Genomic DNA, 54,057 nt, shown 5'->3' on the forward strand with positions numbered 1-54,057 from the left:
CCCACATACACGCTTTCCAGGCGTGCTCCTTCAACCACTCGGACATCTCACCGTGTTGAGGTGGCGCAAACTATAAAGATTTGTTTGGGTTTAGTCAAGTTTTTTGCGCTAGAACATAAAAATCTTTTTAAATTTTCGCTAAAATAACGACTCTTTTATATTTATTTTGTCGGTTTTTTATGCATCTTAAGTCTCTTTTTTCAAAAAATGTCTTTTTAGCGGTGAAACCTTTCAGTGCATTGAAAGATGCATTTCGTGCCGGTTATACGAAAAAATCTTTGATACGAGATATCGTGGCGGGATTAACCGTCGGCGTAATCGCCATTCCGCTTTCCATGGCGCTGGCTATCGCTAGTGGCGTCCCCCCTCAACACGGGCTTTACACCGCGATTATCGCCGGGATTGTGATCGCCCTGACCGGTGGCTCGCGTTTTAATATTTCCGGGCCAACTGCTGCTTTTGTGGTCATTCTTTATCCGGTCACTCAACAATTCGGCTTAAGCGGCTTGTTAATGGCGACCTTGTTATCGGGCGTAATTCTAATTTTGATGGCGTTATTTCGCCTCGGACGCTTGATTGAATATATTCCGCTGCCTGTCACCTTAGGCTTTACCTGTGGGATTGGGATTACCATCGGCACCTTGCAGATTAAGGATTTCCTTGGTCTAACCATTCCTCAAATGCCGGCGCATTATCCTGAAAAAATTCACGCGATTTTGAGCGCGCTTCCGACGATTAACTGGGCGGATACGGCGGTAGGCGTGGTCACTTTGCTGGTTTTAACCCAATGGCACAAGTTACGCCTATCAATTCCGGGGCATTTGCCGGCGGTAATCATCGGTACGTTATTGGCACTGACGTTGAAATATTTCGGCTTTGACGTAGCAACAATTGGCACCGCATTCCAATATACGTTGCCGGACGGTTCAATCGGCAACGGTATTCCGAACGTACTGCCGGATTTCGCATTGCCGTGGAACATTCCGAATGCGCAAGGCGAACTGGTGCAATGGAATTTTTCTAGCTTGCAAGCCTTATTGCCGGCTGCATTTTCAATGGCGGTGCTTGGCGCAATCGAATCGTTATTGTGTGCCGTTGTTTTAGATAATATGACAGACACCAAACACCATTCCAATGACGAATTACTCGCACAAGGTTTGGGGAATATCGTATCGCCGTTCTTTGGCGGGATTACCGCGACAGCGGCAATCGCCCGCTCGGCGGCAAATGTGAAATCCGGTGCAGTATCGCCGATTGCCAGCGTAGTGCATGCACTTATCGTGTTGTTTGCGTTAATGTTATTTGCCCAAGCACTTTCTTATTTGCCGCTTTCCTCAATGGCCGCGTTGTTATTAATGGTGGCGTGGAATATGGCGAATGTGCCTGAAATTATTCGTCTTGCCCGTCGTTCCGGTAAAAATGAAATGGCGGTGTTGTTCACTTGCTTAATTTTAACCGTGTTATTCGATATGGTCATCGCCATTAGCGTCGGCGTATTATTAGCGAGTTTATTGTTTATTCGCACCATTGCCGAAATGACCAAAGCCATTGAACATAATGCGCCGGAGGATTTGAGTGATGTATTGGTCTATCGCATTAGCGGTCCGTTATTCTTCGCCGCAGCAGATAAATTGTTCGCTGATTTGCACGACAAAACCGTACATACGGATCATGAAATTAAACATATCGTATTACAATGCGATGCGGTGACCGTGTTAGATACAGGCGGCATTCACGCGTTAACGCGGTTTGTGCAACATATGTTGCCGCATCAGCAACTTTATATGTGCAATATGCAATTCCAGCCGTTACGCATGTTGGTGAAATCAAATTCAACACCGGAATTGCAAAAAATTAATTTTTCCGCGGATTTGAACGAAACCTTTAACAAAATTCGCGCTTTCGAACAATCAAATCCGTAACGAAAATAAAAGCGTGCTAAAATGGCGCGCTTTTTTATTAACCATAGGAATGTTTATGCGTCCGAATAATCGAGAAAATAACCAACCGCGTTCGATCAAAATTACCCGTAATTACACAAAACATGCCGAAGGCTCGGTGTTAGTGGAATTCGGCGACACCAAAGTGCTTTGCACCGCCACAGTGGAAGATACGGTTCCACGTTTCTTAAAAGGTCAAGGGCAAGGCTGGGTAACGGCGGAATACGGCATGTTACCGCGTTCGACCCACAGCCGAATGCAACGCGAAGCGGCAAAAGGCAAACAAGGCGGGCGCACCATGGAAATTCAGCGCTTAATCGCCCGCTCTTTACGCGCAATGGTGGATTTGCAAGCACTCGGTGAACGCGCAATTACCTTAGATTGTGACGTGATTCAAGCAGATGGTGGTACGCGCACCGCATCCATTACCGGTGCGGCGGTAGCGTTGTACGATGCGATTCATGCTTTAATCGCCGACGGTACGCTTAAAACCAATCCGATTAAAGGTTTGGTTTCGGCGGTTTCGGTCGGCATTGTCAATGGCGAAGCGGTGTGTGATTTGGAATATGAGGAAGATTCTGCCGCAGAAACCGATATGAACGTTGTCATGATGGAAGACGGCCGCATGATTGAAGTGCAAGGTACGGCGGAAGGCGAACCGTTCAGCCATGAAGAATTACTGACTTTATTGGATTTAGCCAAACAAGGCTGCAAACAGATTTTTGCTGCACAACGCGAAGCATTGGGTTTATAAGGATTAAAAATGGAACAATATAAACGCGATTTTATTGAATTCGCCTTGAACCGAAACGTGTTGAAATTCGGCGAATTCACCTTGAAATCCGGTCGTAAAAGCCCGTATTTTTTCAATGCGGGCTTATTTAATACCGGTGCGGACTTAGCCCGCTTGGGCGAATTTTATGCCACCGCCATTGCCTCCAATGCGGTGCTGTTTGACGTGGTCTTTGGGCCGGCTTACAAAGGCATTCCCATCGGCACCACGGTTTCCGTGGCATTATTTAACCGCTACGGCGTGGATAAACCGGTTTGCTTTAATCGCAAAGAAACCAAAGATCACGGCGAAGGCGGCAATTTAATCGGTAGCCCGTTACAAGGCAAAATTTTATTGGTGGACGATGTTATCACAGCCGGCACGGCGATTCGTGAATCCATGGAATTAATCGACGCAAACAATGCCGAACTGGCTGCCGTGTTGATTGCGTTAAACCGTAAAGAGCGCGGCAAAGGCAAACTTTCGGCGATTCAGGAAGTGGAGCGCGATTATCAATGCCGCGTATTGTCGATTATTGATTTAGACGATTTGATGCAATTTATCAAACAAGATCCACGATATACCGCGCATCTTCCGGCAATGCGTGCCTATCGCGCTGAATTCGGCGTATAAACTTGAGAAATGGATTTTGGGAGCCATTATAAACAAATCTTGTCATTGCAAGCGGGCTTTAAAAACGATTGGATTTTTAACCGCACTTTAAATTGAGGAAAGAATGAATTTTATCGGAAAAATTTTAGGCGTATTTATCGGTTGGAAAATAGGCGGCTTTTTCGGCGCCATCGCTGGGCTAATTTTGGGCTCCATTGCAGATAAAAAGCTGTACGAACTGGGTGCCGTCAATTCCAGCTTCTTTAAACGCAAAACGACCCGTCAGGATTTGTTTATGCAAACCACTTTCGCGGTGTTAGGGCATTTGAGCAAATCCAAAGGGCGTGTCACGGAAGAAGACATTCAGCTTGCCAATCAATTGATGGCGCAAATGAAACTGGACGATGCCGGCCGCAAACTGGCGCAAGAAGCGTTCCGTCGTGGCAAAGAAGCGGATTTCCCAATTCGTCAGGTGATTCGCGAATTTCGTATCGGTTGCGGACAGCGTGCCGACTTATTGCGGATGTTCTTGCATGTGCAAGTGCAGGCGGCGTTTGCCGATTCACAGTTACACGAAGGTGAAAAAGAAGTCCTTTATGTGATTGCCGAAGAATTGGGCTTATCGCGTATGCAATTCGAGCAAATGATCGCCATGGAAATGGCCGCGCGGGCGTTTACGCAAGGCGGTTTCTACCGGCAATCTCAGCAAGGCGCATACCAACAACGCGGCGGTTATGAATATCAACAAAGCAGTAGCTATCAACAATCTTCCGGCCCGACCTTAAACGACGCATACAAGGTTTTAGGCGTGAGCGATACCGACGACCAACAAACCGTGAAACGCGCGTATCGTCGCTTAATGAACGAACATCATCCGGACAAATTGGTGGCGAAAGGCCTGCCGCCGGAAATGATGGAAATGGCGAAAGAAAAAGCACAACAAATTCAAGCGGCTTACGATTTAATTTGTAAAGCGAAAGGCTGGAAATAAGCCGTGCGCGTGCTGCTTGCGCCGATGCAGGGCGTACTTGATCCTTTTGTGCGCCAACTTCTCACCGAAGTGAATGACTACGATTTATGCATTACGGAATTTGTCCGCGTGGTCGATCAACTTCTCCCCGAAAAAGTGTTTTATCGCTTATGCCCTGAACTCAAAAATCAGGGCTTCACCCCTTCCGGCACGCCGGTACGCGTCCAATTACTCGGCCAACATCCCGATTATCTTGCCGAGAATGCGAACCGCGCCATTGAACTCGGTTCGCACGGCATTGATTTGAACTGCGGTTGCCCGTCGAAAACCGTCAACGGTAGCAACGGCGGTGCGGCGTTATTGAAACAACCCGAATTAATTTATCGCGCCGTCCGTGCGTTGCGCAATGCGGTGCCGAAAACGCAGTCCGTTAGTGTCAAAGTGCGGTTAGGTTGGGATGATATTTCGCAAGCCTTTGAAATCGCCGATGCGGTACAACAAGGCGGCGCCACAGAAATCACCGTGCATGGACGAACGAAAACGGACGGCTATCGCGCCGATCGCATTAATTGGCCGAAAATCGGCGAAGTGCGTGCTCGATTATCCATTCCCGTCATCGCCAATGGCGAAATTTGGCGATGGCAAGACGGGCAGGATTGTTTAAAACAAACGGGTTGCAACGATTTAATGGTCGGTCGAGGCGCGCTCAATATCCCGAATTTAAGCCGTGTGCTAAAACAAAATATCGCAAAAATGCCTTGGACGGAGATTCAAAAAATCCTACAAAAATACGCCGAAATGGAAAATTTCCATGATTCCGGTTTTTATCATGTCGCCCGAATTAAGCAGTGGTTGCGCTATTTAAATAAAGAATATGATGAAGCAAATCAGGTGTTTGAGAGAATTAAAACGAGCCAAACGGCGGAAGAGTTGCGCGCACGATTGCTTCTTATGGCTTAGAACGATAAAAGCGCAATTGAGATTTGGATTGCAACGCTGACCTAACATAAGCATTTGGCTTGCCCGCCTTGACGCATCCTTAATCTAAAGATGAATTGGTTATCCCAAATAGCACCGCATTGGAGCCGGAGTTAATGATGATTTAGGGAGCGGAATTAAAATGCGGTGAATTTTCACCGCATTTTTGTTTAGAGTTGAATATTTCCATCGTAAATATGAACAGCGTCGCCCGTCATATAAAGCGGATGACCTTCGCCTTGCCATTCAATGATAAGGCTGCCGCCCGGTAAATCGACTTGCACCTTACTGTCCAATAAGCCTTGCATGATGCCCACTGCCGCTGCTGCACAAGCGCCGCTGCCGCAGGCTTGGGTTTCGCCGGCACCGCGTTCGTACACGCGCAGTTTGATGTGACCGCGATTGAGAATTTGCATAAAACCCGCATTTACCCGTTCGGGGAAACGTTCGTGGTTTTCCAGCAGTGGCCCGAGTTGCTCTACCTTTGCCGTGCGAATATCTTCCACTTGCACCACACAATGCGGGTTGCCCATGGATACTGCGCCACACAGGACGGTTTGGATTTCGGTACGCAAAATGTAATTTTTTTCGAATTTATTGGCGCTAAAAGGAATTTTTGCCGGTTCCCAAATGGGTTCACCCATATTAACGCGAACTTGTCCGTCGTCTTTCACGGTTAAAATCATTTTGCCTTTTTGCGTGCTCACCGAAATGTCTTTTTTGTCGATTAAACCTTTTAGTCTCACAAAGCGGGCAAAACAACGCGCACCGTTACCACATTGGGACACTTCGCTACCATCGGCGTTAAAAATACGATAATGAAAATCAAGATCGGGATCATAAGGCGGTTCGACAATCAGAAGTTGATCAAACCCGATGCCGCGGTGGCGATCGGAAAGACGTTTGATGATTTCGGGCGTGAAATACACGTTTTGCGTAATGGCGTCCACCACCACAAAATCATTGCCTAAACCGTGCATCTTGGAAAACTGCATTTCCTGTCCTTAATTCTTAAAAAATGATTGCTCGGCATTATAGTAAGCAAGCACCGGAATGGCAAATGAGCAAGACGTCGGTGGTTGAAAGAAAAAACGACGCTTAACCGGTCGTGGTGTAAGTTATTTCGGCCGTTTTGCCGAACGCTTAAAACAGCACCGCATTGGAACCGCTCCCAATGCGGTGCTGATTGGGTAAGTCGTTATATCGATCTAAAAATTACATCCACGCATTGTTACGAATAATGCCTACCGCAATGCCTTCGATTTCAAAATGCGGTTGCTCTTCTAAATTCACCACAATCGGTTGAAATTCTTCGTTTTCGGCATGCAGATAAATCACCGAACCTTTGCGTTCCAAACGTTTTACCGTAACTTCATCTTCGATGCGCGCAACCACGATTTGTCCATTGCGCACGTCCTTAGTGCTGTGTACCGCCAGTAAATCGCCATCCAATATACCGATATTTTTCATGGATTGCCCATACACTTTAAGCAAGAAATCGGCTTGCGGTTTGAACATATCCGCATCCACGCGATAAGTCCCTTCGATGTGTTGTTCAGCAAGAATTGGCTCTCCGGCGGCGACGCGACCAATGAGAGGCAAACCTTCGGGCGCTTCATTGGCACTGTCATCAGTTAAAATACGAATACCGCGCGATGCACCCGAAATAATTTCGATCGCGCCTTTACGCGCAAGCGCTTTTAAGTGCTCTTCCGCCGCATTCGGTGATTTGAAGCCCAATTCGCGCGAAATTTCGGCGCGCGTCGGTGGCATACCGGTGGTTTCCAAATGCCGTTTCAGCAAATCTAGCACTTCTTGTTGCCTGTTTGTTAGGGGTTTCATGTTTACTCCTGTTGTTTTATACAGAAACAGTGTTATTATATACAGACCAAATATGGTTGCAACCGTTATTTATCGATGAAGAAAAATTTTTATAAGCGCACTGGTCTAATGTGCTAAAATGCCGGCAACTTTTTTATAACAAAAGAGAACATCATTATGTCAAGTATCGTGAATGCCTATCGCAAATTATTAGAATTTCCTTTGTCGTTCTTGGTCAAAAATAACCCTATTCCGGCCCATCCCGCAGAAGAACTTGCACTCAACCTTTCCCAACCCATCGTTTATGTTCTGCCTTATACTTCGCAGACGGATTTTGTCATTTTCCGTCGTAATTGTTTGAACGTCGGATTACCCGATCCAGCCGAAAATAATGATATTCACGGCACACGCTTACCGCGTTATATCTATTTGGATGAAGGGCGTCGCTTTTTTAAGTCGAAAGGTGCAAAAGATGAAACCATTCAAGCGTTCAATAAATATTTGGAATTACACCGTACTTTTGCCGACTTAGACGTCCAAATGGTGCCGGTTTCCGTACTTTGGGGACGTTCGCCGGGCAAAGAAGATAAAGCCGGTTTACCGAACTTGCGCTTATTAAACGGCATGCAAAAAACCTTCGCCGCCATTTGGTTCGGGCGCGATACTTTCGTGCGTTTTTCCCAAGCGGTTTCTTTACGTTATATGGCGAACGAACACGGTGCCGATGAAAAAATGGCGCAAAAATTAGCGCGGGTGGCAAAAATGCACTTTGCACGCCAACGTATTTCCGCCACCGGCCCGCGTTTACCGAATCGCGAGGCAATGTTTAACAAATTATTACAATCCACCGCGATTCGTGCCGCAATTGATGACGAAGCGAAAAGCAAAAATATCAGCCGCGAAAAAGCGGAAAAAGAAGCCTATAAAATTTTGGATGAAATTGCTGCAGACGTGAGTCATTCCAGCTTGCGCGCGGCAGATCGCTTTTTGCGTTGGTTATGGAATAAACTGTATTCCGGCATTAACGTACAAAATGCCGATCGCGTGCGTAAATTGGCACTCGAAGGGCATGAAATCGTCTATGTACCTTGTCATCGCAGCCACATCGACTATTTATTACTTTCTTATGTGCTTTATCATCAAGGCTTGGTGCCGCCACATATTGCCGCGGGGATCAACTTAAATTTCTGGCCGGTGGGACGACTTTTCCGTAGCTGGGGCGCGTTTTTTATTCGCCGTACGTTTAAAGGGAATCGTCTTTATTCAGCGATTTTCCGCGAATATTTGGCAGAACTTTTCCATCGCGGTTATTCCGTCGAGTATTTTATCGAAGGCGGTCGTTCGCGCACCGGTCGTTTGCTTGCGCCCAAAACCGGAATGATGTCGATGACCTTACAAGCATTGCAACATAACCAAACTCGTCCGATTTCCGTGGTGCCGGTGTATGTAGGCTATGAACATGTATTGGAAGTAGATACCTACGCGAAAGAATTACGTGGTGCGGCGAAAGAAAAAGAAAACGCCGGTTTAGTGATTCGCGTGATCAAAAAATTACGCAATTTAGGTCAAGGCTTCGTTAATTTCGGTGAGCCGATTACTTTATCCAATTACCTTAATCAGCATTTCCCGGAATGGAAAGAGCAACATCATGAAGAGAAGCTGCAATGGTTTAATCAAGCGGTAGATGCGGTATCCAACCAAGTGATGATAAACATCAACAAAGCCGCCGCCGTCAATGCGATGAATCTTGTCGGCACCGCATTACTTTCTTCCCGTCAGCGTGCGCTTTCTCGCGAACAATTGCTTGAGCAACTCGGCAGTTACCAACAAATGTTGCGAAATGCGCCTTATTCCGAAGATATGCTGAGTCCAACTGATACGCCAAAAGCCATGTTAGAACATGTGTTAAGTCTGGATCGAGTCGGCGTGTTGGTGGAAAAAGATAATTTCGGCGAAATTGTTCGCTTGGAACGCGCTTCTGCCGTATTGATGACTTATTACCGTAACAATATTCAACACGCTTTCGTATTGCCATCTTTAGTGGCAAGCATCGTATTGCATTATGAAGCGATTCAAAAAGATTTATTGTTGGATGCTGTGAGCAAAATTTATCCGTTCTTACAAGGCGAATTGTTCTTACATTTCAATCGAGATGAACTAAAAGCACAAATCAGCAAAATTATTGATGAATTTACCCGCCAAGAAGTGATTCATTCCAGCGAAAACCTGCTTTCAATCAATCGACCGAAAGTGCGCATCTTGCAGCTCTGGTCCGCCGGTGTGCGTGAAATTTTGCAACGTTACTACATTACCGTAAGCATTTTGCAAAGAGAACCGCAAATTTCTCGCACCCTATTGGAAAAAGAAAGCCAATTGGTGGCGCAACGTCTTTCCGTGTTGCATGGCATTAACGCACCGGAATTTTTCGATAAAGCGGTGTTCTCGACCTTCATCGCGAATTTGAAAGACGAAGGTTACTTTGATGAACAAGGCAACGGCCATCTTGAGCATTTAAACGCGCTCGCCTCGATTCTTGATCATCTCATTTCTTCCGAAATCAGCCTCACCATTCGCGGCACGATGGAAAAAACGGAAAACCCGGAATAATTTGTCACAAAAAACTGACAAACAAAAACAGCACCGCATTGGAAGAAGTTTCAATGCGGTGCTGTTTTATGACCTTAGTTCCGGCTTTGCGATAGCTACGTCATTCGGATAAATTGCTACAAATCGGGTTGCTTGCGTTAATCATCGACATGATCTTGTTCAACTTCATTTTCAAGCTCTTGCGAAGGTTTGCCGTTAATGAAATAGCCATTTTCATTTTTTTCAAGTTTCAACACATAATTATCGTTGTCCACCACAAAGGCTTGCGATAATTCACCTTGCGGTTTCACACTTTCTCGGAATAATTGCCAAAATGGGCTTTGCGCTTTAATGGTATCAGTCTTTTCATCGGCGTCGTCGATTAACGCCTTATTAACGGCAAGGTTGAGAGAGCCCTCAATATGATTGAACAAGAAGTTGTGAATATCCGTCTCTTGTTTTTCCTCCAATGCTTTGTTTAGCACACCGTCAGCGTTTAATTTTATCGGATAGGCTTTGGTTTCAGGATAAGTATTGAGCAAGGCGGTTAACGTGGCGCCATCTACGCTTAAGTCCGGTGCTTTCAATTGCTTTTCATCGTATTGATTGCGCGTTTCTTGAGTTAAATAAACCTCACAGAGTGACTTGAAGAGATTCCGGCAAAATGCACCTTGAAGATAGGTTTTATAATGCGGTAACCGCACCGGCAATGAAACCGCAGCCTCTTCGAATTGCATGCCCTCGGAAGGCAGTGCAAGTCTTTTTGCATTTACACGAATATTTCCATTATATTGCTCATCTTCCAACGCTTCACTTTGCAAATGAAATTGAACGTCCTCCAGATCCAGCACCGCATTGGCATCGTTAAATGCTTGTAGCGCTGCACTGAATTCTGCGCTGCCGTGAAATTCCCTCGCCCATTTTTCTTTCAACTTCAATAATTCTTTATTATCTTTCGTCGGAGGCGTTTCAACGGATAAAGCATCTAAAAAGAATGGAATCAAAGCAAGTTCATTGCTCAAATTATAAGCATTCAATTTCCCCAAAAAATATCCGCCACTCGCCTTCCATTTCAAACCTTCGCCTTCTTGCATTTGTTTTACGCTTTCCACCTTCAGGGAAAAATCTAAATTTGCGTTGGTGAGATCGCGATTATCCAATTTGACTATCACCTCGCCATTTTGCAGATTGAAATATGGTTGCTGATTTTTCGGTGCGTTTACCGAAAGTACGGAAAGTTTGCTATCGAAGGAATCGTTTTGCGTCAATAAGATCACAAGCCAGTTGATTCCGGCTTTTAGGTTTTGATTTTTTAGTTCAAGCTTTTTAAATTCATCGTAAAAATTGATCGAACTAGCCACACCATACTGGTTAACAGTGAGATTTAATCCGCCGAACGTAGTTTGACTTTCTTCGGTAATACGGTTTTTATTGGAAATTCGTAAAATATCGCTGCTAAATTTGGTATTAAGATTACGTTTAGCCTGATTATTCTCATCATTTTTGCGACTAAAAACATAAGTGGCATTTTTAAGTTGAAGACGCGTATTTTCACCATTTAACAACACAAGCTCGGCATTTTCTGCCATAAATTCCGCATCGACCAAGTCATATTGTCGGCTACTGACCGGCAGGAGTCGAATCCGGCCTTCAATTTTTTCTACTCGGCTTTCTTTATCATAATTGAACCCGCTTAAACGGGTTTTCAGCTCTATTTCATTATCGTTAAGAAAATTTAACGACATCGTCATTTGCTGCGGTTTATTGGCAAAATCACGAAATTCCATTGAAATATCCGACTGTAAATAATCGCCTACCGGAGAAAATTTACTGTTAATCGTATTTTTATCCAGTGCAATATTTAAGCTTTTGTTAAGCCGACGAACAAACTGATCCGATAATTTAGATTCGGCCGTAATAAAAAAAGGCAGCGCGGTAAGTTTGGCGGAAATGATATCGCTCGCCGCACCATCGCTATCTTGCACACTGAACGTGAGCTCGCGACTTAAAAAATTTTTGTTACTTTCCGTTACATTTAATATTGCCTGATTATCTAAAGAATACGGGAAATTCTGCAACAGCTGATCTACTTTATAGTTGGTATAAAACTGTGCGCCCATGCCGACAAACGCAATCAAGGCGGCGAGAGTTAAGGTGATTTTTTTTCTTTTAGTCATACTATCTTCCGAGCAACATAAAATCGCAATAATAAATCGAACAGAAAAATTGACCGCGCTCTCCGGAAAAAGCGCGGTCGATATCAGAGACGTTTTTAGCCTAAAATTTTATCTAATTCTTGGCTTACGGCTTCTACTTTTTGCGTGCCGTCCAAACGGAAATATTGCGTGTTACCTGCTTTTGCTTCGGCTTGGTAATAATCTACCAGCGGTTGCGTTTGTTTATGATAAACCGCTAAACGATCTAACACGGTTTCCGGTTTATCATCGGCACGGATAATTAAATCTTCGCCGGTTACATCGTCTTTGCCTTCCACTTTCGGTGGGTTATAAACGATATGATAAGAACGGCCGGATGCTTGGTGTACGCGGCGACCGCTCATGCGTTCAACAATCACTTCATCCGGTACGTCGAATTCTAAAACATAGTCAATTTTCACACCGGAATCTTTCAATGCATCTGCTTGAGGAATAGTGCGCGGAAAGCCATCTAACAGAAAACCATTAGCACAGTCAGGTTGTGCAATGCGGTCTTTTACCAACGCAACAGTTAATTCGTCGGGTACCAGCTTACCTTCATCCATCAACGCTTTCGCTTGTTTGCCCAATGCGGTGCCCGCTTTGATTGCCGCGCGGAACATATCGCCCGTTGAAATTTGCGGAATACCGAATTTGTTCATTATAAATTGCGCTTGCGTACCTTTTCCTGCGCCCGGTGCGCCTAAAAGAATAATTTTCATAGAAATCTCCATTAATCAATCGGATAAATAAAACCCGGCTAAGATACTGATAAAGCGAAGTGCGGTCAAATTTTTTGTGGCGTTTTCCGTAATATTTGACCGCACTTTAATCGTATGAGCGACGCGGATTTTTTTATGCAACCCAAAGCAGCACCGCTAATAATTGCGGCGAAATAATTCGCAAGAACATGACGAGAGGGTAAACCGTCGCATATGAAAGCGAAGCAGCGCCGTTGTCTTCTTTCATTTCATTGGCGAAAGCGAGCGCGGGAGGATCGGTCATAGAACCGGCAAGTAAGCCGCAGATGCTTAAATAGTTCAATTTGGCGTAAAGACGGGCAATAACACCGACAATCATTAACGGAATAAAGGTGATGAAAATACCATAGCCCATCCATTCAAGGCCGGAACCGTTCACTAACGTATCGATAAAATTACCACCCGATTTTAATCCGACTACCGCCAAGAAAAGCACGATGCCAATTTCACGTAATGCCAAGTTCGCACTTGGTGGCATAAACCAGTAAAGTTTACCGATGCTACCAATTCGGGCAAGAATAAGCGCAACGACTAGCGGTCCACCGGCCAAACCGAGTTTGAGGGCGACAGGAAAACCGGGAATATAAAACGGAATAGAGCCGAATAATACCCCCAAGCCAATCCCGATAAACACCGGTAACATTTGTACTTGCTGAAGTTTTTGTTGTGCATTACCAATCACTGAAATGGCTTGATTCAATACATCGGTGCGGCCGACCATATGTAACACATCGCCGAACTGCAAAGAGGTATCGCCGCTTGGAACCAGTTCTACGCCGGCCCGATTTAAACGGGAAATCACCACGCCATATTTGGAATGTACGTTAAGAGCACGAATTTTCTTGCCCAGTACCTTTTCGTTAGTCACCACCACGCGTTCAGCTCGAATTTCCCCGCTGGCGGAGAGTACCGGCATATCCACTTCTTCACCGATAACAAGTCGCATTTTTCTTAATGCATGATCATCGCCTACCAAATGAAGCACGTCATCCAGATGAATTTCTGTATCCGCTTTCGGTACGATAACATTTTCGCCGCGCTTTAAGCGGGAACATACGACATCCTCTTCCTCAAAACCGGGAATTTCAAGCAGGCCTAAACCGTCTAAATTATGATTGGTCACTTTCACGGAAATAGTATGCAAACTTTCTTTGTCATAACCGCTTTCTTGATTAAAGCGATTAGCTTCCTCGTCAATTTTGATTTTAAAAAACAAGCGAATCAACCACATAACCAGTAAAATTCCGCAAATCCCGAAAGGATAAGCCATCGCGTAAGCCATCCCCATGGTTGACGTGGCATGGCTTAAACCGAGTTCCGTCAAAATTTGTTGTCCAGCACCGAGCGAAGGCGTATTGGTAATCGCACCGGAATAAATCCCCAAAGCGATGTCCAGCGGTACGCCAATGGCTTTGGTGAGTACGACAACGGAAACTGCCCCCAACACCACGATTAAAATTGCTAACCCGTTGAGCTTTAAGCCCGATTTTCGCAAAGAGGCAAAAAATCCGGGGCCAACTTGAATCCCAATGGTATAAACGAACAAAATTAAACCGAATTCTTGAATAAAATGTAGTGTGTGAGAATCAAGAGCAATTCCGTATTGGTTAGTAAAATGGGCAACAATAATACCGCCGAACAACACCCCACCGATACCTAAGCCCACCCCTTTAATCTTCCAATGTCCAATCCATAAACCTATCACGGCAACGAGGGCAAGAAGACTAATGGTGATTGCAATATCACTCATAGTAACCTCTTTATAACTAAATTTAACTAGGCGAAATTATAACAAGTTGATTTTTTAAAACCTGAAGGAAACAGAAAAAATGATAACTTCATCACATTTTTCTTGCTTAATCATAATCACCGCCTAAAATTAGACCGCATCGCTTAACGCGGTGCTTAACGACTTCGCTGCTATGGCAGGACAAGTTTAATAGGTTGTTTTTGTGGCGGCATTTTTTGTTTTACGGATAAATTTATGGATTACGGACAAGAAGCGATAACTTCTCTCCTTTGGGTGCTACAAACCTTAGCGATTACCGCATTGATCTTTAGTTTCGGTATTTTTTTATTAGTACGTTTTAGCCGTTGGGGCAAACAATTTTGGCAATTCGCCGGCGGTTATCTATCACCGAAACGAAGCATTAAACCATTGTTGTTTTTCTTACTAATCGTGGCGCTGACCTTGGTGAGCGTGCGCATTAGCTTGGTGTATTCGGAATGGTACAACAATATGTACACTTCGCTGCAAGAATTTAACCAAGCGGTATTTTGGCAACAAATGGGGTTATTTTGCGTCATCGCAGCCTGTGCGGTATCCACCTCATTAGCAAGTTATTACATCGAACAACGCTTTATCATCAGCTGGATCGCTTGGCTTAATGATGAATTAACCAATAAATGGATGACAAACCGCGCCTATTACAAAACGCAATATTTATCCGCCAATCTGGATAACCCCGATCAACGTATTCAACAAGACGTTCAATCTTACGTAAAAACCACGCTTTCCCTAAGCACCGGCGTAATTGATGCGGTCACATCAATGATTTCCTACACTATTTTATTGTGGGGCTTAGCGGGACCGATGCTGGTGCTTGGCGTAGAAATTCCCCATATGATGGTGTTCTTAGTCTTCGCTTACGTCATTTTTACCACGTTAATCGCCTTCTGGCTCGGTCGCCCGTTAATTCATTTGAATTTCGCTAACGAACGACTTAACGCAAACTATCGTTATTCCCTCATTCGCGTTAAAGAATACGCCGAAAGCATTGCCTTTTACGCCGGCGAAAAAGTGGAACAAAACCAACTTTATCGCCAATTTCGCGCGGTCATTAATAACATGTGGAATATCGTGTTCAGAACGCTGAAATTTTCCGGTTTCAACTTAATCGTCAGTCAAATTTCCGTAGTTTTTCCACTATTAATTCAGGTCGGTCGCTATTTTGAAAAGCAAATCAAACTGGGCGATTTAATGCAAACCTTGCAGGTATTCGGCAAACTGCATACCAATCTGTCTTTTTTCCGTAACAGTTACGATAATTTTGCCGGCTACAAAGCCACACTCGATCGTTTAACCGGCTTCACTTATGCCATCGACATGGCTAATCGCGAATCGGAAACGGATATTCGAAACAGCGAAAACGATGTGATTTTCAAGGGCTTGAGCATTAAAAATTCGTTTGGTCGCACGTTAATCAATAACGTCAATCTTACTTTGCCGCAAGGGGCAAGTTTACTGATTCAAGGCGATTCCGGTGTAGGCAAAACCACTTTATTACGTACGGCTGCAGGGCTTTGGTCTTATTCGCAGGGAACCGTATATTGCCCGCTAGATTCGCAACTTTTCCTTGCGCAGAAAAACTATTTGCCGCAGGGTGATTTGAGCACCGCATTGGCCTATCCGAAAAATTCAGCGGACATCGACCGCCCCTTGGCGGAAGAGATTTTGCGCAAAGTTCAACTTGGGCATTTAATCGAACGCTTGGAACAAGAACAAGACTGGACGCGCATTCTTTCTCTCGGCGAACAACAACGCTTGGCGTTCGGCCGTCTGTTGCTGCATAAACCCAAAGTCGCCTTTTTGGACGAAGCGACAGCCAGTATGGATGAAGGTTTGGAAGACGCCATGTATCGCCTATTAAAATCGGAACTACCGAATATGACCCTCATCAGCGTAGGACATCGTTCCACATTAAAACGCTATCACCGTCAACAACTGCAAATTTTTGTCGACGGCAGTTGGACGCTCAATGAAATTTAGGCATGACCGCATGATCAACACCGCCTAATTACGGATCAAAAATAGCACCGCATTGAAGCTGCGTCTAATGCGGTGCTATTTTAGCAATAAAGCTGAAATGCGTGCTCTTTGTTCCCAAAATCATTCGATGAGCGTCACGTCAACCCGTTGCCGCTTGCTATGCTAACTGTAAAAAACTCGTGCGTTTTCCGTGCTAAAAAAGCCGTAATCCTTGTAAAAGTGCTGTTATCGTCAGCGATTTTTTGGTACATTTAGCGCAATTTTTTTTGCGTTCGACAACGAACAACTTTTCAACCTGCTAAATTTAACGGAATCATTATGTTATTCAAAAAAATTCGTGGTTTATTTTCAAACGATCTCTCCATCGACTTAGGTACCGCAAATACCCTTATTTATGTAAAAGGACAAGGTATTGTATTAGACGAACCCTCCGTGGTGGCCATTCGCCAAGACCGCGTGGGTGCACTCAAAAGTATTGCGGCGGTGGGTAAAGAAGCGAAACAAATGTTAGGCCGTACACCGAAAAGCATCGTCGCAATTCGTCCGATGAAAGACGGTGTCATCGCCGACTTTTTCGTCACCGAAAAAATGTTGCAATATTTCATCAAACAAGTGCATAGCGGCAACTTTATGCGTCCGAGCCCACGCGTATTAGTCTGTGTACCGGCGGGTGCCACCCAAGTGGAACGTCGCGCCATCAAAGAATCGGCTATCGGCGCGGGTGCACGCGAAGTGTATTTAATTGAAGAACCGATGGCCGCGGCAATCGGCGCCAAACTGCCGGTTTCCACTGCAGTAGGTTCAATGGTAATCGACATCGGCGGCGGCACTACGGAAGTGGCGGTAATTTCCTTAAATGGCGTCGTCTATTCTTCTTCCGTGCGTATCGGCGGCGACCGTTTCGACGAAGCGATCATTTCTTATGTGCGCCGCACATTCGGCTCGGTGATCGGCGAACCAACGGCAGAACGCATCAAACAAGAAATTGGCACCGCATTCATCCAAGACGGCGATGAAATTAAAGAAATGGAAGTACACGGCCATAATCTCGCCGAAGGCGCGCCACGTTCTTTCAAACTCACTTCCCGAGACGTATTGGAAGCGATTCAACAACCGTTAAACGGTATTGTCGCCGCGGTGCGCACCGCATTGGAAGAATGCCAACCGGAACATGCCGCCGATATTTTTGAGCGCGGTATGGTGTTAACCGGCGGTGGCGCTTTATTACGTAATATTGATGTGTTACTTGCCCACGAATCCGGTGTACCGACCATCATCGCCGAAGATCCGCTCACTTGCGTAGCGCGCGGCGGCGGCGAAGCGCTAGGAATGATCGATATGCATGGCGGCGATATTTTTAGCGATGAAATCTAATTTATCATCAATCAAAGTGCGGTTAAATTAAACCGCACTTTTGTTTTGAGCATTTAGGAACTGGAATGAAACCGATTTTTGCTAAAGCCCCGCCACTGGGCATTCGCTTAATTCTTACAGTAATGGCCTCCATCGGGCTCATACTTACTGATGGGCAAAATTCTATGAGCCAAGCCCGCAGTCTGCTAGAAACGGCCGTGGGCGGTTTGTATTATTTGGCGAACAGCCCCCGTAGCGTATTAGACGGCGTATCCGATAATTTAGCGGATACCGGCAAACTACAAATCGAAAATAAAGTGTTGCGCGAGCAACTACGAGAAAAAAACGCCGATTTATTATTGTTGGATCAACTCAAAGTGGAAAATCAGCGTTTGCGTTTGTTGCTCAACTCTCCGCTACGTACCGATGAATACAAAAAAATCGGCGAGGTGCTAACGGCGGAAACCGATGTGTATCGTCAACAAGTCGTCATCAATCAAGGCGAAAAAGACGGCGCTTACGTAGGGCAAGCGGTAATTGATGAAAAAGGCGTCATCGGACAAATTATTTCCGTCGGTGCAAACAGCAGCCGCGTATTATTGCTCACCGATGTCACCCATTCTATTCCCGTACAAGTGTTGCGTAACGACGTGCGCGTAATCGCCAGCGGTACCGGCCATACCGATGAGCTGACGCTTGATAATGTGCCACGCTCAGTGGATATTGAAAAAGGGGATTTATTGGTTACGTCCGGTTTGGGCGGTCGTTTTATCGAAGGTTATCCGGTTGCCGTGGTTCAAAACGTATCTCGCGACGGCTCAAATTATTTTGCCACCATCAAAGCCAAACCGCTCGCCTCATTAGAACGATTACGTTATGTGCTATTGCTCTGGCCGAGTAATTCGGATATGTCGAAAGCGAAATCCATATCGCCGCAAGAAGTGCGCGAGTTAGTACAAAAACGCTTAGCAAGCCAATCTAATGAAGGCTCCAATGCGGTGCTCAAAGAGAAGGTCACCGATGAGGAAACACAACCCGAGGCCGGTAAGGAAATCATTGAGGAAATTCCGGCAGAAGCGCCGCAAGAAGAATCGCCTACACCGGAACAGCAAAAACACCGGGAGGAGGACTAATGCAAATTCGTTTAATTTTGCAATGGACGACAATCCTTTTATTTTTCATCATCGCACTGGTGATGGAGCTTGCGCCCTGGCCCACCGGTTTTCAAGCATTTAAGCCTGCTTGGTTGATCTTGGTACTGACTTACTGGATGCTCGCCATTCCGAACAAAGTCAGTATCGGTATCGCCTTTTTGCTCGGCGTCATTTGGGATTTACTGCTCGGTTCCACGCTCGGCATCCACGCCTTAGTATTATCCGTGGCGTTTTATTTCATTGCGAAAAATTATTTGGTACTGCGTAACCTGTCTTTGTGGTTTCAAAGTCTGTTGGTGATTATTTTTGTATTCTTCATCCGCATCGCCATTTTCCTTGTAGAATTATTTCTACACGACGCCGTCTTCAACTGGCAAGAAATCTTCGGCGCCGTCGCTTCAGGCATATTATGGCCGTGGGTATTTTTGCTTATGCGAAAAATCCGTCGAAAAGTGAGATTACATTAATCGATACTAAATTTCGAAGAATAAAAAAACCGAGTGCCATAAAATACGGCACTCGGTTCTTGCTCTCCGGAATAGCTCAAAATTATTTTTTAATCACTATTCTCAACTCAATCAAAAATTATAGACTTTCGGTGAAAGTACGGGTAATCACGTCGCGTTGTTGTTCCGGCGTTAAAGAGTTAAAACGTACGGCATAGCCTGAAACACGAATCGTTAATTGTGGATATTTATCCGGGTTGTTAACCGCGTCTTCTAAAGTTTCGCGACGCAATACGTTTACGTTTAAATGCTGGCCGCCTTCCACTTTAACAGTCGGTGCAACGTTTACCGGCAATTCGCGATATTCGATTTGACCTAATTCGCTCACCGCAATCACTTGATCTTCGGCAAATTCCCCTTTCGCACATAAGCAACGCGCTTCGTTGGTATCACTGTCTAACAACCAAAATGAATTGAGTAAGTTGTCGTTCGCTGCTTGAGTAATTTGAATACCTTTAATCATAAAAGCCTCCTAATTGGCATTTAAATAATCATAAAAACTGCGCAAATTTTATCAAAAAATTCTAAGACTTCAAATTCTTTTGATAAAGAACAAGTTAGTTTTTCGAATGCCTTTTAACCATATTGATCTAGATTAAATTATTTATTCACAATACATTTGAAATTACACCACCAATTAACATTTAAACTACATTTTGATAACAATTTATCTCCCCGACGCAATCCGATTTGGTTTATAATACCGCCGTCAATTTAATTAGGAACAGATTATGAAAACATGGACAGATGTCATCGGCCAAGAAAAACAACAGCCGTATTTTCAACACTGTTTACAACAAGTTCATCTCGCTCGCCAAAGCGGAAAAACTATTTACCCACCACAAGAAGATGTGTTTAACGCATTTAAATACACGGCATTTGACGATGTAAAAGTCGTCATTTTAGGACAAGATCCTTACCACGGTCCAAACCAAGCCCACGGACTGGCTTTTTCGGTAAAACCTGAGGTTGCCATCCCCCCGTCCTTATTAAATATGTATAAAGAACTCGCCGAAGATATTGCCGGTTTTCATATGCCGACGAACGGCTACTTGGTGAAATGGGCAGAACAAGGCGTATTGCTGCTTAACACCGTACTCACTGTGGAACGCGGACTGGCGCATTCTCACGCCAATCTGGGTTGGGAAACCTTTACCGATCGCGTCGTTGCAGCACTCAATGAACATCGTGAGAATTTAGTGTTTTTGCTTTGGGGTAGTCATGCGCAGAAAAAAGGCCAAATGATCGACCGTACTCGTCACCTTGTCCTAACAGCACCGCATCCATCGCCCTTATCGGCGCATCGCGGTTTCTTCGGCTGCCACCATTTTTCCCAAACCAACGATTATTTAAAAGCACAAGGACAACAAGCAATTGATTGGCAAATTTAGTCCAAAGGAGAACAGCATGAGCGAAGCCGCGCCCTCAAATAAAACAAAAAACCGTAAAAAAGGCTTATCTATCTTTATCTTATTACTGATTGTCAGCGGTATTTTAGCCGCATTTTATTGGCTCTTTTTTCTAAAAGATATAGAAAGCACGGAGGATGCCTATGTAGGCGGCAATCAAATTATGGTGTCCGGCCAAGTCGCAGGCAATGTGGCAAAAATTAACGTGGATAATATGGATAAAGTGCGGGCGGGCGACATACTTATTGAACTTGATGATACCAACGCCAAACTTAGTTTCGAACAAGCGCAAAGTAACCTCGCCAATGCGGTGCGCCAAATCAAGCAGCTTGAATTTACCGTGCAACAATTGCAAGCCGCGGTGAATGCCAATGAAATCACACTTGCTCAAGCACAAGGCAATCTTAATCGTCGCGTGCAATTGGAAAAATCCGGTGCGATCGATCAAGAATCCTTCCAACACGCCAAAGAAGCAGTGGCGCTCGCCAAAGCCAACTTGAATTCATCACAAAATCAGCTGGCGGCCAATCAGGCATTGTTGTTGGCTCGTCCGTTAATGCAACAACCGCAAATTCAAAACGCCGTCGCCGCCGTCAAACAAGCTTGGCTGAATTTGCAACGTACGCAAATTAAAAGCCCGATTGACGGCTACGTGGCGCGTCGCAGCGCCCAAGTGGGACAAGCAGTTTCCATCGGTAGCCCGTTAATGGCGGTAATTTCCACCGAACAAATGTGGCTTGATGCCAACTTTAAAGAAACCCAACTCACCGACATGCGTTTGGGTCAACCGGCCGAAGTTCATTTTGATTTGTACGGTAAAGATAAAGTCTTTCACGGTACCGTAGTCGGCATCGATATAGGTACCGGCAGTGCATTTTCTTTGCTGCCATCACAAAATGCCAGCGGTAACTGGATTAAAGTGGTGCAACGCATACCTGTTAGGATTCAGCTCGATGCCCAACAAATCGCCGAAAATCCGCTACGCATCGGTTTATCCGCCACCGTCAAAGTGAACGTAGCGAATAAAGACGGCGCCTTCTTGCGCGAAATCGACGCACCGCGTACGCACTACACCACCGACACGTTGCACTATGATGAAAGTGCGGTGGATAGCCTAATTCAATCCATTATCGAACAAAATCTGCATTAGGGGCGATCATGCAAGCTGCGACTCACGCCCCGATCAAAGGCGGCGCTTTGGTGTTACTCACCCTCGCTCTCGCCCTCGCCACCTTTATGCAAATATTGGATTCCACCATTGCTAACGTAGCGATTCCTACCATTGCCGGTGATCTCGGCGCGTCTTTTAGTCAAGGCACTTGGGTTATCACTTCTTTCGGCGTAGCGAACGCTATTTCCATTCCAATCACAGGGTGGCTTGCCAAACGCTTTGGTGAGGTGCGCTTATTTTTGCTCTCTACCTTTTTATTTGTGGTCGCTTCGTGGCTTTGTGGGATTGCACACAGTTTGGAAATGCTGATTGTTTACCGCATCATTCAAGGCGCTGTCGCCGGCCCGATTATTCCGCTTTCACAAAGTCTATTACTCAATAACTATCCACCGGAAAAACGCGGTATGGCATTGGCATTTTGGGCGATGACCATTGTAGTTGCGCCCATTTTTGGCCCAATTATCGGCGGTTGGATCAGCGACAATATTCATTGGGGCTGGATTTTCTTTATTAACGTACCGATTGGTTTGCTCGTCGTACTGATTTGCTGGAAATTATTAAGCGGGCGGGAAACCGCTGTTTCCCATCAACCAATTGATACGATCGGCTTGATTTTATTGGTGCTCGGTGTCGGCGGTTTGCAATTAATGCTCGATCAAGGACGCGAACTGGACTGGTTTAATTCCAACGAAATTATTCTGTTTGCTATAACGGCAGCGATTTGTTTAACCGCGCTAGTGATTTGGGAATTGACCGACGAGAATCCGGTGGTAGATATTTCGTTGTTCCGCTCGCGTAATTTCAGTGTGGGCTGCCTTTGCACCAGTTTGGCATTTTTGGTTTATCTCGGCTCCGTAGTGCTAATTCCGTTATTGCTGCAACAGGTTTACGGCTACACCGCCACATGGGCCGGACTTGCCGCCGCACCGGTGGGTTTATTCCCGATTTTACTGTCTCCGCTAATCGGGCGTTTCGGCTATAAAATCGATATGCGTATATTGGTCACCATTAGTTTTATGATATACGCCGCGACCTTCTACTGGCGCGCGATCACTTTCGAACCGAATATGACGTTCGCTGACGTCGCTCTGCCGCAGCTCATGCAAGGGTTTGCCGTGGCGTGCTTTTTTATGCCGCTCACCACAATTACGCTGTCAGGCTTGCCACCACAAAAAATGGCATCAGCCGCCAGTTTATTTAATTTTCTACGCACCCTCGCCGGCTCGATCGGCACGTCTTTAACGACGTTCTTGTGGTATCAACGGGAAGCAATCCATCACAGCCAATTTACCGAATCTATTAATCCCTATAACCCGATTTCGCAGCAGTTTTATCAGCAAATGAATCACTTCGGTTTAAGTGATACACAAACCTCCGGCTACATCGCACAGCAAATTACTGCGCAGGGTTTTATTTTAAGCGCCAACGAAATCTTTTGGCTTTCTGCCATTTGTTTTCTTGTGCTTTTCATTATCGTTTGGTTCGCCAAACCGCCTTTCGGCACCAAATCAAGATAAACCGTTCATCGATTTTAGCACCGCATTGAAGGCCCATAATTAGCGCTTTCCGTCCGTCCAAGGCGCGACCCAAAACAAGCAAAGCATACCGGGAATGGCGAAAAAGAAACAAAGCCAAAAATATTGATAATAGCCGAGCGCACTCACGACATAACCGGACAGCATCCCCAAGCCTTTACTCGGCAATGCGGAAAGACTAGTAAACAGGGCAAGTTGAGTGGCGGTGTAAAGCGGATTCGTTTCACGCGCCATAAAAGCTACGAATGCGGCAGTGCCCAACCCTACGCCGATATATTCGGCCGCGATCACTACGCCTAATTTCCACAATTCGGCCGAACCAATCGAATCGAAATGTCCGAACTCGGCTAACCAAATAAAGCCGCCGATAGTCACCATTTGCACTAAACCGAATAACCATAATGCGCGGTTAATGCCAAGTTTCAACATCATCACACCGCCGGCAAGTCCGGACAAAATGCTCGCCCACAGCGAAGTGCTTTTCACGACCAACGCGATATCTTCTTTACCAAAACCCATATCGTAGATAAATTTGGTTTGCAGCGTGGTGGCAAAAGAATCACCGAATTTATACAGAAATAAAAATAGCAAAAAACCGATTGCTTGCGCCACGCCCTTGCGTTGGAAAAATTCTTGCAATGGAATCCAAAAGGCTTGGTAGAACGGTTGATTGAAACTCGGTGCGTCAATTTTAGGCTCTTTGGCAAGAAACAGCGTCATAAAAATGCCTACCAGCATACATAGTGCGGTCCATAAAAACACCGTTTCCCAAGGATAAAGGGTCGCCAAATAAAGTGAGAGCCCGCCGGGAATCAAGCCCGCTACGCGATAAGCATTAATATGGATGGTGTTTCCCAAACCGAGTTCGCGATCGCTTAAGATTTCACGGCGATAAGCGTCTAGCACAATATCTTGCGTCGCCGAGAAAAAAGCAATGAGCAAGGCAATGTTTGCCACGACGCTAAGTTGGGTGAGTGGATCAAATAGGCTGATGGCATACAGCAAAATTAATAGTGTCGCTTGAGAAATCAAAAGCCAGCTGCGACGACGCCCCAAAAAACTCGGGAAATAGCGATCCAGTAACGGCGCCCAAAGAAATTTCAAGCCATACGGCAACATCACACCGGTGACTGCTCCGATAAGCTCAATGGAAAGATGTTTATCCGTTAGCCACACCGGTAACATTTGCAATAAGACAAACAGCGGCAAACCTGAACTAAAACCGGTAAACACACAAATTAACATCTTGCGCGTAAAAATTTGGGAGGAGAGGGAATTCGGCATAGAATACGGTCGATTTCGTAATTCAGACGTTTTCATTCATGACACGGGCGGACAGGAGGCGATTTCAATGCGGTGCTCATTTGGCACTACAATTTCGCGCCGCCTCACTCTGCTCCCTCTGTAATCCGTAAATAGAGGGAGCGAGAGTTATTTCGCTTCAATGGAAAAATGAGTCGTGGAAAAGTTAGTCTTTGTACCCTTTTGGATTATTTTTCTGCCAGTTCCATGTATCTTTCATCATTGTTTGAAGATCGCGCTGTGCCGTCCAGCCTAATTCTTTAGCGGCTAAACTTGGATCGGAATAACAGGTGGCAATATCACCCGGGCGTCGTTCGACCAATTTGTAAAGAATTTCGATGCCGTTGGCTTGCTCGAAAGCTTTCACCATATCCAACACCGAATAACCATGCCCGGTGCCGAGATTATAAATATGTAATCCGGCATCATCTTCGTGGCGTTGCAACGCCTTTAAATGACCAACGGCAAGATCCACCACGTGGATATAATCGCGCACGCCGGTACCGTCGTGGGTATCGTAATCGCTACCAAATACGGAAAGTTGTGACAATTTGCCAATGGCCACCTGACTGATATACGGCAATAAATTATTCGGAATGCCGTTCGGATCTTCACCAATTAAACCGCTTTCATGCGCGCCGACCGGATTGAAATAGCGCAAAATCGTCATGCTAAATTGCGGTTCGGCTTTGGCTACATCGCGTAAAATTTGTTCCACCATATATTTGGAGGTGCCGTAAGGATTAGTAGTACCGCCCACTTCGCAATCTTCGGTAATCGGCACCACTTTCGGATCGCCATAAACCGTGGCTGACGAACTGAACACGAAATTCCACACGCCTGCTTTTTTCATTTCTTGGATTAATACGATGGTGCCCGCTACGTTGTTCATATAATATTCCGCCGGTTTTTGCACACTTTCACCCACCGCCTTCAAGCCAGCGAAATGAATTACGGAACGAATGCGGTGCTCTGCGAAGATCTTTTGCAACAGTGCTCGATCTAAAATATCCCCTTGATAAAAAATCGCCTCTTTACCGGTGATTTGTTTGACGCGCTCAAGGGATTTCGGTGAGGAATTGCAAAGGTTATCCAATACCACTACTTTCTCTCCCGCGTTTAATAATTCCACAACGGTATGGGAACCGATATAGCCGGCACCGCCGGTCACTAAAATAGCCATTTAATGCTCCTTTATTGTTCGATTAATGGGCAAATTATAACACTATTTTACCCACCAAAAAATTCTCTACTTTTACTGTACGTTATTCGCGGCTCACCGAGGAAACAAAAAAGGCACCCGACGGATGCCTTTCTTTTGGAATACATGGAATTAACGTTCGTCCCAACGTTTAATTGATTCCCGAATGACTTTTTTCGCTTCTTCCACATCGCCCCAATGGGTGACTTTGGTCGAACCGGGCTTTTTCAAGGCTTTGTAGTTATTGAAGTGGAATTCGATTTGTTTGATTAACTGCGCAGGCACATCGGAAAGACTGTTATACGCATTGCCGGTATCGCGATCATCCGCCGGTACGCAGACGATTTTATCGTCCACTTCACCATCATCTACGAATTTCATCACGCCGATCACTTTCGCTTCAAGAAAAACACCGGTGGCAAGCGGTTGACGAGTTAATAACAAAACGTCTAACTCATCACCGTCTTCGTCTAAAGTTTGCGGAATAAAACCGTAATTGGTCGGTTTAGCAAAAATCGCCGGTTCGACGCGGTCTAATTGGAACGCCGCGACCTTACGATTCCATTCAATTTTGTGGCAACTGCCTTGCGGAATTTCGTTCACCACATTGATAATACCGGCATCCACATCGCCCGGCGTTAAAATTTGATTAAAATCAGCCATTGTTTTTCCTTTGTTTTATTGAGTTAAAAGCGGCAGAAGTATAGCAGTTTTTGCTGAAATTTGCCGCACAAATTTTTAGCAAGAAAACTGTAGGCCAAGTTTAAAATTGTAAATTGAGAGATTTATAGCGAACCGCGATAGCGCAAAAAACCTTTTAATCTTTATGGATTTACTCGGCATTCCTTTTCTTTTTTACGCCCGCAGCAATCGTAGACAACGTTATTACTGGCGATAATTTTCGAGGAAGCGGGCTAGTTTGCCAATGGCTTCTTCCAATTGATTTACATAAGGTAACGTCACTACACGGAAGTGATCCGGTGAGTGCCAGTTAAAGCCTTTACCGTGCACCAACAATACTTTTTCTTGACGTAGCAAATCCAACACCATTTTTTCATCGCTATGAATATTGAATTTTTTGATGTCAAGTTTCGGGAACATATACATTGCGCCCTTCGGCTTCACGCAACTCACACCGGGAATTTGCGTAATGAGCTCGTAAGCCCGATTACGCTGTTCAAGCAAACGGCCGCCCGGTAAAATAAATTCGTTAATGCTTTGATAGCCACCCAGTGCGGTTTGAATCGCATGTTGCATCGGTACCGTCGCACACAACCGCATTGAAGCCAGCATATCCAAGCCCTCAATATAACCTTTGGCATGCTGTTTCGGGCCATTTAAAATCATCCAACCTTGACGAAAACCGGCGACTCGATAAGCTTTTGATAACCCGTTGAAGGTTACCGTTAAAAGATCCGGTGCCAACGCCGCAATATGATGATGCACTGCACCGTCATATAAAATTTTGTCATAAATTTCATCCGCAAAAATAATCAGATTATTTTCTCGCGCCACTTCCACGATTTGTTCCAACAATTCTTTACTATACACCGCGCCCGTCGGGTTATTCGGATTGATCACCACAATTGCTTTAGTTTTCGGGTTGACTTTAGCTTTAATATCATCAATTGCCGGAAACCAATCAGCTTCTTCATCGCACAAATAATGTACCGCTTTCCCGCCGGCAAGCGTCACCGCTGCCGTCCACAACGGATAATCCGGCATCGGTACCAGCACTTCATCGCCTTCATTAAGCAACGCCTGCATGGACATGGTAATCAATTCGGATACGCCGTTGCCGATATACACATCGTTTACTGTCGCCCCCTGAATGCCTTTAGATTGATAATATTGCACAATCGCTTTACGCGCCGAATATAACCCCTTGGAATCGCAATAACCTTGCGCCGACGGCAAATTGCGAATCACATCCACTAAAATTTCATCGGGCGCTTCAAAGCCGAAAGGTGCAGGATTGCCGATATTAAGTTTTAAAATTTTATTGCCTTCCTCTTCCAAACGTAACGCTTCTTTATGTACCGGCCCGCGAATGTCGTAACAGACGTGTTCTAGCTTGTCGGATTTAGGAAATAATCGCATGGTTGTGTCCTTTTTTTGTTATTTTGAGTGAGAAATGTTCGCTAATTTACGCTGAATTTTTAACCTTGAAAAGATTTTGTAAAAAAATTTTTTGTCACTCGCAAAGTACGGTAGAATACGGGCTAATTTTTGTGTATTAAAAATAATTTACAATGGGCAATTTAAAGCAAGCCGCAAAACGACTCAGTGAGCAAATTACAGATTATTTGCAGCAAAAACAAACTGTTCTTGTGTGTTTTCAAGTAAAAATCAACAATGTCGATTTGTTAGCCTGGTTAAAATCGCAAACAGCTTATCCGCAATTTTATTTGAATTTTCGCGATAAAACGAAAATTCTTGCCGCGTCGGGCAAGGTTCGCACATTTTCCGATTTAGGCGCTGCACAAGAATTTATCGAACAATACGATTATCCTTTAGTCGGCGGCTTGCAATTTCAAGGTTACGGACAATTTGTTTTACCGCAGTTTTTACTGGTGCAAAGTGAAAACAGCACCGCATTGAATTGTTTTGTTGAAGGCGCAGACTCGGCGAGCACCGCATTGGCAGCGCTAAAAACACTGTCGAACACAACACCGCTTAGCCCATTACCCAAACAAATCCCGTTATGCACGGAACGACGCGCCGACCGTCAAACTTGGTGCGATTGGGTTAATCAAGCGCTATTTGAAATCAGACAAGGCAAGCTCAGCAAACTCGTGCTAGCAAACGAAACCCGGCTACACTTAAAACAATCAATCAATGCCTACGATTTTTTAGCGGAAAGCGAAAAATACAATCAAGGCTGCTATCATTTTTTATGGGCAGAAAATCCAAATTCTCAGTTCGTCGGCTCAACGCCGGAACGCCTATTTGTGCGGGAATACAACTTATTTTTAACGGAAGCGTTGGCCGGCACCGCACCGGTTAGCGATGATCCGCAAGAAAATCAACGCCAAGCAGATTGGTTGCTGCGCGATGAAAAAAATCGCAATGAAAATTGGTTGGTGGTACAAGATATTGCACAGAATCTGCGCGATTTGACGGAAACCTTTGAAGTCGGCGAGCTGGAACTCAAACCGCTGCGCAAAGTACAACATTTACTGCGTAAAATTCGTGCCGACTTAGCCGCCCATTACCAAGATGCCGCTCTACTCAATGCGATTCATCCCACCGCAGCGGTATCCGGTTTGCCACAGCAACGAGCCAAAATGATTTTATCGAAAATCGAAACCTTCGAGCGCGGTTGGTACGCCGGTACTTTCGGCGTAATGAGCAAAACTGATGCAGAATTTTGCGTGGCAATTCGTTCCGCCTTCATTGAATCGCACCGCATTCGCGTGTTTGCCGGTGCCGGTATTGTAGAAGGTTCGCAACCGTTGGAAGAATGGCAAGAAATCGAACGTAAGGCTGCAGGATTAATCTCTTTGTTTGCTAAAAATCAATAATATATTATTTCCTTATCTTCCTCCGCTGGTGGGCAAAGAGCGGAGGAAAATTTTCCCTCGGCCTTCGGCGGCATCCCGCGTAAACGAAAGGAGCGAAGAATACTAAGAATAACGGAGAAAAAGAAATGTCTGTAAGCGTGTTTAATCGTTGTTGGTCGAAAGTGATCTTAGAAACTTTGGTACGCCAAAGGGTTACTCACTTCTGCATCGCACCCGGTTCGCGTTCCACCCCATTAACCTTAGAAGCGGTGCGCTTACAAAATGCCGGTCGCGCCACTTGCTATAGCCATTTTGACGAACGCGGCTTAGGCTTTTTTGCGCTCGGCATTGCCAAATCCGTACAAGCGCCGGTCGCCGTCATTGTCACATCCGGTACCGCCGCAGCCAATCTTTATCCGGCCATTGTTGAAGCCCGCCAAAGCGGTGTCGATCTGGTAGTACTCACCGCAGATCGTCCGCCCGAACTATGGGAATGCGGTGCCAATCAGGCCATCTTGCAACAAAATATGTTCGGTGATTATCCCGTCGCCAACGTAAACTTGCCTAAACCAAACGCTGACTATTCCGCCCAATGGTTGGTTTCTTATATTGAACAAGCCGCATTCCGACAAAAACAACGACACGGCGTCGTTCATATCAACGTGCCTTTTGCCGAACCGCTTTACGATACTGACGAAAGTGCGGTGGATCGCCACCCTTGGTTGCAATCGTTACACCGTTGGCTGTCGCAAAATAAACCTTGGGTGAAACACGAAGCATTGCAACAAGAAGTGATTCCACACGAAAATTGGGATCATTGGCGCACCAAACGCGGCGTGATTGTGGCCGGACGGTTACCAACCGAACAAGCCATGGGCATCAACGCCTGGGCGACCGCAATGGGTTGGGTGTTGCTCACCGATATTCAATCCGGTGTAGAGCCTATGATGCCTTACGCCGATATTTGGCTGGCGAACCAAACCGTACGCGAAAAATTATTGCAGGCGGATATTGTGATTCAGTTCGGCTCGCATTTTATCAGTAAACGAATAAATCAATTCCTGCAAGCTTTCAACGGGGAATTTTGGCTAGTGGAACAAAGCGACAATGCGCTCGATCCGTACCATCATGCACAAACTCGCTTTAACGCCAAAGCACATCACTGGTTGCGCGCCCATCCGCCACTTCGCCAAAAACCTTGGTTATTGGAACCGCTTGCGCTGTCCAAATTCTGTGCAGGTTTTATTGAACAGCAAGTCGGTGGCAATTTAAACGAAGCCTCCCTTGCGCATCATATTGAACGCGTGTTGCCTTATAACGGCATTTTATTCCTCGGTAACAGTTTATTCGTGCGCTTGGTCGATGCACTGACCAAATTGCCGGAAGGCTACCCGATTTATACTAATCGCGGCGCCAGCGGTATCGACGGCTTATTGGCGACTGCTGCCGGCATCGCTGTCGGCTCCGAACAACCGGTCGTTGCAATGATTGGTGATACCTCTACGCTTTACGATCTCAACTCATTGGCATTGTTCAAAAACGTCACTCAACCAACGATTATTTTCGTAATCAACAATAATGGCGGCGCAATTTTCGATATGTTGCCGGTAGACGAAGAAGTGAAAGATCGATTCTATCGCTTACCGCATAACGGCGATTTTTCACAGATCGCGGCCATGTTCGACATAAAATATGCTCATCCTTACACTTGGGCGGATTTAACTAGCGTGTTGAAACAAGCCTACGCGCGCCGTAAAACCACGTTAATCGAAATCAAAACCAATCCGAGCGATGGCAGCAACACTTACAAGCATTTAATCGAACAAATCAGTCACGCCGTCATCGGCGAATAAAAATAAGGGTACGGGCGCCATTAACGATTCTCATCGCGATGCGCCCTTTATTTTATGCTCAACGTTATTTTCCTACACGGCCTGCTCGGCACCGCATCGGACTGGCAAGACATCATCAAAAATCTCACGCAATTTCGTTGCATTGCATTAGATTTACCTTTTCACGGCGCGGCGCAACAAATCGAAGTAACGGATTTTGACGAAGCCACGCAATACCTTGCCAAACAAATTTCCAATGCGGTGCCAAACGAACCTTACGTTCTCGTCGGCTATTCCTTAGGTGGACGACTGGCATTACATTATGCGTTACAATCGAAAGCAGACAAGGGCAAGCTGCGAGCAGTGATTTTAGAAGGCGCCAATCTTGGCTTGAAAACCGAACAAGAAAGGCAAGCGCGTTTATGCCATGACAAATACTGGGCCAAACGATTTGGCAATGAAGCGCCCGAAAGCATATTGGATGATTGGTACCGGCAGCCGGTTTTCGCCCATTTAACCGAAGCTGATAGAACCGCCTTAATTCAAAAACGACAAGCCCAATGCGGTGCTAATATCGGCAACATGCTACTTGCCACCAGCCTGGCCAAACAGGCAGATTTCAGTCTGGAAGTACAATCGAACGCAGAAACATTTTTTTATTTTTGCGGTGAACATGATCGAAAATTCCAAAAACTGGCGCGAAATCTGCAGCTCAATCTCACCACAATTCCCCAAGCCGGTCACAATGCCCACGCGGAAAATCCAGAATTTTTTACTAAAGCGCTCGAAAAATTAATTTTAAAAATTGCTCAAACTTAGAAAAACACATGGGCTTTCGCCCATTTTTATTGATGAAATGCTTTTATTTTTCACATGAAGTGAATGAAGACGCTATGCGGCAATGCACCACGCAAGCTACATAAAATTTGTTTGATACGATGATATGAATTTTAATGGCTTCAATGCGGTGCTGAAACCACACCTCTCTGATTTAGAAAGAGTAATAAGAGAAATCGCTAAATATTCGTTTTATAACAACATGGCGTTTCTCAAATCAATATTATCGAAAATCACCGAAAAAAGAAGGCGCATAATTATGCGCCTTGTGGTTATTATTCTTTCTTCAATAAGAAAATACCGTGTTCGGATAAATTCACATAAGCCTGTTTTAAATTCGCATTAAAATCTTCCGGTTTGCAATTTACCAATAAATCCTTACCCGCCCAAGATGCTATCACTTCCCAGTGATTGCCCATATAGACTGCGCTTTTAATCTCACAATGTTGCGCTTCGCTACCTTCCGCGGCAAGAAAAATTGCTTCCGGCCGAATACCTACAAGGCATGGACCATCCGGTAAACTAAATTGTGCCGAATCGGAAAGCGGAATACAGTAGCCATGAATATTCACCGTACCGTTTGCTAATTCGCCGTCAAAAATACTGGATTCACCCATAAAATTGGCTAAGAACAAAGAGTTCGGACGTAAATAAAGCTCTTTTGCCGGTGCTTTCTGCATAATTTTGCCTTTATTCATCACGATGACTTCATCAGATACCGCAAAGGCCTCGGTTTGGTCATGGGTGACATAAAGGGAGGTAATACCTAAGCTTTGTTGCAGCTCACGGATTTTTTCCCGCATGGCACGACGTAAATTGGCATCCAAATTACTCAATGGTTCATCGAACAGTAACACTTTCGGTTTTAGCACAAGCGCGCGAGCTAGCGCGACGCGTTGTTGCTGACCGCCGGAAATTTGGTCCACATAACGATCTTCAAATCCGGCTAAATCTACCAATTCCAAGGCTTCTTTCACCCGTTGTTTACGCTCTTCCTTGCTCACGTTTTGCATACGCAAGCCATAGCCTACATTATCGCCGATACTCATATGCGGAAACAGTGCGTAAGATTGGAACACGATACAAATATCGCGGTTTTGAATGGAAGATTTGGTGACATCTTCGCCATCAATGAAAATTTGACCGGAAGTCGGGCTTTCCAAGCCTGCCACTAAACGCAAAACTGTAGTTTTACCGCAGCCGGACGGACCGAGCAAAGTAACCATAGTGCCGCGTTTGATGTTTAAATCCAAATCGTCAATGACCACGGATTTACCAAAAGCTTTAGTGACGTTTTTTAATACTAAGAAATCATTACTCATATTTTTTACCTACAACTTAATTCATTTTTTTCGCTTTGGAACGGGAAATGCGGGTGTCACCAACAATCCAGTCGAAGAATAAAATAATCGCCATCATCACCACGATCAAGATAGAACCGTACGCAATGGCAATACCGTATTCACCATCTTCAACGCGGTTTAGGATATAAGACGTAGCGACTCGGGTATCGGCAGTAACTAAGAATACAATAGCACTCACGGTTGTCATTGCACGAACAAAACTTGTTACCAAAGCAGATAGCAAAGCCGGTTTCAACAATGGAAATACAATAAAACAGATTGTTTTAAACGAACTACCTTTTAATGAAAGAGAGGCCTCGTCCAGAGATTTATCTAATTGGCCTAACCCTGCTATGGCTGCACGCATTCCTATAGGCATATTACGCATCACCATGGACAGAATAACGATTAAGCCGGTACCGGTGATATAAATCGGCGCATCATTAAACGCAAGAATATAAGACACACCGGCTACCGTCCCTGGCACTGCAAAACAAAGCAATGTTAAAAACTCTAGTGTCTTCTTACCTTTAAATTCACGACGTACTGTAATGTAAGCAATTAATAAGCCAAATAATGCGGTAATAGGTGCAGCTGTTGCGGCAAAAATGACCGTTTGAATTAATGATGGCCAAGCTCCGTCACTGAAACCTTGCCCAAACAGGGTTATATAGTTTTTCAATGTTAACGTATAGTTTACGCCCCAGTTTACAGTGAAACTGCCATAGAAAATACTGCCGTAAAGCATTACGTTAAACACTACCCAAAACCCTAGAATAAAAGTGATGGTATATTTCATGGTAGTTGGTAATTCTTGTACATCACCACGATAAGATTTTCCTGATACCGTTGTGTAAGAACGGTTACCAATCCACCAATATTGGATAATGAAAATACCTAAAGAGAAAATTAATAAGATTGTCCCTAGTGTACTAGCAGAAGCGTAATCTAGTTGAGAACCCGCAATATAAAAGTATATTTGTGATGAAATTACGTCAAAACTTCCGCCTAAAACCAATGGTGTACTAAAGTCGGCAATAGACTGAATAGCAACGACCAAGAATGAATTTGCTAAAGCTGGTTTCAGTAATGGAAAAATAATGTTGAAAAAGGTTTGATAGCGATTTGCTCTTAATGTATAAGAGGCCTCCTCAATTGAAGGGTGAATTGACTTTAATGCGCCTTCCAAAATCATAAAAGACATCGGTGTTAACGCAAGTGTATGCGCAATAACGATGCCGGTGAAACCATATAACCAGTTACTATCAAAACCTAAATATTCCACTAAATATTGAGTGATGTAACCGGATCGTCCCAACATTAAGGTTACACCCAATCCCACTACAAATGGCGGTGTTACGATAGGTAATATAGAGAATATTTTGCCTATTACAGCACTACGTTTAGCAATTCTTGTTGTATATAACGCAAATACTAAACCGAATGCGGTGGCGAGAACCCCAATCGTCCCAGCCACGGAGAGAGAATTCAGAATAATTCTAATAACATAAGGTTGTTTTACTATATCAATGACTTGTCCCGGAACAAATTCCGAACCTTTATAGAACATTGATATAAAAATTGCCAACGTTGGGTAAACAATAAAAAAGAAGATAAGCAGAATAATGCTAATTAACGATCCGATAATAAATTTATCGCTTTGCATTACCTTCATTTTAGCTAGCGCATTAGTAGAAATACCAATTAACGCTACAGTAAGAATAAAAATAGAATACCCTAAACTTATTTTTGCGATTGTCGCAGAAATCATAACAAACGCAAAAATAATACAGGATAAAATAAACTCAATTTTTCCTTGAGATATGACACCTTTCGTTTTCCATAAATCAGAAAACACAGGGATAAGAAAGAGTGAACCAAACCACACCCAACTAAGATTAGGCTGATACCACCCCATCGCTGTAAGTATTTCATCCGAAGTAGAATCAAAAATGCCGTAATATAACGCTAGTGATGGTAGGCAAATAAAGCCTACCATAGCGAACATTACCCAAAAGAGATTGGAATTGAGAAAATTATACTGCTTTCTCATAAAGCCTCCGTTTTTGGTAATAAATAAATTATTTATTTAATTTGACGTCACGTACCCAGCGATCAATTAAACCACTTCGCACATCGGAAGAACCAAATTTATCAAAATCATATTTAATTAAATTTAATTCGTTTGATTTCAAAGCATAAGGAGAGCCTTTAGCATTTACATTGGTTAAGATGTGATGAGATTGACCTTTTTCCCAAGAAAGTTCTTGGGATTCTTTAGACATTGCCCAATCCACAAATAACTGAGCATTTTTTAAATTACGGGCATTTTTAATAATGCTTACACCTCCTAATTCATAGCCTGTTCCTTCGCAAGGAACGACAATTTCAATCGGGGCTCCGTTTTGTTTCTCAAAAGAATAATTTTGCAAGAAACCGATTCCGACCGTTGTTTCTCCGCGTGCTAAGTTGTGGGCGGGTGCGGTGCCTGCTTTAGGGTATTGTGAAATATTTTTATCGAGATCTTTTAGATATTTGAATGCGGCGTCTTCGCCCCAAAGTTGGACAAATGTTGCAATCGCCGTATATGCAGTTCCAGCACTTTGCGGGTCCGAAATTTGAACTTCATTTTTAAGTCTTGGATCTAATAAATCCTTCCAACATTTTGGCACTTCGGTAATACCCAATTTTTTCAATTTTTCGGTATTCACACCAAAACCTAACACCCCCATATAAACAACGGAACTGTAGTTACCTTTACGACGACCCGGATCTTTAAATTCAGGCATAACCTCATTGAGCATTGGAGATTGATATGCAGTTAATAAATCCATTTCAGCCGCTTGCGAGTGGGTATCAAAAGTACCGCCATACCACACATCCGCTTGCGGGTTATTGGCTTCCGCTTTCATTTTTGCCAAGGTACTGCCTGAGCTGTTACGAACAAATGTGGTATTAACATCATATTTTTTAGCAAATGCTTGAACCTGGGTTTCACAAACTGAATTTTGTGCACTGCAATACACGACCAACCGACCTTCGGCCAGCGCCTGAGCAGAGAAGAATACACCACTTAATAAAGTTGCGGATGTAGATACGGCTAAGGAGATTTTTGAGAGTTTCATTGGAACACTCCTGTATTTTTTATTTTATGAACGCAAGCCTAGATGATTGCGTCATTAATGAAGATTACTGATAGGGGCAAATGTAATTTGCCCCTACAACGTTATTTCGCTAATTTAACCTCTTGTACCCATTTTTCAATTAAGGCTTTGCGTTGTTCGGTGGCACCATATTTCTCAAAGTCGTAATTGATCAGATTCAATTTGTTTGGATCAAACGCGGTCGGAGATTGTTCTGCAGTGGTGTTGGTTAAGATTTGTAAGGATTCGCCTTGTTTCCATGCCAATTCCTGCCCTTCTTTGGATAACGCCCAATCCACGAATAATTTTGCATTATCAAGATTACGTGCGCCTTTTAAGATGCTCACACCGCCTAATTCATACCCGGTACCTTCACAAGGAACCACTAGCTCTAACGGTGCGCCATTACGTTTTTCAAGGGCGTAATCATGTAAGAAGCCGATACCGATGGCCGTTTCGCCGCGTGCCGCATTACGAGACGGAGTGACGCCGGATTTAGTATATTGGGAAACATTCGGATGTAAGGCTTTTAAGTAATCAAAGGCTTGATTTTCACCCCAAAGTTGTACAAAAGTCGCTAAGGCGGTGTAAGCCGTACCGGCGCTTTGTGGATCTGCAATTTGCACTTCGCCTTTTAAGCGCGGATCAGTTAAGTCTTTCCAGCATTTCGGCACCTCTTTAATGCCTAATTTTTCAAGACGTTCCGTGTTCACACCGAAACCTAAAATTCCCATATAAATGGCGGAAACGTAGTGACCTTTAGTTTTTGCCGGGTCGCGGAAGCGTTCTACGATTTCATCAATATGTTTAGATTTGTACGGCTCAATTAAACCGATCTCGGCAGCTTGGGCCTGAGGGTCAAACGTGCCACCAAACCAAACGTCCGCTTGAGGGTTGTTTTTTTCTGCTTCCACTTTGGCGAAAGTGCTGCCGGAACCGTTACGAATAAAAGAGGTTTTGACATCATATTTTTCGCCAAAAGCTTTGGTGGTAGTTTCACATAAAATATTTGTGGCACTACAATACACCACCAAACGACCTTGCGCATTTGCTGCAGTGGAAGACAATAAACCGGCAGCTAGAAACGCGGTTGAAATTGAAAGAGAAATTTTGTTGAACTTCATAATACACACTCCTGTTGGATTAAAACGCCTAGATACTACTCGAAAACAAAAAACAATACCGTGATAACTCTCACAATTTTGAAAAGTAATCCCGAAAATAAAGATGAAATAGACCGTGCTTTTCTTTATAATTCAACGAATTTTTACTTCTTCTATCAGGTTAAATTTATGCCGGATTCATCTTGTATCATCATTGCCATTACCGGCGCTTCCGCTTCCGGAAAAAGTTCCATTGCTTCCACTGTACACAAGGAACTGTGTAACGAATTAGGTTGCGAAGAAATCGGTATTATTGCGGAAGATAGCTACTATAAAGATCAAAGCCATTTAGCAATGAACGAGCGCATAAAAACCAATTATGACCATCCAAACTCGATGGATCGCGATTTACTGATTAAGCATTTGCAAGATTTGAAAGCCAGCAAAGCAGTAGATGTACCGGTTTATAGTTATGTCGAACATACTCGAATGAACGAAACCACTCACTTCACACCGAAAAAAATCGTGATTTTAGAAGGTATTCTATTGCTCACGGACGAACGAATACGCCAACAAGCGGATATTTCCGTATTTGTGGATACCCCGTTAGATATTTGTTTTATTCGTCGTTTACAACGCGATATGGAAGAGCGCGGTCGCTCACTCCAATCCGTCATTGAACAATACCGCGCGACTGTTCGCCCGATGTTCTTGCAGTTTATTGAGCCGTCAAAACAATATGCGGATATTGTCATTCCGCGCGGTGGCAAGAACCGCATTGCAATTAATATGTTAAAGGCTCAAATCTTACATCTACTGGATCAAAAATAGGAGAAATTATGCGTCTTTGCGACACCGATATTGAACGCTACTTGAATGATGGCATTATTTCCTTAACGCCGCGTCCGGATAACGACAAAATCAATGGTGCTACCATTGATGTACGTTTGGGAAATTCCTTTCGCGTGTTTCGTGAACATTCCGCACCTTACATTGATTTAAGCGGTCCGAAAGATGAAGTGTCGGCGCAGCTGGAATCGGTAATGAGCGATGAAATTATTATCGGTAACGATGAAGCCTTTTTCTTACACCCCGGCGTGTTGGCGCTTGCCACCACTTTGGAATCGGTAAAACTACCGGCGAATATTATCGGTTGGCTAGACGGGCGTTCTTCTTTAGCGCGTCTGGGCTTAATGGTACATGTCACAGCGCACCGCATTGACCCGGGTTGGGAAGGAAAAATCGTATTAGAGTTTTACAATTCCGGTAAACTGCCGCTGGCTTTACGCCCAAATATGATCATCGGCGCGCTGAGTTTTGAAGTATTAAGCGGAGCGGCCGCGCGTCCGTACAGCAGCCGTAAAGATGCCAAATACAAAAATCAACAAAATGCCGTCGCCAGCCGTATCGGCGAGGATAAATAAATGAAAAAGATCGCACTAAGTCTATCGATCGTGGTGGCTGCGATCTTTGCGTTTTTTTATGTTCAACTTCAACAAGCTAAAAGCTTACTCCTTGAACAACTTGCACAACACGATATTTCGGTAAAATCCCTTAAAGTCGGTTTAATTCCACAGCCTCATTTTTCCATCGAACAATTAAATTATCACACGTTTTCCTTAACACAAACCGAAGGGAAAGTGGCGTTTTTACCTTTGTTTGCGGGCGATGTAAAACTTGAAGAGCTCACCATTGCACAAGCAAAATTAACTCAAAACGCAACAAACAGCGCCAAAATAATGATGCGTTTTGCTAATATTTCTCTAAATAAATTATTCACAAAAGAAATTCTGTTTAGTGGTGCGAATCTTATTTCGGTTGAACTGGCAAAACCAATTTACGGCAAAACGACAAAATATACTTTTACCTTTAATAAAGCCAATCTCGCCCTTCATCAAGATCGTGAATCGCTGTTGCAAATTGACGGAGCAAAACTAAACGAACAGGCGCTCGATTATATCGAAATTCACGCCGATTTTTCTAAACCGCAAAAAGTATTAATCGGCTATATCAAGCCGATTTGCACAACAAATTGCCTTGCGGTATTAAAATTCAACGGTATCGCACAACAAAGTACGGTTAATTTTTCCGGTAAAAATTTTCCGACAGAACGTTTGCTCACATTACTTAATTTACCCAAAGCGCTCACCGGGACGACGGATTTTAACATTCGACTGGCATTTAATAATTCGGAATTAATCCAAGGAACATTTGATTTTAATGCGCGTGATGGCGAAATTTTAGGTATGAACTTATTAGACTTAGTCACGCAATATTGGCCCATAAACTACCGCGGCGATTTATCGAAGAGACGAATGAGCACCGCATTCGAACGGCTTGATTCTCAACTTTCCTTGGACAACAATTTGCTGCGCGTGAATAAATTTAACCTAATAACACCCGAGCTTTTAGGGCGAGGAAACGGTTTAATTAATTTACATACCATGCAATGCGATGCAATATTAAACTTATCATCTGCCGATGAAAAATATAAAGATTTCACCTTGCCAATTCATTTTTTCGACAGTTGTTATTCCCCTCAATATAAAATCGAATTTAATAAATTTTTTAGAAAGCAATTAAAAGATTTACTTAAAGAGAAATTAAATTAATGTTTAAAAAAATCGAATCCATTCAATATTGGCGTGTAGCGGTAATGGCTTGCGCCGCTTTTATTTTTAATACCACGGAATTCGTACCGGTTGCGTTATTAACCGATATTGCACAAAGTTTTGAGATGCAGACTTCGGAAGTCGGATTGATGATTACGGTTTATGCTTGGACAGTGTTGCTCACGTCATTACCGGGAATGCTGTTGACCGGAAAAATGGAACGTAAAAGCTTGCTAATTAAGCTTTTTGTAATTTTTATTATCGGGCATCTTGTTTCGATTATCGCGTGGAATTTTTGGATTTTGCTCATTGCGCGAATGTGCATTGCATTAGCACACGCCATATTTTGGTCGATTACGGCTTCTTTGGTCATGCGCATCGCACCGAAAAATAAGAAAACCCAAGCGCTCGGTATGCTTGCTATCGGTTCTTCGCTGGCCACGATTTTGGGCTTACCGCTGGGCCGCATAATCGGCCAATTCGTTGGATGGCGTGTCACTTTTGCTGTAATTGGCATATTAGCATTAGCTGCGATGTTCTTAATTATTCGCCTTTTGCCAAATTTACCAAGCAAAAATGCCGGCTCCTTGGCAAGTTTACCGTTATTGGCGAAACGCCCGTTATTGATCGGGATTTATATTACCACCCTCATCCTTGTCGCGGCGCACTTTACCGCCTACACCTATATCGAGCCGTTCATGATTCAAATCGGGCAATTGGATCCTAATCTTGCAACCATAATCTTGCTCGTTTTCGGTGTTTCCGGCGTGATTGCCAGCTTACTATTTAATCGCCTATATCGCTTCGGTCCGACTCAATTTATTCTCGGTGCGATGAGCTTATTAGTCGTTTCACTCGCGCTATTGCTTGTCTCGGCGGATTACAAACTCACAATGTTTACGCTCGCTTTCATTTGGGGAATCGGCATCGCTTGCATAGGACTTTCGCTACAAATGCGCGTACTGCAATTTGCACCCGATGCGACAGATGTCGCCACGGCTATTTATTCGGGCATTTTTAATGCAGGGATCGGTGGTGGCGCCTTGCTTGGCAGCCAAATGATGCGCCACATCGGACTTGAATATATTGGCTTTGCCGGTGCGCTCACGGCCATCGTCGGACTCGCCGTCTTTGTGTTCGTTAATGTACGTTATCGCGAACAAAACGGCTAAAAATCCCCGGCATGAAACACATACGCAACATGCTCGTATCGAGGCTTTGACGAATCGTTCGCCAAATATAAATTTCACTCTCCAAAATAGCACCGCATTGGAACGGCCTCCAATGCGGTGCTATTTCAATACGGCGCCATTTTTAAACAAGAGTAGCAATAAAAGAGCCGCAATAACGACTACCGCGCCTGTATCAAGCGACCCGATTAGAAACCTTTTAGCGGTCAACATGAAAACAAGCTATCAATTTGCCATCCGGATATTGCTCCAATTTCGGTTGTGCTTCCCGACATTTTTCCGTGGCTTTCCAACAGCGCGGATTAAAAGCGCAACCTTGCGGTGGATTAATCGGGCTAGGCAATTCACCGGTTAATTTTATGCGTTGGCGGCGTAAATGCGGTGATAAACGCGGCGTGGCGGAAAGCAAAGCCTGCGTGTAAGGATGCTGCGGATTTGCAAAAATTTGTTCACTCGAGCCTTGTTCCACACAACGTCCCAGATACATCACCATCACTTCGTCGGCAATATGTTCCACTACGGAAAGATCGTGCGAAATGAACACATAAGAAAGTCCGAGTTCAGACTGCAAATCCATCATCAAATTTAGCACTTGCGCACGCACGGACACATCCAGTGCGGAAACCGGTTCGTCCGCCACCACGATATCCGGCTCAAGCATTAAGCCGCGCGCAATAGCGATTCTTTGGCGTTGACCGCCGGAAAACATATGTGGATAACGGTCATAAAATTCCGGCCGCAAACCGACTTTTGCCATCATCAACAGGACTTTTTCTTTGCGTTCTTTAGCAGAAAGTTTGCTGTTAATAATAAGCGGTTCTTCTAAAATCGAGCCGATTTTTTTACGCGGATTAAGCGACGCATAAGGATTCTGGAAGACAATTTGAATTTTTTTGCGGCGTAAGGCTTTTGTCGCCTTATCTTTTTCTAAAAAATTATGCCCGTTGTAATAAAGCTCACCTTCCGTTGGTTCTTCAATCATGGTGAGTAAGCGCCCGAGTGTCGATTTTCCACAACCGGACTCCCCGACAATAGCAAGGGTTTTACCTCGTTCCAACCGGAATGAAATGCCATCTAAAGCCTTCACTTGTTGCGGTTTGGCAAACAAGCCTTTTTTTACCGGATAATACTTTTTTAAGCCGACGGCACGTAAAAGTGGCATCTCGGACAATGGCGCATTTCCTTTGATTTCGATCGTCATCGTTTATTCTCCTTGATACTCCACCGGTTTGCCTTGCGCATTCAACGGCGTATGGCACTTCACTTTGCGCATTCCAATGCGGTGCTGTTTCGGCTCTACGCGACGACAATGCTCGGTGGCATACGGACAACGCGGGTTAAGCAAACAACCGGTCGGGCGATCATAACGTCCGGGTACCACGCCGGGAAGCGATGCCAAACGCGCCTTGCCTTCGGCAAATTCCGGCAGGGAATGCAACAACGCTTGCGTGTAAGGATGTTTCGGTTCACGGAAAATCTCTTCCGCACGACCTTCTTCCACCACTTGTCCGGCATACATCACAATAATGCGATGCGCTGCTTCAGCCACGAGCGCTAAATCGTGAGTAATTAAAATCAACGACATACATTCTTTTTTCTGTAAATCGAGCAATAAATCCATAATTTGCGCTTGAATTGTCACATCCAAGGCGGTGGTCGGTTCATCGGCGATCAATAATTTAGGCTTGCACGCAATCGCCATCGCGATCATCACGCGCTGGCTCATGCCGCCGGACAATTGATGCGGATACGCATCAATACGGGATTCCGGATCGGGAATGCCGACTAAACGTAACAATGCCAAAGCACGTTCGCGTCTGGTTTTTCGGCTTCCTCCCTCATGCGCTTGCAAGGCTTCCATAATTTGAAAACCGATGGTGTAAGCAGGATTAAGGCTGGTCATCGGGTCTTGAAAAATCATTGCTACGTCGGCACCAATCAGTTGACGTTTTGCTTTATCGTTAAGCTTAAGCAAATCTTGATTTTCAAAAGTTAATTCTTCAGCGAACACTCGTCCGGGGAAATCAATTAACCCCATAATTGCCAAGGAACTTACCGATTTACCCGAACCTGACTCGCCGACAATACCCAGCACTTCGCCTTGTTCCACCTGATAACTAATGCGATCCACCGCTTTAAAAGGTGCGTTTTTATCGCCGAAATGAACAGAAAGTTCTTTTACATCTAATAATGCCATTCTGTTTCCCTATTGTTTAAGTTTCGGATCAAGCGCGTCGCGTAAGCCGTCGCCCATTAAGTTAAAAGCCAGTACAAGAGATAAAATCACTAAGCCGGGAATCGTTACCAGCCAGTTCGCCGCCTGCATAAAACTGCGCGCTTCAGATAACATCGTGCCGAGTTCCGGTGTCGGCGGTTTCGCCCCGATACCCAAAAAGCCAAGTGTTGCCAATTCTAAAATCGCGTTGGAAATCCCCATCGTCATTTGTACGATTAACGGTGCCAGACAGTTCGGCAAAATCACAATAAACATTAACCGTAAAACGCCTGCACCTGCGACTTTAGAAGAAATCACATAATCGCGATTTTTTTCATTCATTACCGCCGCACGGGTCAGGCGCACATAACTAGGAATGGAAACCACTGCAATGGCCAAGGTGGCATTTGCTAATGAAGGCTCTAAAATCGAAACCACGACAATCGTCAACAGCAAATTCGGAATAGCGAGCATAATATCGATCAGACGCACAATCACCGTATCCAACACACCGCCGTAATAACCGGCAAATAAGCCAAGGCCGGTACCTAAAATACAGGACAGCAGCACAATCACAAGACCGGCAAAAACGGAAATCCGCGTACCATAAATAATGCGCGAAAAAATATCGCGGCCGATATCGTCGGTACCGAGCAAATATGCGGGATTACCGCCCTCATACCAAGCGGGCGGCAGTAGCAATGCGGTGCGATTTTGTTCTGCCGGATCAAAAGGTGCGATGTACGGCGCGAAAATACTGATGAGAGCGATGAAAAGAATAAAAATTAAACCGATTAACGCTCCGCGATTTTGTTTAAAATAAAACCAAAATTCCTGCAAAGGCGTTCTTGGCGTTAAAATTGAAGTCGTGTCTGCCATCATTTCTCCCAATTAATGACGAATACGCGGATTCACCACGCCGTAAAGTAAATCAATAGTCAAATTCACCGCAATAATAATGGTGGCGATAATCAATACCGAACCTTGCAACACCGGATAATCGCGCGCGTGAATCGCATCAATAATCCATTTACCAATACCCGGCCAAGAAAAGATCGTTTCCGTCAGCACCGCACCGGAAAGCAGTTGCCCGACAATCAGTCCGACTACCGTCACCACCGGAATCAACGCATTACGCAAAGCGTGCACAATCACGATACGGGAGTAACTTAAACCTTTCGCTTTTGCCGTGCGAATATAATCTTCGCCCAATACTTCAAGCATTGCCGAACGGGTCATGCGAGTAATAATCGCAAGCGGAATCGTACCAAGCACAATGGCCGGAAGAATTAACGATTTCAGCGCATTTTCAAACGCGCCGGGCACACCGGAAAGCCAAGTATCGATCAACATAAAACCGGTCGGCGTATCGATCCAAAAATCATTTTCTAAGCGTCCGCCTTGTGGCAAACCTAAGAGCGGCGAAACGTATAAAATCAGAATCAATCCCCACCAGAAAATCGGCATGGAATAACCGGTTAACGATACAGCCGTTACCGTATGTGAAATCCAGCTCTCTTTTTTTATCGCCGCAAAAGTACCGAAAATAATGCCACCCAGTAACGACCAAAACAGCGCAAAAAACGCCAATTCCGCCGTTGCCGGAAAAAGCGTAAAGAATTCCGAAATGACAGGTTGCTGAGTGCGAAAAGACGAACCGAAATCTCCTCGAATCACATTGCCGATGTAATTGAAATATTGCTGATACAAAGGCAGATCAAGGCCAAGTTGATGCATCATTTGCTGATGAACTTCCGGTGTTAAACCGCGCTCGCCCATCATAATCTCCACCGGATCGCCGGGAATAAAATGAACAAGGGCAAAGGTGATAAAAGTAATCGCAATGAAAGTAGGAATCACCATTAAAATACGTTTGAAAATAAATTTAAACATTCAATCACTCAACAAATAACAAAAAATGCGGTTAAAAATTGACCGCACTTTTCTCTTCAACATCAATGGGAAACATTAAAAACCGCCAGATTCTACCGTACTTGTCGGTATTTTTCCAAATTACCTGTTGTTATCAATCATTCCTTTTCGGCATATCGTAACGCCGGAATAAGCGGTATTACGTAATCAATATGAAGTCGATTAGCGCAGCGATTAATCAGAGAATTGACGGGCGATTATAAGTCGGCTGAACGCTTGTCGAAGGATTCGTTGAAAGGTAAAAATAGCACCGCATTGAAAGCGCCTCCAATGCGGTGCTGTTTCCGCCAAAAACCGACAAGCGGGTTAAAATTATTTCACGTTAGCCGGAACAAACATGATTTAATACACGGTAAAATTACCGCACTTTTTCCAATTTCGCTAAATGCGCAATCAACCACTTAATTCCCTGCGCTTGGAATGCGATTTGCAGACGCGTGTTGTTATCTGAACCTTCTACATTAATCACCGTGCCGAAGCCGAATTTCTCATGTTTCACTTTTTGTCCCATTTTCCATTCGTTTTCGTTTGGATTTGAATGAGACAGCGAACCGACTTTCGCCAAATTCATCGCACGTGTCACCGTGCCACGTAAACGAATTTCTTGAATGCATTCTTGCGGTAACTCGGCAATAAAACGCGACGGCAAATGGCGTTCTTCTTTCGCATACAAACGACGACTTTCGGCATAAGAAATCGTCAATTTTTGTTTTGCGCGCGTAATCCCCACGTAAGCCAAACGGCGCTCTTCTTCCAAGCGCCCCGGCTCTTCAAAAGAACGAAAACTCGGGAACAAGCCTTCTTCCACACCTACCATAAACACGCGTGGAAACTCTAAACCTTTTGCCGAGTGCAACGTCATCATTTCCACGCTGGATTGATGCGGTGACGCTTGCTCTTCGCCCGCTTCAAGGGAGGCGTGGGTTAAAAAGGCGGTGAGATCCGTCATTTCTTCGGCTTCATCAGGTTTTACAAATTCACGGGTTGCACTCACCAACTCTTCCAAGTTTTCAATCCGTACTTCTCCCTTTTCGCCTTTTTCTTGCTGATACATATCGTATAAACCGGAATGTTTAATCACAAAATCCGTTTGGGCAAAAAGTGGCATTTCGGCAGTGTCAAGTTGCAAAGAATTAATTAATTCTTGGAATCGTAATAATGCGGTGGAAGCGCGCCCGGTCAGCCTATTTTCTTGTGTCGCCACTTGTACCGCTTGCCATAAGGTAATTTGGCGTTCGCGCGTGAGATGGCGCAACACTTCTAACGTGCGCTCGCCAATACCGCGTGTCGGCGTATTAATCACGCGTTCAAATGCCGCATCGTCTTGGCGGTTATTAATTAAACGTAAATAGGCTAAAGCATCTTTGATTTCTTGGCGTTCAAAGAATCGCATTCCGCCGTAAATTCGATAAGGAATTTGGCAACGAATCAAGGCTTCTTCAATCACACGCGACTGGCTGTTACTGCGATAAAGCACCGCGCAATCGTCTAGTTTTCCGCCGTTATCCACCCAATCTTGAATTTGCGAAGCCACAAATTTAGCTTCATCTAATTCATTGAAGGCGGCGTAAATGCCCACAGGCTCGCCTTTTTCACCGTCCGTCCATAAATTCTTACCGAGGCGATCGCCGTTGTTGGCAATCAATTCGTTCGCACTATTTAGGATATTGGCGGTAGAACGGTAATTTTGCTCAAGTCGAATAGTTTCTGCTTTAAAATCTTTCAAAAATTTTTGGATATTTTCGATCTGCGCACCGCGCCAACCGTAAATGGATTGATCGTCATCGCCCACAATCATCACATTGCCGGTTTGTCCCGCCAGAATTTTGATCCATTGATACTGAATTTTGTTGGTGTCCTGGAACTCATCCACCAAAATATGTCGAAAGCGCTGCTGATAACGCTGTAAAATCAACGGTTTTTTATCAAACAATTCATAAGCGCGAATTAAAAGCTCGGCAAAATCCACGAGGCCGGCGCGATCACAAGTATCTTGATAAATCTGATAAATCTTAATCCATTCGCGTTCTTGGCGATCGTTAAAATCTTCAATTTCGTGTGGCCGCAAACCCTCGTCTTTTTTATTGTTGATGTACCAACAAGCCTGCTTCGGCGGAAACGCTTTTTCGTCGTAGTTGTGCAGTTTTAACAAACGTTTTAACAAACGCAACTGATCTTCCGAATCCAGAATTTGGAAATCTTGCGGCAACCCCACATCTAAATGATGCGCGCGTAACAAGCGGTGCGCGATGCTGTGAAAAGTGCCGATCCACATACCGAATAAATTCGTTTGAGAATACTTGCCCAAGGTGGTTTGAATGCGGTGCCGCATTTCAGCTGCAGCTTTGTTGGTGAAAGTTACCGCCATAATGCTGCCTTCGGAAATATTTTCCACAGCGACAAGCCATGCAATTCGATGGGTCAACACACGGGTTTTACCGCTCCCTGCGCCCGCCAACACCAAATAATTGCCCGGCGGCGCGCCGACCGCTTCCCGTTGTTTATCATTCAAACCGTCAAGTAATTCGGAAATGTCCATTTTTGTTTACTTTATCTGTGTAAATTTACAGGGGATTATAGTGACATTTTACCGGTTAGACAATGAGGAATTCGTCGTCCGTGGACGATTTTGGTACTTGATTGATGCCTTCTTACGAATCTGCAAAGCACATCGGAAAAGGCATTGTCGAACATAAAAAATAGCACCGCATTGGAGCAGGTTCCAATGCGGTGCTGTTACGCGATACAAACGCCGGAAGTTTATTTCCGGATCGCCGCCGTTTCATTTTAATCTTCGGAAAATCGCACTTTAGCTTCGGCAATTGCTTCAGCGACGCGCAACGGCGAAACGCCGCCTTTGGCACAACGTTTATTCAAGCAAGATTGAAGTGAAAGAATTTCGTACACATCATCGTCCACGACTTCACTGAATTGGCGGAATTCCGGAATAGTTAAATCTTCCAAGCCTTTGCCTTTTTTAATTGCGTAAACCACGGTTTCGCCCACGATATGATGCGAGTCACGGAACGGTACACCTTTTGCCACCAAATAATCGGCAAGCTCAGTTGCATTAGAATAGCCTTTTAACGCCGCTTCACGAGTGCGTTCCACATTTACTTTCAATTCATCTAACACAAAGGTCGCCATATCAACGCAATCTTGCCACGTATCTAAGGCGTCAAAAATGCCTTCTTTATCTTCCTGCATATCTTTGTTATAGGCCAACGGCAAACCTTTTAAAGTCATTAACATACCGGTTAACGCCCCCATTACGCGGCCTGCTTTGCCACGGATTAATTCGCATGCATCCGGATTTTTCTTTTGCGGCATTAAAGAAGAACCAGACGTAACACGATCGGATAATTCCACGAAATTTGCTTCGCCGCTATTGAAAATAATCATATCTTCTGCAAAGCGGGAAAGATGCGCCATACTTAATGCAGCGGTTGAAAGTAATTCGACGATATGATCGCGGTCGGACACGCTGTCCAGGCTGTTACGCGTCGCGAAGGCAAAACCCAAATCTTGTGCCAGCGCCTCGCGATCTACCGCATACGCCGTACCGGCAAGCGCGCCGCTACCAAGCGGGCAACTGTTCATACGTTTGTACGCATCGGCCAGACGGCCGTAATCGCGTTCAAACATTTCTACGTATGCCATGCACCAATGTGCAAAAGTAATCGGTTGCGCACGTTGCAAATGGGTGTAACCCGGCATCACAGCATCTTGCGTATTTTCCGCAGTTTGCACCAAATGACGTTGCAAATTGCGGATGGAATTTTGCAATTCAATTACGCGCTCTTTGCACCACAGTTTGATATCAAGGGCTACTTGGTCGTTACGGCTACGGCCGGTATGTAATTTTTTACCCAAATTGCCTACTTTATCGATGAGTTTACTTTCCACCCAACTGTGAATATCTTCCGCATCGTCTTGCAAAATCGCTTGCGGATTCGAGCGCACTTCAATTAATAATTCATTTAACGCTTGCTCCAACTGTTGTTGCTCTTCTTGCTTCAGTACATTCACTTTTACCAAGGCTTTTGACCAACCGATAGAACCGACAATATCTTGTTCCGCCAAACGGAAATCAAAACGTAATGAATCGTTAAAATCTTTAAAACGCTTGTCTGCAGCCTGCGTAAAACGTCCACCCCAAAGTGCCATAATATTTCCTCTATGTCTTATATGCGACCGCCCAAACGGTCAAGCAAAGTAATTATTTATTACATTATTATGCATAAATATGCACAAATCAAGTTTTACTTCGGAAAATAAAAAACTTCCTCAAAATCTCCCTCGCCACATCATAAAAATGCCTGATTTTTTTATAACAAGAACTAGACACTACGCGGTTTTAGTGATACCTTACGCACCACTTTTTGGACGCCAGTCCTCCATTCATTCACTCAACTCTCATTCATTCCAACGATTATTCATTATGCATTTAACAGAACTTAAAAATATGCCTGTTTCCGATCTCGTGAAACTCGGCGAAGAGCAAATGGGCCTAGAAAATTTAGCGCGTTTGCGCAAGCAAGATATTGTCTTTGCCATTTTAAAACAACACGCAAAAGGCGGTGAAGACATCTTCGGCGGCGGCGTATTGGAAATTTTACCGGATGGCTTTGGCTTCCTCCGTTCGGCGGACAGTTCCTATTTAGCCGGCCCTGACGATATTTATGTCAGCCCAAGCCAAATTCGTCGCTTCAATTTGCAAACCGGAGACAAAATCGAAGGAAAAATTCGACCGCCGAAAGAAGGCGAACGCTATTTTGCCCTCCTCAAAGTAGATCAAGTCAATGACGACAAACCGGAAGTCTCCCGCAGCAAAATCCTTTTCGAAAACTTAACGCCATTACATGCCAATTCCCGTTTAAGAATGGAACGTGGCAACGGCTCTACCGAAGATTTAACCGCCCGAATTTTAGATTTAGCCGCCCCTATCGGGAAAGGCCAACGTGGTTTGATCGTCGCGCCACCGAAAGCGGGTAAAACCATGTTGTTGCAAAATATTGCGCAAAGCATTACCCACAACTACCCTGATGTCGAACTTATTGTGTTACTGATCGATGAGCGCCCGGAAGAAGTTACGGAAATGCAACGCTCCGTAAAAGGCGAAGTGATTGCCTCTACTTTCGATGAACCGGCAACCCGTCACGTTCAAGTGGCTGAAATGGTGATCGAAAAAGCCAAACGTTCTGTAGAACACAAAAAAGATGTGGTGATTTTACTTGACTCCATCACCCGTTTAGCGCGTGCTTATAACACCGTCACACCGGCATCCGGTAAGATTTTATCCGGTGGTGTGGACGCCAACGCATTACACCGCCCCAAACGTTTCTTCGGCGCAGCGCGTAACGTGGAAGAAGGCGGCAGCTTAACGATTATCGCCACCGCATTAGTCGATACCGGCTCCAAAATGGATGAAGTGATCTTCGAAGAATTTAAAGGTACAGGTAACATGGAATTGCATCTTTCCCGTAAAATTGCGGAAAAACGTGTGTTCCCGGCTATCGACTTTAACCGTTCAGGTACCCGTAAAGAGGACTTGCTCACCGCCCCTGATGAGTTACAAAAAATGTGGATTCTACGCAAAATCCTTAATCCGATGGGCGAAGTGGAAGCGATGGAATGGCTCATTGACAAACTCGGCATGGCCAAAACTAACGAAGAATTTTTTGAAATTATGAAACGCTCATAATTCAAAACACAAAAGAAAAATAACTGTACGGCCTCTGCACAATTAGCCGCATTTAATTAGAGGATCGGGCGCTGTAATCCAGTACTCGATCCTTTTTGTTGGCTTGGTATGCCTGTAATTCTCGGTCAGCAAAATCAAATCGATTTTAGGCTTAATCTTGTGGCCGATTGTTTTCTTTAATTTTCAAAGTGTTTCTAGCTTAAACGATAAGCATAATTTTGAAATGATGTGATGGCCGCACAAAGCGGAAAATTACACTCACAAAATAGCACCGCATTGGAAGCGGCTCCAATGCGGTGCTATTTGGGAATGCCAATCCACGTTCCGACTCAAAAGCCGTTTTACATATTCACAGCATTCAGTTGAGCTTTAAGCTTACATTTTGAAAAAAGCAAAGGCCACTTTTTATGAATGAGACGCAGTGGAAAATAAATTAATTACCAACACGCCGGCAATAATTAAGCCGATGCCGATGAGGCCCGCCGTATCAATTCTTTGCCCAAAGACAAAATAGGCGACAAGCGTAGTCAAAACAATGCCCACACCTGACCAAATTGCATAAACCAAGCCGACCGGTAGCGTACGGAAAACAATGGAAACCAAATAAAAAGATACGGCATAAAGGCCTAACGAGCCGACCGTTGGTAGCGGTTTGGTAAAACCGTCGCTTAGTTTCAGTAAATTGGTTGCGACGATTTCCAGACAAATGGAGAACGCGAGTAAAATCCAAGGGTTCATTGATTCCTCATAAAAGAAAAGTCTTCATAAAAAAAGAGGCGCAGTCTGCGCCTCTTCCGCTTAAACAAATATGTTCTTAACAATCTTGTTTACCAAATTCGGCCTGACGAAGAATATTGCGTACGGCTTCGTCAAATGCAGCAAGCACTTGTTCGGCATGTTTCGGATCGCTACCGCGGGCGTCGAGGTAGAACTTGATTTTCGGTTCCGTACCGGACGGACGGGCGATGAGGCGACTACCATTTTCCAGCACGAACACCAGAATGTCACTTTGGCGATCAGTTTTGGTGTGATCGATAAATTGTGCCACATTCACACCGCCGATTACACTCGGTGGATTATTGCGAAATGCGCTCATTAATTTGCCAATTTCAGACAGATCGCTTACGCGAATAGAAATTTGTCCACTTACATAAGCACCGAATTCTTTGGTGAATTCCGCCGCGTAATCCGCCAAGGTTTTGCCTTGTTTTTTCAGATTACGGACTAAATCCAAGAACATGATGGCGGCGGAAATGCCATCTTTGTCGCGCACTTTATCCGGGTCAACCAAATAACCGAGGGCTTCTTCAAAGCCGAATAACAAGCCTTGCACTTTACCGATATATTTAAACCCGGTGAGCGTTTCTTGTGATTCAAAACCATAACGTTTGGCAATTTCCGCCAGCGCAGGCGAGGAAACTAAGGAGCAAGCGAATATGCCTTTTTTGCCTTGCGCATGATATTGTTTCGCCAAATACCAGCCTAAGAAACAACCAACCACATTGCCGTGCAGCGGTTTCCAGTTGCCTTGCGCATCAGGCACGGCCACCGCCAGTCGGTCAGCATCGGGATCATTCGCGATAATAAATTCGGCGTTGTTTTCTTTTGCTATTTTAATCGCCAAATCCAACGCGCCTTTTTCTTCCGGATTCGGGAAGTTGACGGTCGGGAACGTACCGTCCGGCCATACTTGTTCGGCAACAATGTGCGGTTGTGGCAATCCCGCTTTTGCCAAGGTTTTGCTCAACACTTCGTAACCCACGCCGTGCATGGCGGTATAAACATAGTTAATATTTGCTTGTGGCTCTTTAGCGAGAGAGGCGGTTTTTGCAATATAGGCATCCACTACGGTGTCGTCTAATATCACATATTCCTGACTGCGCGGTAAATCTTTCACGCTACCGGCGGCAACCTTATCAATTAGCGCCGCGATTTGTTGATCTGCCGGTGAAACGATTTGCCCACCGCCGTTCGCTTTGCCTAAATACACTTTGTAACCATTATCTTCCGGTGGGTTATGGCTGGCGGTGACCATCACACCGGCGGTGGTGTCGAAATATTGAATGGCGTAAGCCAGTACCGGCGTCGGTAATTTACGCGGTAATAAATAAGCTTTGATACCGGCACCTGCCATAATTTCGGCGGTATCGCGCGCGAACACATCGGAGTTTTTACGTCCGTCGTAGCCAATCACAATGGAAGGTTGTTGGTCGTATTCTTTTAAGAACAATGCCAAACCGCCGGCAGCCTGCGCCACCAACACACGATTCATGCCCATAGAACCCGCTTGCAAACGACCGCGCAAACCGGCGGTACCGAATTGTAAGCGTCCATCAAAACGCGCCTGTAATTCCGTTTCCGCTGCTTTATCGCCCGCTTTCGCCGCATCTAAAAGTGTGTTTAACTCTGCACGGGTTTCTGCATCAGGATCTTGATTCAACCAATTTTGAGCTATATTAAAGAGAGTTGTCATAGTTCACCTTCCTAAGTTAAAAGACAATTACGAATTGCGGATAGACTAGCGGAAAAACGGTAAAATTTAAACGCCTATTTAGTGAAACTTTGATCTAAATAACACTTTTCGTACCGCCCATCGCTCATAAAAAAC

General features: G+C 44.6%; 43 protein-coding genes. 21 read left to right on the plus strand and 22 right to left on the minus strand.

The window, feature by feature from the left end; all coding sequences use genetic code 11:
- Positions 1–179: 179 nt before the first annotated feature.
- The 5 genes from dauA (at position 180) to dusC (ending at position 5,254) form a co-directional block, all read left to right on the plus strand.
- Positions 180–1,922, plus strand: a complete 1,743-nt coding sequence (gene dauA, locus ACO59Y_RS08080; protein ID WP_486132231.1) for a C4-dicarboxylic acid transporter DauA — start codon at positions 180–182, stop codon at positions 1,920–1,922.
- A gap of 55 nt (positions 1,923–1,977) precedes the next feature.
- Entirely contained in the window at positions 1,978–2,694 is a 717-nt protein-coding gene (rph, locus tag ACO59Y_RS08085) for a ribonuclease PH (RefSeq protein WP_486132233.1), read from the plus strand.
- 9 nt (positions 2,695–2,703) lie between these two features.
- Positions 2,704–3,345, plus strand: coding sequence for an orotate phosphoribosyltransferase (gene pyrE / locus ACO59Y_RS08090; RefSeq protein WP_486132235.1), 642 nt, complete (start codon positions 2,704–2,706; stop codon positions 3,343–3,345).
- A gap of 103 nt (positions 3,346–3,448) precedes the next feature.
- Positions 3,449–4,315, plus strand: a complete 867-nt coding sequence (djlA, locus tag ACO59Y_RS08095) for a co-chaperone DjlA (protein WP_486132237.1) — start codon at positions 3,449–3,451, stop codon at positions 4,313–4,315.
- Between the two features lie 3 nt (positions 4,316–4,318).
- Positions 4,319–5,254, plus strand: coding sequence for a tRNA dihydrouridine(16) synthase DusC (gene dusC, locus ACO59Y_RS08100; protein ID WP_486132239.1), 936 nt, complete (start codon positions 4,319–4,321; stop codon positions 5,252–5,254).
- A gap of 188 nt (positions 5,255–5,442) precedes the next feature.
- Here the strand turns inward: dusC and dapF are convergent, their stop codons facing one another.
- A complete protein-coding gene (gene dapF / locus ACO59Y_RS08105; protein ID WP_486132241.1) occupies positions 5,443–6,267 on the minus strand; it encodes a diaminopimelate epimerase in 825 nt (274 codons plus the stop codon).
- A gap of 220 nt (positions 6,268–6,487) precedes the next feature.
- On the minus strand, positions 6,488–7,114 hold the full coding sequence (lexA, locus tag ACO59Y_RS08110; RefSeq protein WP_373603067.1) for a transcriptional repressor LexA: 627 nt from the start codon (positions 7,112–7,114) through the stop codon (positions 6,488–6,490).
- 156 nt (positions 7,115–7,270) lie between these two features.
- Here lexA and plsB point away from each other — a divergent pair, with 156 nt between their 5' ends.
- Positions 7,271–9,700 (plus strand): glycerol-3-phosphate 1-O-acyltransferase PlsB, encoded by a 2,430-nt coding sequence (gene plsB / locus ACO59Y_RS08115; protein WP_486132243.1) that lies wholly within the window; start codon positions 7,271–7,273, stop codon positions 9,698–9,700.
- A 137-nt stretch (positions 9,701–9,837) separates the two neighbouring features.
- Here plsB and ACO59Y_RS08120 read toward each other — a convergent pair whose 3' ends face one another.
- The 3 genes from ACO59Y_RS08120 to ACO59Y_RS08130 form a co-directional block, all read right to left on the minus strand.
- Complete coding sequence (locus tag ACO59Y_RS08120; protein ID WP_486132245.1) at positions 9,838–11,856, minus strand: YdgA family protein; 2,019 nt, start codon at positions 11,854–11,856, stop codon at positions 9,838–9,840.
- A 95-nt stretch (positions 11,857–11,951) separates the two neighbouring features.
- Positions 11,952–12,596, minus strand: a complete 645-nt coding sequence (gene adk / locus ACO59Y_RS08125; RefSeq protein ID WP_373603070.1) for an adenylate kinase — start codon at positions 12,594–12,596, stop codon at positions 11,952–11,954.
- A gap of 133 nt (positions 12,597–12,729) precedes the next feature.
- Positions 12,730–14,385, minus strand: coding sequence for a putative transporter (locus tag ACO59Y_RS08130; protein ID WP_486132247.1), 1,656 nt, complete (start codon positions 14,383–14,385; stop codon positions 12,730–12,732).
- Positions 14,386–14,619: 234 nt separating this feature from the next.
- Between ACO59Y_RS08130 and ACO59Y_RS08135 the strand changes: the two genes are divergently transcribed.
- The 4 genes from ACO59Y_RS08135 (at position 14,620) to mreD (ending at position 19,378) form a co-directional block, all read left to right on the plus strand.
- Positions 14,620–16,404 (plus strand): ABC transporter ATP-binding protein/permease, encoded by a 1,785-nt coding sequence (locus tag ACO59Y_RS08135; protein ID WP_486132249.1) that lies wholly within the window; start codon positions 14,620–14,622, stop codon positions 16,402–16,404.
- 318 nt (positions 16,405–16,722) lie between these two features.
- Positions 16,723–17,778 carry a rod shape-determining protein gene (locus ACO59Y_RS08140; protein WP_373603073.1) on the plus strand — a complete coding sequence of 352 codons (1,056 nt, stop codon included), beginning with the start codon at positions 16,723–16,725 and terminating at the stop codon, positions 17,776–17,778.
- Positions 17,779–17,843: 65 nt separating this feature from the next.
- Entirely contained in the window at positions 17,844–18,890 is a 1,047-nt protein-coding gene (gene mreC / locus ACO59Y_RS08145; protein WP_486132252.1) for a rod shape-determining protein MreC, read from the plus strand.
- A complete protein-coding gene (mreD, locus tag ACO59Y_RS08150) occupies positions 18,890–19,378 on the plus strand; it encodes a rod shape-determining protein MreD (RefSeq protein WP_373603075.1) in 489 nt (162 codons plus the stop codon). The genes mreC and mreD overlap by 1 nt, the downstream gene beginning before the upstream one ends.
- A gap of 118 nt (positions 19,379–19,496) precedes the next feature.
- On the opposite strand, the gene grcA is transcribed toward mreD, so the two are convergent.
- Positions 19,497–19,880, minus strand: coding sequence for an autonomous glycyl radical cofactor GrcA (gene grcA, locus ACO59Y_RS08155; protein ID WP_486132254.1), 384 nt, complete (start codon positions 19,878–19,880; stop codon positions 19,497–19,499).
- Between the two features lie 268 nt (positions 19,881–20,148).
- On the opposite strand from grcA, the gene ung reads away from it, so the two are divergent.
- Genes ung through ACO59Y_RS08170 form a run of 3 tightly spaced genes read left to right on the plus strand, consistent with a single transcriptional unit; the run spans position 20,149 to position 23,514 of the window.
- Positions 20,149–20,808, plus strand: a complete 660-nt coding sequence (gene ung / locus ACO59Y_RS08160) for a uracil-DNA glycosylase (protein ID WP_486132256.1) — start codon at positions 20,149–20,151, stop codon at positions 20,806–20,808.
- A 16-nt stretch (positions 20,809–20,824) separates the two neighbouring features.
- A complete protein-coding gene (locus ACO59Y_RS08165) occupies positions 20,825–21,976 on the plus strand; it encodes an EmrA/EmrK family multidrug efflux transporter periplasmic adaptor subunit (RefSeq protein ID WP_486132258.1) in 1,152 nt (383 codons plus the stop codon).
- 8 nt (positions 21,977–21,984) lie between these two features.
- On the plus strand, positions 21,985–23,514 hold the full coding sequence (locus ACO59Y_RS08170) for a DHA2 family efflux MFS transporter permease subunit (RefSeq protein ID WP_486132260.1): 1,530 nt from the start codon (positions 21,985–21,987) through the stop codon (positions 23,512–23,514).
- Positions 23,515–23,553: 39 nt separating this feature from the next.
- Here the strand turns inward: ACO59Y_RS08170 and ACO59Y_RS08175 are convergent, their stop codons facing one another.
- From ACO59Y_RS08175 to ACO59Y_RS08190, 4 genes are all read right to left on the minus strand, one after another.
- Positions 23,554–24,816, minus strand: coding sequence for an MFS transporter (locus ACO59Y_RS08175; protein WP_486132262.1), 1,263 nt, complete (start codon positions 24,814–24,816; stop codon positions 23,554–23,556).
- Between the two features lie 184 nt (positions 24,817–25,000).
- Positions 25,001–26,017 (minus strand): UDP-glucose 4-epimerase GalE, encoded by a 1,017-nt coding sequence (gene galE / locus ACO59Y_RS08180; protein WP_486132264.1) that lies wholly within the window; start codon positions 26,015–26,017, stop codon positions 25,001–25,003.
- A 150-nt stretch (positions 26,018–26,167) separates the two neighbouring features.
- Entirely contained in the window at positions 26,168–26,698 is a 531-nt protein-coding gene (locus ACO59Y_RS08185; RefSeq protein WP_486132266.1) for an inorganic diphosphatase, read from the minus strand.
- A gap of 222 nt (positions 26,699–26,920) precedes the next feature.
- Positions 26,921–28,135 carry a pyridoxal phosphate-dependent aminotransferase gene (locus tag ACO59Y_RS08190; RefSeq protein ID WP_486132268.1) on the minus strand — a complete coding sequence of 405 codons (1,215 nt, stop codon included), beginning with the start codon at positions 28,133–28,135 and terminating at the stop codon, positions 26,921–26,923.
- A 152-nt stretch (positions 28,136–28,287) separates the two neighbouring features.
- Here ACO59Y_RS08190 and ACO59Y_RS08195 point away from each other — a divergent pair, with 152 nt between their 5' ends.
- The 3 genes from ACO59Y_RS08195 (at position 28,288) to menH (ending at position 32,189) form a co-directional block, all read left to right on the plus strand.
- Complete coding sequence (locus ACO59Y_RS08195; RefSeq protein WP_486132270.1) at positions 28,288–29,559, plus strand: isochorismate synthase; 1,272 nt, start codon at positions 28,288–28,290, stop codon at positions 29,557–29,559.
- A gap of 125 nt (positions 29,560–29,684) precedes the next feature.
- On the plus strand, positions 29,685–31,391 hold the full coding sequence (gene menD, locus ACO59Y_RS08200) for a 2-succinyl-5-enolpyruvyl-6-hydroxy-3-cyclohexene-1-carboxylic-acid synthase (protein WP_486132272.1): 1,707 nt from the start codon (positions 29,685–29,687) through the stop codon (positions 31,389–31,391).
- A gap of 54 nt (positions 31,392–31,445) precedes the next feature.
- Positions 31,446–32,189 (plus strand): 2-succinyl-6-hydroxy-2,4-cyclohexadiene-1-carboxylate synthase, encoded by a 744-nt coding sequence (gene menH / locus ACO59Y_RS08205; protein WP_486132274.1) that lies wholly within the window; start codon positions 31,446–31,448, stop codon positions 32,187–32,189.
- Positions 32,190–32,482: 293 nt separating this feature from the next.
- Here the strand turns inward: menH and fbpC are convergent, their stop codons facing one another.
- From fbpC to ACO59Y_RS08225, 4 genes are all read right to left on the minus strand, one after another.
- Complete coding sequence (gene fbpC / locus ACO59Y_RS08210; RefSeq protein WP_373603086.1) at positions 32,483–33,529, minus strand: ferric ABC transporter ATP-binding protein; 1,047 nt, start codon at positions 33,527–33,529, stop codon at positions 32,483–32,485.
- Between the two features lie 16 nt (positions 33,530–33,545).
- Positions 33,546–35,603 carry an ABC transporter permease gene (locus ACO59Y_RS08215; RefSeq protein ID WP_486132276.1) on the minus strand — a complete coding sequence of 686 codons (2,058 nt, stop codon included), beginning with the start codon at positions 35,601–35,603 and terminating at the stop codon, positions 33,546–33,548.
- A gap of 28 nt (positions 35,604–35,631) precedes the next feature.
- Positions 35,632–36,675, minus strand: coding sequence for an ABC transporter substrate-binding protein (locus ACO59Y_RS08220; protein WP_486132278.1), 1,044 nt, complete (start codon positions 36,673–36,675; stop codon positions 35,632–35,634).
- Between the two features lie 101 nt (positions 36,676–36,776).
- Complete coding sequence (locus ACO59Y_RS08225; RefSeq protein ID WP_486132280.1) at positions 36,777–37,817, minus strand: ABC transporter substrate-binding protein; 1,041 nt, start codon at positions 37,815–37,817, stop codon at positions 36,777–36,779.
- A 168-nt stretch (positions 37,818–37,985) separates the two neighbouring features.
- On the opposite strand from ACO59Y_RS08225, the gene udk reads away from it, so the two are divergent.
- Genes udk through ACO59Y_RS08245 form a run of 4 tightly spaced genes read left to right on the plus strand, consistent with a single transcriptional unit; the run spans position 37,986 to position 41,580 of the window.
- Positions 37,986–38,627: a uridine kinase gene (udk, locus tag ACO59Y_RS08230; RefSeq protein WP_486132282.1), complete on the plus strand. Its 642-nt coding sequence runs from the start codon at positions 37,986–37,988 to the stop codon at positions 38,625–38,627.
- A gap of 8 nt (positions 38,628–38,635) precedes the next feature.
- Entirely contained in the window at positions 38,636–39,220 is a 585-nt protein-coding gene (gene dcd / locus ACO59Y_RS08235; protein WP_486132284.1) for a dCTP deaminase, read from the plus strand.
- The gene (locus ACO59Y_RS08240; protein WP_486132286.1) at positions 39,221–40,408 is read left to right on the plus strand and encodes a hypothetical protein; all 1,188 of its coding nucleotides are present in this window, start codon (positions 39,221–39,223) and stop codon (positions 40,406–40,408) included.
- Positions 40,408–41,580, plus strand: coding sequence for a sugar transporter (locus tag ACO59Y_RS08245; RefSeq protein ID WP_486132288.1), 1,173 nt, complete (start codon positions 40,408–40,410; stop codon positions 41,578–41,580). The genes ACO59Y_RS08240 and ACO59Y_RS08245 overlap by 1 nt, the downstream gene beginning before the upstream one ends.
- A gap of 217 nt (positions 41,581–41,797) precedes the next feature.
- Here the strand turns inward: ACO59Y_RS08245 and ACO59Y_RS08250 are convergent, their stop codons facing one another.
- The 6 genes from ACO59Y_RS08250 to argH all read right to left on the minus strand — a co-directional run bounded on the left by ACO59Y_RS08250 (position 41,798) and on the right by argH (position 49,912).
- Positions 41,798–42,799 carry a peptide ABC transporter ATP-binding protein gene (locus tag ACO59Y_RS08250; RefSeq protein WP_486132290.1) on the minus strand — a complete coding sequence of 334 codons (1,002 nt, stop codon included), beginning with the start codon at positions 42,797–42,799 and terminating at the stop codon, positions 41,798–41,800.
- A gap of 3 nt (positions 42,800–42,802) precedes the next feature.
- The gene (gene dppD / locus ACO59Y_RS08255) at positions 42,803–43,795 is read right to left on the minus strand and encodes a dipeptide ABC transporter ATP-binding protein (protein WP_486132292.1); all 993 of its coding nucleotides are present in this window, start codon (positions 43,793–43,795) and stop codon (positions 42,803–42,805) included.
- A 9-nt stretch (positions 43,796–43,804) separates the two neighbouring features.
- Positions 43,805–44,692 (minus strand): ABC transporter permease subunit, encoded by an 888-nt coding sequence (locus tag ACO59Y_RS08260; RefSeq protein ID WP_373603096.1) that lies wholly within the window; start codon positions 44,690–44,692, stop codon positions 43,805–43,807.
- 12 nt (positions 44,693–44,704) lie between these two features.
- Positions 44,705–45,706 carry an ABC transporter permease subunit gene (locus tag ACO59Y_RS08265; RefSeq protein ID WP_486132294.1) on the minus strand — a complete coding sequence of 334 codons (1,002 nt, stop codon included), beginning with the start codon at positions 45,704–45,706 and terminating at the stop codon, positions 44,705–44,707.
- A gap of 397 nt (positions 45,707–46,103) precedes the next feature.
- Positions 46,104–48,284 (minus strand): DNA helicase II, encoded by a 2,181-nt coding sequence (uvrD, locus tag ACO59Y_RS08270; RefSeq protein WP_486132296.1) that lies wholly within the window; start codon positions 48,282–48,284, stop codon positions 46,104–46,106.
- A 248-nt stretch (positions 48,285–48,532) separates the two neighbouring features.
- Positions 48,533–49,912, minus strand: coding sequence for an argininosuccinate lyase (gene argH, locus ACO59Y_RS08275; protein ID WP_486132298.1), 1,380 nt, complete (start codon positions 49,910–49,912; stop codon positions 48,533–48,535).
- A gap of 274 nt (positions 49,913–50,186) precedes the next feature.
- Between argH and rho the strand changes: the two genes are divergently transcribed.
- Positions 50,187–51,449 carry a transcription termination factor Rho gene (gene rho, locus ACO59Y_RS08280; protein WP_486132300.1) on the plus strand — a complete coding sequence of 421 codons (1,263 nt, stop codon included), beginning with the start codon at positions 50,187–50,189 and terminating at the stop codon, positions 51,447–51,449.
- 405 nt (positions 51,450–51,854) lie between these two features.
- Here rho and ACO59Y_RS08285 read toward each other — a convergent pair whose 3' ends face one another.
- Entirely contained in the window at positions 51,855–52,187 is a 333-nt protein-coding gene (locus ACO59Y_RS08285; protein ID WP_486132302.1) for a DMT family transporter, read from the minus strand.
- A 76-nt stretch (positions 52,188–52,263) separates the two neighbouring features.
- Positions 52,264–53,922: a phospho-sugar mutase gene (locus ACO59Y_RS08290; protein ID WP_486132304.1), complete on the minus strand. Its 1,659-nt coding sequence runs from the start codon at positions 53,920–53,922 to the stop codon at positions 52,264–52,266.
- Between the last annotated feature and the right edge of the window lie 135 nt (positions 53,923–54,057).

It is taken from the genome of Rodentibacter sp. (genome assembly GCF_057314195.1).

Bases quoted from the DNA above. Each gene is read 5' to 3' on its own strand.
- dauA (WP_486132231.1), top strand. From the start codon at position 180: ATGCATCTTAAGTCTCTTTTTTCAAAAAATGTCTTTTTAGCGGTGAAA.
- rph (WP_486132233.1), top strand. From the start codon at position 1,978: ATGCGTCCGAATAATCGAGAAAATAACCAACCGCGTTCGATCAAAATT.
- pyrE (WP_486132235.1), top strand. From the start codon at position 2,704: ATGGAACAATATAAACGCGATTTTATTGAATTCGCCTTGAACCGAAAC.
- djlA (WP_486132237.1), top strand. From the start codon at position 3,449: ATGAATTTTATCGGAAAAATTTTAGGCGTATTTATCGGTTGGAAAATA.
- dapF (WP_486132241.1), bottom strand. From the start codon at position 6,267: ATGCAGTTTTCCAAGATGCACGGTTTAGGCAATGATTTTGTGGTGGTG.
- lexA (WP_373603067.1), bottom strand. From the start codon at position 7,114: ATGAAACCCCTAACAAACAGGCAACAAGAAGTGCTAGATTTGCTGAAA.
- plsB (WP_486132243.1), top strand. From the start codon at position 7,271: ATGTCAAGTATCGTGAATGCCTATCGCAAATTATTAGAATTTCCTTTG.
- ACO59Y_RS08120 (WP_486132245.1), bottom strand. From the start codon at position 11,856: ATGACTAAAAGAAAAAAAATCACCTTAACTCTCGCCGCCTTGATTGCG.
- adk (WP_373603070.1), bottom strand. From the start codon at position 12,596: ATGAAAATTATTCTTTTAGGCGCACCGGGCGCAGGAAAAGGTACGCAA.
- ACO59Y_RS08130 (WP_486132247.1), bottom strand. From the start codon at position 14,385: ATGAGTGATATTGCAATCACCATTAGTCTTCTTGCCCTCGTTGCCGTG.
- ACO59Y_RS08135 (WP_486132249.1), top strand. From the start codon at position 14,620: ATGGATTACGGACAAGAAGCGATAACTTCTCTCCTTTGGGTGCTACAA.
- ACO59Y_RS08140 (WP_373603073.1), top strand. From the start codon at position 16,723: ATGTTATTCAAAAAAATTCGTGGTTTATTTTCAAACGATCTCTCCATC.
- mreC (WP_486132252.1), top strand. From the start codon at position 17,844: ATGAAACCGATTTTTGCTAAAGCCCCGCCACTGGGCATTCGCTTAATT.
- mreD (WP_373603075.1), top strand. From the start codon at position 18,890: ATGCAAATTCGTTTAATTTTGCAATGGACGACAATCCTTTTATTTTTC.
- grcA (WP_486132254.1), bottom strand. From the start codon at position 19,880: ATGATTAAAGGTATTCAAATTACTCAAGCAGCGAACGACAACTTACTC.
- ung (WP_486132256.1), top strand. From the start codon at position 20,149: ATGAAAACATGGACAGATGTCATCGGCCAAGAAAAACAACAGCCGTAT.
- ACO59Y_RS08165 (WP_486132258.1), top strand. From the start codon at position 20,825: ATGAGCGAAGCCGCGCCCTCAAATAAAACAAAAAACCGTAAAAAAGGC.
- ACO59Y_RS08170 (WP_486132260.1), top strand. From the start codon at position 21,985: ATGCAAGCTGCGACTCACGCCCCGATCAAAGGCGGCGCTTTGGTGTTA.
- ACO59Y_RS08175 (WP_486132262.1), bottom strand. From the start codon at position 24,816: ATGCCGAATTCCCTCTCCTCCCAAATTTTTACGCGCAAGATGTTAATT.
- galE (WP_486132264.1), bottom strand. From the start codon at position 26,017: ATGGCTATTTTAGTGACCGGCGGTGCCGGCTATATCGGTTCCCATACC.
- ACO59Y_RS08185 (WP_486132266.1), bottom strand. From the start codon at position 26,698: ATGGCTGATTTTAATCAAATTTTAACGCCGGGCGATGTGGATGCCGGT.
- ACO59Y_RS08190 (WP_486132268.1), bottom strand. From the start codon at position 28,135: ATGCGATTATTTCCTAAATCCGACAAGCTAGAACACGTCTGTTACGAC.
- ACO59Y_RS08195 (WP_486132270.1), top strand. From the start codon at position 28,288: ATGGGCAATTTAAAGCAAGCCGCAAAACGACTCAGTGAGCAAATTACA.
- menD (WP_486132272.1), top strand. From the start codon at position 29,685: ATGTCTGTAAGCGTGTTTAATCGTTGTTGGTCGAAAGTGATCTTAGAA.
- menH (WP_486132274.1), top strand. From the start codon at position 31,446: ATGCTCAACGTTATTTTCCTACACGGCCTGCTCGGCACCGCATCGGAC.
- fbpC (WP_373603086.1), bottom strand. From the start codon at position 33,529: ATGAGTAATGATTTCTTAGTATTAAAAAACGTCACTAAAGCTTTTGGT.
- ACO59Y_RS08215 (WP_486132276.1), bottom strand. From the start codon at position 35,603: ATGAGAAAGCAGTATAATTTTCTCAATTCCAATCTCTTTTGGGTAATG.
- ACO59Y_RS08220 (WP_486132278.1), bottom strand. From the start codon at position 36,675: ATGAAACTCTCAAAAATCTCCTTAGCCGTATCTACATCCGCAACTTTA.
- ACO59Y_RS08225 (WP_486132280.1), bottom strand. From the start codon at position 37,817: ATGAAGTTCAACAAAATTTCTCTTTCAATTTCAACCGCGTTTCTAGCT.
- udk (WP_486132282.1), top strand. From the start codon at position 37,986: ATGCCGGATTCATCTTGTATCATCATTGCCATTACCGGCGCTTCCGCT.
- dcd (WP_486132284.1), top strand. From the start codon at position 38,636: ATGCGTCTTTGCGACACCGATATTGAACGCTACTTGAATGATGGCATT.
- ACO59Y_RS08240 (WP_486132286.1), top strand. From the start codon at position 39,221: ATGAAAAAGATCGCACTAAGTCTATCGATCGTGGTGGCTGCGATCTTT.
- ACO59Y_RS08245 (WP_486132288.1), top strand. From the start codon at position 40,408: ATGTTTAAAAAAATCGAATCCATTCAATATTGGCGTGTAGCGGTAATG.
- ACO59Y_RS08250 (WP_486132290.1), bottom strand. From the start codon at position 42,799: ATGACGATCGAAATCAAAGGAAATGCGCCATTGTCCGAGATGCCACTT.
- dppD (WP_486132292.1), bottom strand. From the start codon at position 43,795: ATGGCATTATTAGATGTAAAAGAACTTTCTGTTCATTTCGGCGATAAA.
- ACO59Y_RS08260 (WP_373603096.1), bottom strand. From the start codon at position 44,692: ATGGCAGACACGACTTCAATTTTAACGCCAAGAACGCCTTTGCAGGAA.
- ACO59Y_RS08265 (WP_486132294.1), bottom strand. From the start codon at position 45,706: ATGTTTAAATTTATTTTCAAACGTATTTTAATGGTGATTCCTACTTTC.
- uvrD (WP_486132296.1), bottom strand. From the start codon at position 48,284: ATGGACATTTCCGAATTACTTGACGGTTTGAATGATAAACAACGGGAA.
- argH (WP_486132298.1), bottom strand. From the start codon at position 49,912: ATGGCACTTTGGGGTGGACGTTTTACGCAGGCTGCAGACAAGCGTTTT.
- rho (WP_486132300.1), top strand. From the start codon at position 50,187: ATGCATTTAACAGAACTTAAAAATATGCCTGTTTCCGATCTCGTGAAA.
- ACO59Y_RS08285 (WP_486132302.1), bottom strand. From the start codon at position 52,187: ATGAACCCTTGGATTTTACTCGCGTTCTCCATTTGTCTGGAAATCGTC.
- ACO59Y_RS08290 (WP_486132304.1), bottom strand. From the start codon at position 53,922: ATGACAACTCTCTTTAATATAGCTCAAAATTGGTTGAATCAAGATCCT.